50 protein-coding genes (2 of these 50 only partly in view) are annotated in these 57,671 nt (G+C 48.1%); 42 read left to right on the plus strand and 8 right to left on the minus strand.

Annotated elements, in window-relative coordinates:
• Positions 1-676, plus strand: the end of a protein-coding gene (locus AC3Y23_RS06640; protein WP_379196871.1) for an extracellular solute-binding protein. It extends 926 nt beyond the left edge of the window; only the last 676 of its 1,602 coding nucleotides appear in the window; its start codon lies beyond the left edge, outside the window; it ends in the stop codon at positions 674-676.
• Positions 677-821: 145 nt separating this feature from the next.
• On the opposite strand, the gene kduD is transcribed toward AC3Y23_RS06640, so the two are convergent.
• From kduD to kduI, 3 genes are read right to left on the minus strand one after another with little or no spacing between them, the layout of a single operon-like run.
• Positions 822-1,577, minus strand: a complete 756-nt coding sequence (kduD, locus tag AC3Y23_RS06645) for a 2-dehydro-3-deoxy-D-gluconate 5-dehydrogenase KduD (RefSeq protein WP_379196873.1) — start codon at positions 1,575-1,577, stop codon at positions 822-824.
• Positions 1,578-1,611: 34 nt separating this feature from the next.
• A complete protein-coding gene (locus AC3Y23_RS06650) occupies positions 1,612-2,376 on the minus strand; it encodes a DeoR/GlpR family DNA-binding transcription regulator (RefSeq protein ID WP_379196875.1) in 765 nt (254 codons plus the stop codon).
• Positions 2,377-2,410: 34 nt separating this feature from the next.
• Positions 2,411-3,244 (minus strand): 5-dehydro-4-deoxy-D-glucuronate isomerase, encoded by an 834-nt coding sequence (gene kduI / locus AC3Y23_RS06655; protein ID WP_379196877.1) that lies wholly within the window; start codon positions 3,242-3,244, stop codon positions 2,411-2,413.
• Positions 3,245-3,505: 261 nt separating this feature from the next.
• Here kduI and AC3Y23_RS06660 point away from each other — a divergent pair, with 261 nt between their 5' ends.
• The 3 genes from AC3Y23_RS06660 (at position 3,506) to fumC (ending at position 7,352) form a co-directional block, all read left to right on the plus strand.
• Positions 3,506-4,159, plus strand: coding sequence for a hypothetical protein (locus AC3Y23_RS06660; RefSeq protein WP_379196879.1), 654 nt, complete (start codon positions 3,506-3,508; stop codon positions 4,157-4,159).
• A gap of 192 nt (positions 4,160-4,351) precedes the next feature.
• Positions 4,352-5,776, plus strand: coding sequence for an aspartate ammonia-lyase (gene aspA, locus AC3Y23_RS06665; RefSeq protein ID WP_379196881.1), 1,425 nt, complete (start codon positions 4,352-4,354; stop codon positions 5,774-5,776).
• Positions 5,777-5,975: 199 nt separating this feature from the next.
• Positions 5,976-7,352 (plus strand): class II fumarate hydratase, encoded by a 1,377-nt coding sequence (fumC, locus tag AC3Y23_RS06670; protein ID WP_379196884.1) that lies wholly within the window; start codon positions 5,976-5,978, stop codon positions 7,350-7,352.
• A gap of 86 nt (positions 7,353-7,438) precedes the next feature.
• Here the strand turns inward: fumC and AC3Y23_RS06675 are convergent, their stop codons facing one another.
• Complete coding sequence (locus AC3Y23_RS06675; RefSeq protein WP_379196886.1) at positions 7,439-8,260, minus strand: DUF2785 domain-containing protein; 822 nt, start codon at positions 8,258-8,260, stop codon at positions 7,439-7,441.
• A gap of 227 nt (positions 8,261-8,487) precedes the next feature.
• On the opposite strand from AC3Y23_RS06675, the gene AC3Y23_RS06680 reads away from it, so the two are divergent.
• From AC3Y23_RS06680 to AC3Y23_RS06715, 8 genes are all read left to right on the plus strand, one after another.
• Positions 8,488-9,753 carry a class I SAM-dependent methyltransferase gene (locus AC3Y23_RS06680; protein ID WP_379196887.1) on the plus strand — a complete coding sequence of 422 codons (1,266 nt, stop codon included), beginning with the start codon at positions 8,488-8,490 and terminating at the stop codon, positions 9,751-9,753.
• Positions 9,754-9,757: 4 nt separating this feature from the next.
• Positions 9,758-12,343, plus strand: a complete 2,586-nt coding sequence (locus tag AC3Y23_RS06685; RefSeq protein WP_379196889.1) for a metallophosphoesterase — start codon at positions 9,758-9,760, stop codon at positions 12,341-12,343.
• Positions 12,344-12,441: 98 nt separating this feature from the next.
• Positions 12,442-12,801 carry a hypothetical protein gene (locus tag AC3Y23_RS06690; RefSeq protein ID WP_379196891.1) on the plus strand — a complete coding sequence of 120 codons (360 nt, stop codon included), beginning with the start codon at positions 12,442-12,444 and terminating at the stop codon, positions 12,799-12,801.
• Between the two features lie 69 nt (positions 12,802-12,870).
• A complete protein-coding gene (locus AC3Y23_RS06695; protein WP_379196893.1) occupies positions 12,871-13,335 on the plus strand; it encodes a hypothetical protein in 465 nt (154 codons plus the stop codon).
• Positions 13,336-13,709: 374 nt separating this feature from the next.
• Positions 13,710-14,000, plus strand: coding sequence for a DUF2087 domain-containing protein (locus tag AC3Y23_RS06700; RefSeq protein ID WP_379196895.1), 291 nt, complete (start codon positions 13,710-13,712; stop codon positions 13,998-14,000).
• A 51-nt stretch (positions 14,001-14,051) separates the two neighbouring features.
• Positions 14,052-14,216: a hypothetical protein gene (locus AC3Y23_RS06705; RefSeq protein ID WP_379197168.1), complete on the plus strand. Its 165-nt coding sequence runs from the start codon at positions 14,052-14,054 to the stop codon at positions 14,214-14,216.
• Positions 14,217-14,504: 288 nt separating this feature from the next.
• Entirely contained in the window at positions 14,505-15,149 is a 645-nt protein-coding gene (locus tag AC3Y23_RS06710; protein ID WP_379197156.1) for a bifunctional transcriptional activator/DNA repair enzyme AdaA, read from the plus strand.
• On the plus strand, positions 15,142-15,690 hold the full coding sequence (locus AC3Y23_RS06715; protein WP_379196897.1) for a methylated-DNA--[protein]-cysteine S-methyltransferase: 549 nt from the start codon (positions 15,142-15,144) through the stop codon (positions 15,688-15,690). The genes AC3Y23_RS06710 and AC3Y23_RS06715 overlap by 8 nt, the downstream gene beginning before the upstream one ends.
• A 129-nt stretch (positions 15,691-15,819) precedes the next feature.
• Here AC3Y23_RS06715 and AC3Y23_RS06720 read toward each other — a convergent pair whose 3' ends face one another.
• A complete protein-coding gene (locus AC3Y23_RS06720; protein WP_379196899.1) occupies positions 15,820-16,026 on the minus strand; it encodes a hypothetical protein in 207 nt (68 codons plus the stop codon).
• Between the two features lie 260 nt (positions 16,027-16,286).
• On the opposite strand from AC3Y23_RS06720, the gene AC3Y23_RS06725 reads away from it, so the two are divergent.
• From AC3Y23_RS06725 to AC3Y23_RS06770, 10 genes are all read left to right on the plus strand, one after another.
• On the plus strand, positions 16,287-16,538 hold the full coding sequence (locus tag AC3Y23_RS06725; protein WP_175371861.1) for a YolD-like family protein: 252 nt from the start codon (positions 16,287-16,289) through the stop codon (positions 16,536-16,538).
• A 107-nt stretch (positions 16,539-16,645) separates the two neighbouring features.
• Entirely contained in the window at positions 16,646-17,464 is an 819-nt protein-coding gene (locus tag AC3Y23_RS06730; RefSeq protein ID WP_379196902.1) for an SPL family radical SAM protein, read from the plus strand.
• A gap of 56 nt (positions 17,465-17,520) precedes the next feature.
• Complete coding sequence (ybaK, locus tag AC3Y23_RS06735; RefSeq protein WP_379197158.1) at positions 17,521-17,994, plus strand: Cys-tRNA(Pro) deacylase; 474 nt, start codon at positions 17,521-17,523, stop codon at positions 17,992-17,994.
• 196 nt (positions 17,995-18,190) lie between these two features.
• Complete coding sequence (locus tag AC3Y23_RS06740) at positions 18,191-19,378, plus strand: GntR family transcriptional regulator (protein WP_379196904.1); 1,188 nt, start codon at positions 18,191-18,193, stop codon at positions 19,376-19,378.
• Between the two features lie 224 nt (positions 19,379-19,602).
• Positions 19,603-20,898: a glycoside hydrolase family 125 protein gene (locus AC3Y23_RS06745; protein ID WP_379197160.1), complete on the plus strand. Its 1,296-nt coding sequence runs from the start codon at positions 19,603-19,605 to the stop codon at positions 20,896-20,898.
• A 97-nt stretch (positions 20,899-20,995) separates the two neighbouring features.
• Entirely contained in the window at positions 20,996-22,297 is a 1,302-nt protein-coding gene (locus tag AC3Y23_RS06750; protein ID WP_379196906.1) for an ABC transporter substrate-binding protein, read from the plus strand.
• A gap of 172 nt (positions 22,298-22,469) precedes the next feature.
• Positions 22,470-23,357 (plus strand): carbohydrate ABC transporter permease, encoded by an 888-nt coding sequence (locus tag AC3Y23_RS06755; protein WP_379196908.1) that lies wholly within the window; start codon positions 22,470-22,472, stop codon positions 23,355-23,357.
• A 31-nt stretch (positions 23,358-23,388) separates the two neighbouring features.
• Complete coding sequence (locus AC3Y23_RS06760) at positions 23,389-24,276, plus strand: carbohydrate ABC transporter permease (RefSeq protein WP_379196910.1); 888 nt, start codon at positions 23,389-23,391, stop codon at positions 24,274-24,276.
• 39 nt (positions 24,277-24,315) lie between these two features.
• Positions 24,316-25,848 carry a glycoside hydrolase family 76 protein gene (locus tag AC3Y23_RS06765; RefSeq protein WP_379196912.1) on the plus strand — a complete coding sequence of 511 codons (1,533 nt, stop codon included), beginning with the start codon at positions 24,316-24,318 and terminating at the stop codon, positions 25,846-25,848.
• 61 nt (positions 25,849-25,909) lie between these two features.
• Positions 25,910-26,965, plus strand: coding sequence for a glycoside hydrolase family 76 protein (locus tag AC3Y23_RS06770; protein WP_379196914.1), 1,056 nt, complete (start codon positions 25,910-25,912; stop codon positions 26,963-26,965).
• A 593-nt stretch (positions 26,966-27,558) separates the two neighbouring features.
• Here AC3Y23_RS06770 and AC3Y23_RS06775 read toward each other — a convergent pair.
• Entirely contained in the window at positions 27,559-27,873 is a 315-nt protein-coding gene (locus AC3Y23_RS06775) for a winged helix-turn-helix transcriptional regulator (RefSeq protein WP_379196916.1), read from the minus strand.
• Between the two features lie 192 nt (positions 27,874-28,065).
• Here AC3Y23_RS06775 and zwf point away from each other — a divergent pair, with 192 nt between their 5' ends.
• The 9 genes from zwf to AC3Y23_RS06820 all read left to right on the plus strand — a co-directional run bounded on the left by zwf (position 28,066) and on the right by AC3Y23_RS06820 (position 40,290).
• On the plus strand, positions 28,066-29,577 hold the full coding sequence (zwf, locus tag AC3Y23_RS06780) for a glucose-6-phosphate dehydrogenase (RefSeq protein ID WP_379196918.1): 1,512 nt from the start codon (positions 28,066-28,068) through the stop codon (positions 29,575-29,577).
• A gap of 105 nt (positions 29,578-29,682) precedes the next feature.
• Positions 29,683-30,582, plus strand: a complete 900-nt coding sequence (gnd, locus tag AC3Y23_RS06785) for a phosphogluconate dehydrogenase (NAD(+)-dependent, decarboxylating) (RefSeq protein WP_379196920.1) — start codon at positions 29,683-29,685, stop codon at positions 30,580-30,582.
• 210 nt (positions 30,583-30,792) lie between these two features.
• Positions 30,793-31,476 (plus strand): response regulator transcription factor, encoded by a 684-nt coding sequence (locus AC3Y23_RS06790; RefSeq protein ID WP_379196922.1) that lies wholly within the window; start codon positions 30,793-30,795, stop codon positions 31,474-31,476.
• Positions 31,469-32,845, plus strand: a complete 1,377-nt coding sequence (locus AC3Y23_RS06795) for a HAMP domain-containing sensor histidine kinase (RefSeq protein WP_379196924.1) — start codon at positions 31,469-31,471, stop codon at positions 32,843-32,845. The genes AC3Y23_RS06790 and AC3Y23_RS06795 overlap by 8 nt, the downstream gene beginning before the upstream one ends.
• A gap of 65 nt (positions 32,846-32,910) precedes the next feature.
• On the plus strand, positions 32,911-36,042 hold the full coding sequence (locus tag AC3Y23_RS06800; RefSeq protein ID WP_379196926.1) for an efflux RND transporter permease subunit: 3,132 nt from the start codon (positions 32,911-32,913) through the stop codon (positions 36,040-36,042).
• Positions 36,043-36,109: 67 nt separating this feature from the next.
• Positions 36,110-36,751: a class I SAM-dependent methyltransferase gene (locus AC3Y23_RS06805; protein ID WP_379196928.1), complete on the plus strand. Its 642-nt coding sequence runs from the start codon at positions 36,110-36,112 to the stop codon at positions 36,749-36,751.
• A gap of 901 nt (positions 36,752-37,652) precedes the next feature.
• Positions 37,653-38,747: an NADH:flavin oxidoreductase gene (locus AC3Y23_RS06810; RefSeq protein WP_379196930.1), complete on the plus strand. Its 1,095-nt coding sequence runs from the start codon at positions 37,653-37,655 to the stop codon at positions 38,745-38,747.
• 122 nt (positions 38,748-38,869) lie between these two features.
• Entirely contained in the window at positions 38,870-39,832 is a 963-nt protein-coding gene (locus AC3Y23_RS06815; RefSeq protein WP_379196932.1) for a GNAT family N-acetyltransferase, read from the plus strand.
• A gap of 233 nt (positions 39,833-40,065) precedes the next feature.
• Positions 40,066-40,290 carry a hypothetical protein gene (locus tag AC3Y23_RS06820; protein WP_379196934.1) on the plus strand — a complete coding sequence of 75 codons (225 nt, stop codon included), beginning with the start codon at positions 40,066-40,068 and terminating at the stop codon, positions 40,288-40,290.
• Positions 40,291-40,470: 180 nt separating this feature from the next.
• On the opposite strand, the gene AC3Y23_RS06825 is transcribed toward AC3Y23_RS06820, so the two are convergent.
• Positions 40,471-42,105 (minus strand): alpha-helical endospore appendage domain-containing protein, encoded by a 1,635-nt coding sequence (locus tag AC3Y23_RS06825; protein WP_379196936.1) that lies wholly within the window; start codon positions 42,103-42,105, stop codon positions 40,471-40,473.
• A gap of 248 nt (positions 42,106-42,353) precedes the next feature.
• Between AC3Y23_RS06825 and miaB the strand changes: the two genes are divergently transcribed.
• From miaB to AC3Y23_RS06850, 5 genes are all read left to right on the plus strand, one after another.
• Positions 42,354-43,940: a tRNA (N6-isopentenyl adenosine(37)-C2)-methylthiotransferase MiaB gene (miaB, locus tag AC3Y23_RS06830; RefSeq protein ID WP_379196938.1), complete on the plus strand. Its 1,587-nt coding sequence runs from the start codon at positions 42,354-42,356 to the stop codon at positions 43,938-43,940.
• Positions 43,941-43,950: 10 nt separating this feature from the next.
• Entirely contained in the window at positions 43,951-44,418 is a 468-nt protein-coding gene (locus tag AC3Y23_RS06835; RefSeq protein ID WP_379196940.1) for a YlbF/YmcA family competence regulator, read from the plus strand.
• A 216-nt stretch (positions 44,419-44,634) separates the two neighbouring features.
• On the plus strand, positions 44,635-45,405 hold the full coding sequence (locus AC3Y23_RS06840; RefSeq protein ID WP_376767051.1) for an NUDIX domain-containing protein: 771 nt from the start codon (positions 44,635-44,637) through the stop codon (positions 45,403-45,405).
• Positions 45,406-45,450: 45 nt separating this feature from the next.
• Complete coding sequence (locus tag AC3Y23_RS06845) at positions 45,451-45,993, plus strand: cysteine hydrolase family protein (protein ID WP_379196942.1); 543 nt, start codon at positions 45,451-45,453, stop codon at positions 45,991-45,993.
• Positions 45,994-46,021: 28 nt separating this feature from the next.
• Positions 46,022-47,473: a nicotinate phosphoribosyltransferase gene (locus tag AC3Y23_RS06850; protein WP_379196944.1), complete on the plus strand. Its 1,452-nt coding sequence runs from the start codon at positions 46,022-46,024 to the stop codon at positions 47,471-47,473.
• 246 nt (positions 47,474-47,719) lie between these two features.
• Here AC3Y23_RS06850 and AC3Y23_RS06855 read toward each other — a convergent pair whose 3' ends face one another.
• The gene (locus tag AC3Y23_RS06855) at positions 47,720-49,063 is read right to left on the minus strand and encodes an amino acid permease (RefSeq protein ID WP_379196946.1); all 1,344 of its coding nucleotides are present in this window, start codon (positions 49,061-49,063) and stop codon (positions 47,720-47,722) included.
• A 361-nt stretch (positions 49,064-49,424) separates the two neighbouring features.
• Here AC3Y23_RS06855 and AC3Y23_RS06860 point away from each other — a divergent pair, with 361 nt between their 5' ends.
• From AC3Y23_RS06860 to AC3Y23_RS06885, 6 genes are all read left to right on the plus strand, one after another.
• Positions 49,425-50,435: a 2-oxoacid:acceptor oxidoreductase family protein gene (locus AC3Y23_RS06860; protein ID WP_379197162.1), complete on the plus strand. Its 1,011-nt coding sequence runs from the start codon at positions 49,425-49,427 to the stop codon at positions 50,433-50,435.
• A 24-nt stretch (positions 50,436-50,459) separates the two neighbouring features.
• On the plus strand, positions 50,460-52,766 hold the full coding sequence (locus AC3Y23_RS06865) for a thiamine pyrophosphate-dependent enzyme (RefSeq protein WP_379196948.1): 2,307 nt from the start codon (positions 50,460-50,462) through the stop codon (positions 52,764-52,766).
• Between the two features lie 328 nt (positions 52,767-53,094).
• Entirely contained in the window at positions 53,095-53,772 is a 678-nt protein-coding gene (locus tag AC3Y23_RS06870) for a response regulator transcription factor (protein ID WP_379196950.1), read from the plus strand.
• Positions 53,773-53,884: 112 nt separating this feature from the next.
• Complete coding sequence (locus tag AC3Y23_RS06875) at positions 53,885-54,112, plus strand: hypothetical protein (RefSeq protein ID WP_379196952.1); 228 nt, start codon at positions 53,885-53,887, stop codon at positions 54,110-54,112.
• A gap of 822 nt (positions 54,113-54,934) precedes the next feature.
• Entirely contained in the window at positions 54,935-56,206 is a 1,272-nt protein-coding gene (locus tag AC3Y23_RS06880; protein WP_379196954.1) for a sensor histidine kinase, read from the plus strand.
• A 379-nt stretch (positions 56,207-56,585) separates the two neighbouring features.
• Positions 56,586-57,671, plus strand: the 5' portion of a protein-coding gene (locus AC3Y23_RS06885) for a DUF885 domain-containing protein (protein WP_379196956.1). It continues 660 nt past the right edge of the window; the window shows 1,086 of its 1,746 coding nt (coding positions 1-1,086); its start codon is at positions 56,586-56,588; its stop codon lies beyond the right edge, outside the window.

Consider the following 57,671-nt stretch of genomic DNA (forward strand, 5'->3'; position numbering starts at 1 on the left):
CACCTATCAATGGACACCGGATGCCGTATTCGGCAAGTGGAAGGATCAATATATTGCGATTCCACCGCTTACCGGTCCAGACGGGAAGAAATATCAGCCTGGAGATCCGAGTGGTCTGAGCTATAACCGGAACGAGATGTTGATTACGACTTCTTGCAAAAATCCGGAGATCGCCGCTCGTTGGGCGGACCAGTTCTATACGAATGAAGCCAGCATCCAGAATTTCTGGGGCGCAATCGGTACTGTGATCAAGAAGAATGACGATGGTACCTATACCCTGATGGACCCTCCGGCTGGTACCAGCGCGGATGCCTGGTATTGGGAGCAATCGCTGCGTGATTTTGGTCCGAAATATGTAAGTCCTTCGTTCGAGAAGAACATCGTACTGAATCCGGAAACCGGGGATGGACTGAAGCAGGAGCTCGACAAGCTGGGCAACAAATTCGTCACGACGCCGTTCCCGAACGTAATGTATACAGCAGAGGAGTTCAAGGAATTGCCAACGCTCACCACTGATATTGACGGCTACGTGTCCACCATGCGCGCCCAGTGGGTTACGAAAGGCGGAATCGACGATACTTGGGATATTTACATCAAGAAGCTTAACGATATGGGATTAGAACAATTGATTAAAATCCGGACAGATGCTTACGAACGCTATATGAGCGTAAAGTAAGATACCTGTAGGTGATATTGGTAGCGCAAAAATAGGAAGGAAAATACTGAGGGAGATATTAGAGAAGAGAAATAGGAAGCTAATTATCAAAAAAGGGGAGGCCTCTTGCCGCAGATGGCAGAGGGCCTCCCTTTAAGTTGTGCAGCTATCTGGCCAACCAGCCGCCATCTACGGCCAGAACATGGCCGTTCATATAGTCGGAAGCGGCCGAGGCCAGGAAGACAGCCGGACCTTTAATATCGTCCGGTGACCCCCAGCGCCCTGCGGGGATGCGCTCCAGAATGGATTCGGCCCGCTTCTCATCAGCCCGAATTGGCGCGGTATTATCTGTAGCCATGTAGCCGGGGGCGATGGCGTTGATGTTGATGCCATGACCTGCCCATTCATTGGCTAAGGCCTTGGTCAGCCCGGCGACTCCGTGCTTGCTCGCGGTATAGCCGGGAACAGTGATGCCACCCTGGTAGGAGAGCATGGAGCAGATGTTAATGATTTTGCCGGATTTACGTTCCAGGAAGTGACGACCGGCAATTTGCGAGAGCAGAAAGACCGTATGCAAGTTAAGATCGATGACATCGAACCAATCCTGTTCACTGTGCTGCTCCGCGGGTGCCCGGCGGATGATACCGGCATTATTGACGAGGATATCGACATGGCCGGTAAGAGTCAGGGCTTCGTCAAAGACAGCCTGAAGTCCGCTGTGCTGACTGAGATCCGCCTCGATGCCAAGCGTTTTGACACCGTGGGCTGCGGCAGCTTCTAATGTATGGTCGCTGGGATTGAATGAGACCGAGACGATATCTGCGCCTGCTTCGGCTAGGCCAAGCGCGATGCCTTGTCCGAGTCCGCGGGCGCCTCCGGTAACGAGAGCCGTTTTGCCAGACAAGTTGAATAAGGATGACATATGGATTTCACTCCTTTTAAGCCTTTGAAGGTAATTAATGCCTTGCTCCGCACTCCAGGGTTACACCGGCGTTCCAGAACTGTTGCGCGGTCTCCGGCGGGAGGCCACTGTCAGTAAGTATGAGATCTACTTCCTCCAGTGAGGCGAACGTACGGAGTGCAGTGTGGCCGAATTTATGATGGTTAACCACCGCAATTACTTGCCGAGCTGTGGCGACCAGGGCTTGCTTGAATTCGATTAAATCTCCCGTATAGATCGAAAGACCGTGTTCGAGATGAACGGCAGTGGCCGAGAGAAAAGCTTTTTGAATATTAAGCTTCTGCACATAGGCGACGGCTTCGGGACCAGCCAGCATGTTGCGGACACGGTACCCTCCGGGAACGACGAGACGGATGTGCTCCTTGGGAGCCAGTTCGCTGATGATATGTACATCATTGGTGATGACGGTCAGCGGCCGATTGTCCAGTCGCCGGGCGATCTCAAGCGTGGTGCTGCCCCCGTCCAGCGCGATAATATCATCCTCATCGATGTGGGCCAGCGCGATCTGCGCGATCTCGCTTTTCTCTTCGGCGTATTTGTCGAGCGGCTCCCGGGACGGCAGAATGCCGAATTGGTCGCTCTGCGCTAGCACGGCACCGCCGTGCACACGGACAATTAGTCCTTGCTCCTCCAGTCGAGTCAGGTCCTCACGTATCGTTTTACCTGTGACCTGGAGTTTGTCACTCAGTTCATTGACCGTTACATCCTTTTGGTTCAGCAGAACCTCCATAATCATCTCATGCCGTCGTATCGGGTTCATCCTTGTGCCTCAGCTTTCCGTAAATGTAGTGATTCTATTGTAATTCTTTTATGGATACGGGGTCCATATCATCATATCTTTTATTGTCTCCGGCCATGCTCCAGATAAATGTATAATTGCTTGTGCCTACGCCGCTGTGAATCGACCAGCTTGGAGAAATGACTGCTTGCTCGTTGCTCATAACAATATGGCGGGTCTCGTCCGGCTCACCCATGAGATGGAACACTGCTGCATCTTCCGGGAGTCCAAAATAGAAATAGGCTTCCATCCGGCGTGGATGAATATGGGCAGGCATCGTATTCCACATGTTTCCGGGCTTGAGCTCGGTCATGCCCATAACCAGCTGCGCGCTTTGTACGCCATTGGTGTGAATAAAGCGATAAATGGTGCGTTCGTTAGAGTTCTTGATATCCCCGAGCGCGCTGGAATCAGCCTCTGCCAGTGTGGTCTTGGCGGTAGGGTAGGATTGATGCGCTGGAGCTGAGTTCAGATAGAATTTGGCCGGCTGCGTACTATCGTTGCTTTTGAAGCTAACTTCTTTAGAGCCCTGGCCTACGTACAGACATTCTTTCGTACCCAGTTCATAGGAGGTTCCGTCTACGGTCACCGTTCCTGTGCCGCCAACATTAATTACCCCAAGCTCGCGGCGTTCCAGGAAATAGCTAACACCGAGCTCCTTTAGATCTGTTGTCAGTTGTACTTCTTGCGTCACCGGTTGTGCGCCGCCAATGATCATGCGGTCCTCATGGGTCAGCACCAGCTTCAGCTCATCGGGAACGAAGAGGACGGGGATATGGAATTCCTTGCGCAGGCGTTCAGTATCGAACTGTTTGACTTCTTGGGGATGAGATGCGTAACGTCTTTCCATGATGTAATCATTCTCCTTTTTGAATCGAAAATGGTTTATATGTGTTTAAAATACTCCATTTATGTTCATTTATCAAGCGTAAATACTATTTGGGTTCATTTATTCAGCTTTGGAAAATGGGGCAGATGAAGAACTATTGACAATCTTTTGTAGCGTTGTTATTTTTAATGTGTATTATTAAAACAACTTTATAAAGTTACTTTATATATACTTGAGAGATGATTCTAATGAACTCCCATTGTGAAGGAGGTCCAGGAATATATGCTATCAAACAACTGCGACACAAGCGGAGAAGGGCAACCGAGGTGGACGGAAGAGGATTGGCATTGTTGGCGAGAGCAGGGACATTTTCTGTTGCGGAGGGCCGTCCCGAAGTTTTATGTTCTGCGCCTTCTTTCCTTGATGCCCACTGAAGCTGACAGGCAAACGGCCTTGTGGAATAAGGATTTATCAGCAATTCGATCTCATCCATACATGTGGGATATTCTGCTGCGTTACAGGGTGTATGAAGCTTTTGCCGGACTATGGGAGCAGCCTGAATTATGGTTGGATCTCGAAGGGCTGAGAATTCGGGGGAGACAGGCGCAGATATCTTCAGTGCAGAGCCCCGAGGTAGAGGGCTGTATTTCTTTGAAGTCCCAGCAAGTAGAGTTCCATTATGCTGATCACTCTGGAAGAAGGCTTACAGTAGCTTTGGAGATGGGGGATTTGCTGATCTATGCCAGTGATAAGCTGGTTTTAGATAGTCAGACTGCGGATCTGCTGCCAGTGACCATGGTTCCAGTGAACATGATTCCATTGCAAGATCATGATGACGATTGCAGGAGCGGGCGGATTCTGTTCTGCAAAGAGATTGACCAGGCAGGGCAACACGGAAGGGTGGTTCTGAACGAACGGGGTGAACGATTGCTGTGATGGCCCCCTCTTTTTCTCCAATGTGAAATTTTTCATTGCGGTTTTCCAGTTTTCATAATTTTTATTGAATATAGATGGAGACAATTCTTTAAATTAAGGGTATTATCCTAGTAGGCAATAGGGAAATATAGGATGAACTATTGTCTTGGACTATGGCCTATACAATAAAGAAACAATGCGGAGGTATGAACGGTGTCAGAGACTGAATTTCGCGTGGAAAAAGACTTTCTGGGTAGTAAACAGGTAGAAAAGCACGCCTATTACGGTATTCAGACGCTACGTGCGGTCGAGAATTTTCCGATTACCGGCTATCGGGTGCATGGTGAATTAATCAAAGCGATGGGGATCGTGAAGAAAGCCGCTGCACTGGCCAATATGGAAGTGGGCAGACTGTACAAAGGACTCGGAGAAGTGATTGTACAAGCAGCAGGTGAAATCATTGAGGGTAGGTGGCATGACCAATTTATTGTGGACCCTATTCAGGGCGGTGCGGGTACTTCGCTGAACATGAATGCCAACGAAGTAATCGCTAACCGTGCACTGGAGCTACTAGGCAAGGAGAAGGGCGATTATCTGCAGCTCAGCCCGAACTCTCATGTTAACATGGCCCAGTCTACGAATGACGCTTTCCCTACAGCGATACATATTGCCACACTGTCACTGTTGGAGCAACTGCTGTCCACCATGCGGAGTATGCATGAGGTATTTTTGCAGAAAGCCCAAGAGTTCGATCCGGTGATTAAAATGGGCCGGACACATCTCCAGGATGCTGTACCGATTCGGCTTGGCCAGGAATTCGAAGCCTATAGCAGAGTACTGGAACGCGACATCAAGCGCATCGAACATTCTCGGCATCATTTATACGAAGTGAACATGGGTGCAACAGCGGTAGGCACCGGGCTGAATGCCGATCCTGATTATATTGTGCAGGTTGTCCGCCATTTGGCAGAGATCAGCGGCTTCCCGCTGGTGACCGCAGACCATCTAGTGGATGCTACCCAGAATACAGATGCTTACACTGAAGTGTCAGCGACACTGAAGGTTTGTATGATGAACATGTCCAAAATCGCCAATGATCTGCGGCTGATGGCCTCTGGTCCACGTTCCGGATTCAATGAAATCTCGCTTCCGGCCCGTCAGCCAGGTTCTTCGATCATGCCAGGCAAGGTCAATCCGGTTATGGCAGAGGTCATCAATCAGGTGGCTTTCCAGGTTATTGGAAACGATCACACGATCTGTCTGGCATCTCAAGCAGGACAACTGGAGCTGAACGTGATGGAGCCGGTATTGGTCTTCAACCTGATCCAGTCGATCAGCATTATGAACAACTCGTTCCGGGTCTTCACAGATTATTGTCTGGCCGGAATTGAAGCGAACAAAGAAAAGCTGGCACAGGAAGTGGAACGCAGTGTCGGCATAATCACCGCCGTCAATCCACACCTGGGTTATGAGGTTGTCTCCCGAATTGCCCGTGAGGCCATCCTGACCGGAGAATCTGTACGAGAGCTATGCCTGAAATACAATGTACTGACCGAGGAAGAACTGAACATGATCCTCGATCCTTATGAAATGACCCATCCGGGAATTGCGGGAGCATCGCTGCTGCATAGAGAATAGTTTTTGTCGAAAAGCGAAAGTATGAACAGTAGCGCAGCAGAATCTTTAAGCGGCGAATGTTCTCCTTTCGCTTTTCGCGTTGTGGAGGATTAAATACGGAGCAGCATCGCCATGTTCTTGTCTATGACGGACTCGGCTTACACGACGGTGTGGAATGCCGCTTATGGACGGATTTCAAATCTAAAAATGAGGTGATGACATGGATTATCGTACAGAAAGAGATACGCTTGGAGAAGTGCAGGTGCCGGCAGATAAATACTGGGGTGCCCAGACCCAGCGTAGTCTAGAGAATTTCAAAATTGGCAGCGAAAAAATGCCCCGCGCCCTGATCTATGCGCTAGCGCTGATCAAGAAGGCGGCGGCACAGGCCAACGCGGAGCTAGGCGTGTTGGACACCACCAAATCGCAAGCGATTGTACAGGCGGCGGACGAGATTCTGGCCGGTGACTTTGATGAGCATTTTCCACTTGCAGTGTGGCAGACGGGCAGCGGCACCCAGACCAATATGAATGTTAATGAGGTCATCGCTCGCCGGGGAAATGAAATTCTGAAGGCCAGTGGGGCCTCGGCTGTAATTCATCCCAATGATGATGTGAACAAAAGCCAAAGCTCCAACGATACTTTCCCTACCGCAATGCATATTGCCGCATATCTTGCCGTAGAGCGGCAGGTGCTGCCTGCGATCCGGCAGCTTAAGGTTACACTGGCCGGGAAAGCGGAATCGTTCAAAGACCTTATTAAGATTGGGCGCACTCATCTGCAGGATGCGACCCCGATCACCCTCGGTCAGGAAATCAGAGCCTGGACGGCCATGCTTGAGAAGTGCGAGCAGTTCATTGAGGCCAGTTCGAAGTCGCTGCTAGAGCTGGCGATCGGCGGAACGGCTGTGGGCACAGGCATCAACGCCCATCCGCAGTTTGGTGCCAGGACAGCGGCAGTGATTGCCGCAGAGCTGTCCGGCGAATTCACTTCCGCCGCCAACAAGTTCCATGCGCTGACGAGCCATGATCAACTCGTGTATGTGCATGGCGCATTGAAGGCGTTGTCCGGCGATCTGATGAAGATCGCCAACGATGTTCGCTGGCTGGCGAGCGGCCCGCGCAGCGGCATTGGCGAGATCAGCATACCGGAGAATGAGCCGGGCAGCTCCATCATGCCGGGCAAGGTCAACCCGACGCAGAGCGAAGCGATGACGATGGTGGTGTGTCAGGTGTTCGGCAATGATGTGACCATCGGCATGGCTGCCAGCCAGGGTAATTTTCAGCTGAATGTGTTCAAACCGGTCATCATTCACAGCTTTCTGCAATCGTGCCAGCTTCTCGCCGATACGATGATTTCATTTGACGAGCATTGTGCGCAAGGGATTGAACCCAATGTGAACACGATTGAACGGAATCTGCATCATTCTCTGATGCTGGTCACTGCACTGAATCCCCATATCGGCTATGAGAATGCAGCCAAGATCGCCAAGCTGGCCCATAAAGAAGGGCTTACCCTTAAGGAAGCCGCCGTACGCCTAAATCTGCTGACTGCAGAGCAATTTGACAGCATGGTCAAGCCGGAGGATATGATTTAACGTAGCTTACTTAATCAGACCTGTGAATAAGCAAATCAAGATTACTGCGAAAAGTGAGGGTGCTGTTTCCCTCGCTTTTTTCTTAATTAGGAATAGTATACTTGCTCTACATTATATAGTGTACGCTCGATAATTGGACAGAGATCGGCATCTGCTTTGTGAGATTTAACTCGAAAGTATAAACTTTCCAAAAAGTTCTTTATATTATTTTTTTGCTTAGAGGTAGAAAGAAATTCCGAGTTGTTCTTCACATCACCAAAACGTTGAATCCATTGCTCAACATCAGTCTGACTAAGCAATTTTCTATTTAAAATACTAATAATGGAATTTACCATTCTCTTATCTTCCCCATCAGAGTAAATCCGATCGGTTATGGTCATCTTGTCGTAAACCAAATCGAGGATGGTTAGGAGGTCATTTTTATCCAGTTCAGAACACTGAGCCAGATCGTCTAAAGCATCTGCTGCATGGGCCATGGCATGAGCCCAGCCTTTTTCTTGGTCATACCCTCGGTAATCCCGCTCTTCTTGTACATTGTAAAATACTTTCTCTTTTATCTGATGAATTTGCTCTCTTGAGAGAAATGGTGATTCTCTATGCCGTATGAGGAAGAGCGGTATGACAAGCATAGAGAAAGATCGAGTAAAAACAGAGTCTGTATATGTTTCACCAAGCTTAAACAGCAAATGGTTGTTATCCAAAACAATGGGGAGAATTTGTTCTAGTTCGTTTGCAGTTAAAGCATTACTAGGGATCCAATGTGATAGGGTTATATAAATTAGGTCATCACGTAGCTCAGCATCCAAAGCACCGATGTTATGTAACATTTCTTGTACCAACTGGAACGTATCGGGAGGTGCTTGGTAACCATTTTCTTTTATTAGCATCAACTTTTGTTTTAAGTTCATTTTACACACTCCGTATAGAAATTTTCCCAAACGACTTATAAGAGTTTTTACTGATTATGTGGCCTCATTCTTACCCTCTCTTTTCTTAATTATAAGGCACAGATGTTAATAGGTGGAATGCTGTGCTTTTTTTGTGCTCGTAATACTTTTACCATGTTCAGGAACAAGCGATTGCGCGAAAATAAACCACAAGAGAAGCTGAAATTGTAAGTGAGGGGATGATAGAAATGGCGATCCTCCAGGTGAGGTCCACAAATCCGCAGTTTTCATTTTTGATCAAAAAGAATCCCGGTTCCGGTATGATGATTCGCCCTATTCGTAAAGGCATAGCCTATGGATGGTATACCGATGCTCAGACGTATAACGTGTATTTTAAAGATGCGGATAATGAAATTTCCTATAAGCAGCATGAGCAGGAGAACTTCGAGTATTTGAATGTGTCGCGGTACAATACGCCGTTGTTTCCACTGAATGCAATGAACGAATTTTTCTCAGCGCCGCTAAGGGTACAGGATGAGCGAGATGTTGAAGGGTATGAGCAGACCTTGTTCATCAATATGATTCATATTGAATTGGTGCGGTATATTGATTTTTTTGAAAAGCATTTGCCGGACTTCACGTTCGAAATGAGTCATCTGGCGCTCAAAAGTTATTCCTTAACGGTGAAAACGAGCAAAAGCCTCTACCAGCTCCTGCATGTTGCGGGTGTACTGTGTCTGTTCCTCTCGGCCTTCGGCAATGAGTACATCGATATTTCGGACAGTGTTCTTGATAAATATATCAAGAGCGTGAATGTCATGGACGCGCCGTTTTATATCCGCAGCCTGTTCGTGCGCAATTTTCTATCGTCGAAGGTCCGGTTCCACAAGTACAAGGGTGAGTTGGAAAAAACAGATCGTTATGATATCCAATTCGCCTACGGGGGAACGGCACTACAACGAAGAATGCATATTGGAAGTGTCTTGGCCTTCGATAAGTCGATTGTAGATATTGGCTGCGGGGAAGGGTTCTATGCCATTCCTTTTGCAGGAAAGCTGGAGGCAAGCTACTATGCGATTGATATTGACGAAGAGCGTCTGGAGACGGTGAAGCGTAAAGCAATGGCCAAGAATATCGACAATATTGTCCTCACAAGCTCCATTGATCAGTTCCTGGAAAGCTATAACGGGGAGCTGGTAGATGTGATTTTAACGGAAGTGATTGAACATATGAGTCTGGATGAGGCTGCTGAGTTAATCCGGCAAATCTGCACGTCTATTGATTTTGACCAACTCATTATTACGACGCCTAATGCGGACTTTAACCGCTATTATGAACTAAGCCATTTCCGTCATGACGATCATAAGTGGGAACTTGGGGAACAAGCTTTTCAGCAATGGATGATTCATGTGATAAAAGATACCGGTGTGTATGCCGAGTTTGCAGCTATAGGCGATCGTGTGAATGAAATCCAAACTACACAAGGCGTTATTCTCAAGAGAAAGGGGGCCTAATGCAATGCTTATTCAGACAAAACTTCATACGATCTTTATGTTAATCGGTTCTACGGAATGCGGTAAAACGACTTTTGCCAAGGAAGTGCTGATTCCCGCGCTGCAGTTTGAAGATCACAGTCGTGCCGTGCGGTCCAATGTCCAGTATCTATCTTCAGACCAGATCCGCCAGGAGATCCTCGGCTATGATTATGATAAATACGATCAGGTCATGCTGGAATCCAGTGAGCAAGCTTTTCGGCTGTTATTTGAAAGACTGAAGCTGGTCACGTCCTTTCCGATCAATGCGGAGTTTGTGGTGGTCGATACCACGGGCTTGTCAGAGAATTTTCGAGCGAAGGTCAAGGAGATTGCCCGAGAGAACAACTACAATCTGGAAGCCATTGTCTTCGATTATCGGAAACGCGATGACTATTATGCATCAGAACGTTCCAAGAAGCTGATTACGAGCCATATTAACCGGCTGAAGACGGAAGTGCTGGGGTCATTGGCGCGAGAAGACTATACGAAGGTTCATCGAGTGCGGGCTAAGGATTTTTATGTCCCGGAAGAAGGGAAAGCCAATTCAGAATACAGTATCGCCATAGAAGATTTGGAAACGTATCTATCCAGTGTATTGCCGCAAGACCAGCAGTATATCGTCGTTGGTGATGTTCACGAATGCGTGGAAGACTTGCAGGGGCTGCTGCTTGATTACGGATATAAGATTGAAGCTGGTAAGTTGATTGCCGGAGAGAGGCTGAAGCGAACCAAGGTGATTCTGGCCGGGGATTGGATTGATAAAGGGAAGCGGACGAGGGAGATCATTCAATTTCTGTATGATAATCGGGAGCACTTGGTTCTTGTGCTGGGGAACCATGAGAACTTCGTAGATAAGTATTTGCGTGGTGAAGTGAAAGGTGTGGATCAGGAGCTGCTTCATTACTATTTTGACTCTACCCAGACGCTGCTGCAAGATCCGGAATTGCTGGAGAAATTTGAGTGTCTGGTAGGTATGTCGAAACCGTTTTACCGGTATGTAGGCGTTAATGGACCCTCTTATTATGTCACCCACGCGCCGTGCCGGAACAAATACATTGGCAAGTTGGATACAATTTCGGCTCGTCACCAGCGGAATTTCCGGTTGGACCGGGAAGGGTCGGTGGAAGAGCAGCTTTCTTTTTTACGGGAGGAAGCGGTTAAAAATCATCCGTTTCATATCTTCGGGCATATTGCGGCGAAGCAAGCTTTTCGAATCTATAATAAAATTCATATCGATACCGGCAGCGTCCATGGCAACCAGCTTACGGCTGTTACTATTGGGTACAAACCATTTATGCGATCTCACCGATCGAGCAGAGCGGTCATTCCGGAAGAACTGCCAATGCTGTTCCAGGAACCTAGGAAGGTTTCACTTCAAGATCTAGGGGAGGAAGAGGGGCGCCGTCTTCGTTACGCTACTCGCCATAAAGTGAACTTTATCTCGGGCACGATGTCCCCGTCAGATAAGGATGAGGAGACGCAAGAACTGGAATCGTTAAAACAGGGCTTGGCGCATTTTCAGAAGCGTGGTGTTCAACAGGTGGTACTGCAGCCGAAATACATGGGCTCAAGATGCAATATTTATCTGCACAAGGATAGGGAACAGTGCTTTGCTATTAGCCGTAACGGCTACAGAATCAAGGGAGTAGATTTGTCGGAGATTTATGCCGGGTTGTACGACAAGTTCCGTAGTTACATGGAGGAACATAAGATTGCAATGCTGATTTTGGACGGGGAGCTTCTGCCATGGAAAGCACTCGGGGAAGGGCTGATCGAACGTCAGTTTAAGCCGATTGAGACGGCGCTTGGAACAGAACTGGCCTTTTTGCAGGAAAATAGTTTTGAAGCGGCGTATCACGGGCTTGTCGCTGCTTATGAAGCAAGTGGCTTTGAGCAGGATCAGCATCGTACCGCCAAATCTGCTTTGAGTGAGAAATATGGGGCAAGTATGTATCAGACCTACAAGTATATTCACGATATAAAGGCGAGCTATGTGCCGTTAACCGATCATCAGAATGCATATGATGTCTACAAGCGGCAGCTGGAGTTATACGCTGGGGACGAAGTCATGGAGTATAAGCCTTTTGCTATCTTGAAAATCGTCTACGAAGATGGACGTGAGCAGCAGCCGGATTGGAAGACATCTGAGATGTACAGCTTTCTGTCGGATGACGAAGCGATTGTATTAGATCTTGCAGAACAAGATAGTTTGGAAAAGGCAGAGCAATATTTCTCCAAGCTTACGTTTGAGCTAGGTATGGAGGGCATTGTGATCAAGCCGGAGACATGGGATGGAAGCACGGTGCCTTATATGAAGGTACGTAACCCGGAGTACTTGTCCATCATCTACGGCTATGACTATAAGTTCCCGCATAAGTACCGGAAGCTCTTGAAGCAGAAGAATATTGCCCGTAAGCTGCGTACTTCCTATAATGAGTATAAACTGGGAAGAGATCTGCTGGCGATCCCGTTTGATGAGATCAGCCCTGAGCATGAAGGATACAAAGAGATTGCTGCGAATTTGCTGTTTGAAGTGGCTAAGGAGCGGGAGATTGACCCGCGATTGTAATCATAACTAATAATGACGAAATTACCCTGTTTAGGGATGAGAACAAGAATGATTTTTTAGGCTATTTTGATCTCTCAACCGAGGCTGGTCTTCTGGGAGTGCAAAATGAGCTTGATCTGTCGGATGAAGGTAATAAAGAGTTTTACGATGAAATTAATCAGTTCATTCAAGGTGATCATACCATAGCTTATAGTTATATTTATCCAAGGGACGAGGAGGATCTGACAGATCAAGTGGATCACTTCGCTCCAACTAATCACAAGGGGCATAAGCCGGTTTATATCTATATGTGGTCAAAATTATCAAAGCACTGGGATGTTTCCGAGATCGAGAAAAGCGTCAAAATCCTCGCTAAATATTTTTTGCGTATGGAAATACAGGAGATAGTGTGGCTCGAAGTTCCGACTTACGAAGAAGCTCAGATCTCATATGAGCAGGATTACGCCCTTTATATCTAAAGTAAGTAAAAGATTACGCAAAAGTAAACCTCAAACATGTAAGGCTTACTTCCGAAATGAGGAATTGACTTGCTAAACAGTATCGAAGTTAGAAAAATGAAAAGTCTATACTGCGAAGACGAACACTTTTGTATCGTAATTGATAATATTCCACTAGATATTTTACTGCACACAATCTACCCAGAAGATGAGTTTCAAGGGTTGATTCCCACTATATTAGATTGGGTAGATGAACCTAGAGAGCGGTCATTTTTATTGAGTCGTTATCATTCAGTGCAACAGGTTGAGATGCTCCCTATATTGATGTGTCCGGATGATTGTGACTTATGGTGTACATTAATCATTGCCGAAGTAGTGAGAATGGATGATTCGACAGTAAAATGGAATAGGATTGGTCGTGACCGAAGTACAAGAAAAGACATGATCGATAGTTATGAATGCATAGGAACAAGTGTTGAATGGCTTGGAAAAATACCGAGTATGAGGTTCAACCAATCAGAGTATTATGCTCAATTAAATAAGCTATTAGGATGATATCGAATGGCGTGCCAAAAGGCACGTCATTTTAATTGTTATTCATAATTTTGCACCAAAATTGAACCCTCTCATTTATATGATCAAGTCAGACACAATGTAAATGAATTTCTACTGCATCTTCATCATCAGGCGATCATCACTGAACGGTGGAGAGAATGTACCATATAAGCGTTAAACGGCGATAGACTGAGGCGGTTGATCCTTATATTCGGATTTTGAAATAAGGTCATGTACGGCCTTGAGATGTGCCACTCGAAAAAAGGGGGGTTACTCCAAATGGGGATTGTTGACAAGAGAATGATATTTAATTAATATCTAATTAGATTATTATCTAATTTTTAGTATACAATCTCAATAAAGGAGCATTCCACATGAGCGTTCAAGATCAAGCATTTAAAGCGTCCATTATCCGCAACTTCTCCACAGCCGATGGACGGTTACAGAGCATTCCTGTACAGCGCAAGAAGAAGCTTATTATCCTGGAGTACCTGATTTCCAAGCTGGAGCCGGGACGTCCATATCCCGAGAAGGAAATAAATATGTTTATCAAAGGCTTTCATGATGATTTTGCCACGATCCGCAGAGAATTTATTGTGCACGGATTCATGACCCGGGAGAATGAAGTCTATATGTTAGCCCCGCAGGAAGACTGGGCGACATAGGGAGAATTAGGCGCGGGCTGTTATAGTAACGCAAGGTTAATAGGGGACTTCATGAGTGTAGAGAAGAGGGGCGGCTGGAACATGCCGTTCTTCGGCTTCATTATGGTTGTTGCACTCGATGTCGATTACAGCATCTTCCCGATGCCCCGTTACCGTGAGAACCCATCAAACAGGGCGCAAGCGATTGTGGAAGCCTCCAGGCACATCGGCAGTTAGGCGGTAAGCAAGCGGAGGAATAAGAGCTAGGTTATATGTGAGGTGTCCGAGTAGTCATTTTCATGACTATGGGGGCACCTCTTTTTTGGTCCGGGAGGAGTTTCACTATCTTGCTATTGTATTCCAAAATGCGTACAGACAGGTCTGGATAGGGGTATACTGTCAATAGAGGTGAGTGGAATGAAGAGCGGCATCAATAGCAGAACTGAGGGTAAAGTGAAGAGCAAGACTGAGAGAAGGACCGAGAATGAGAGGTTGAGCAAAGCTGTGAGCGGAACCATGCGTAAAATGGAGAGCCCAGCCGATAGCGGGACCGAGCACAAAATAGATGAGACATTGACGGATGAGAAATGGCAAGCTATTTTGGACAATAACTCCGCATGCGATGGCACTTTTTTCTATGCTGTGCGGACTACAGGTATCTTTTGTCGTCCATCCTGCAAATCCAAGGCCCCGAAGCGTGAAAATGTTGCTGTCTTCTCAGTAGCAGGGCAGGCACTGGCTGCCGGGTTCCGCCCCTGCAAACGCTGTAAGCCCACCGGGGAACGACTGCCGGATGCTGAATGGGTTGAACTTATGATCCGATACATGGATAATCACCTTGCTGAACCTGTAACGCTTGGGCATCTGGCCGAGGTCTGCCATGGCAGTCCCTATCATCTGCACCGGACTTTCAAAAAGGTCACCGGTATCACCCCGGTGGATTATCTCCACCAGCAGAGGGTAGCTAAGGCCAAGCAATATCTGCTTCATACAGAGCAAGGGGTGGCCGAGATTGGCCAGAGCGTAGGTCTTCCCAACACCTCTTATTTTATAACCCTGTTTAAGAGAAAAACGGGCTACACGCCCTCTCAATTCCGCCAGCTTTACCGGGCACAAACGCAAGCTACGGAAGAGTATACATCTACTAAGGAGGCACTTAAATATGAATAAAGAGACTGGTCCAGTTATCTACTGGACGTTGCTGGATTATAAAGAATGGCATTTTTATATCGCTGCCACAGAGAAGGGACTTTGTTATATCGGGTCGCAGGGGAAGTCATTCAGTGAGACGAGCATCTGGGCTGCACGCCGGTTTCCGGGCAGTCCGCTCATAGAAGATGAGGCTCGGCTACTGCCATATCTAGCTGAACTGAAAGAATACCTGGATGGGGAACGTCAAGACCTTATCTCTCCAGCGGATCTGATAGGCACCCCCTTTCAGCTTGAAGTATGGCGCGCGCTTCGTGAAATTCCATATGGCAGCACATGGTCCTATTCGGATATTGCAGAGCGTATCGGCCGTCCGTCCGCAGTGCGCGCAGTGGGGACAGCGATTGGAGCCAACCCGGTCCTGATCACAGTTCCGTGCCACCGGGTGATCGGCAAGAATGGAAGTTTGACTGGGTTCCGGGGCGGTTTGGAGATGAAGAAACGGCTATTAGAGTTGGAACAGGGAAAGGTTATTGCGAGGGAAGGGCTTTTGCAATTTTGAGCAGCAGAAGCAAGGAGTGCTGGAAGTCTCAAAGAGCATGTGAGGAGACAGATAGCTTGATCATTTGGGTTTGACATGAGCTTTTAATATTCAGGGAGACTTGATTATGAAGTTGAGTCCAATTAATTATTATTTCTTTTTAAAGTATTTAAATATTAAGTTTATTGCGTAAAGAACTATTAGTATTATAAGTAAAGTGTTTGTAGTGTTTAACGATTCTCTTAAAAGATATATTTGATCTTGAACTTCTTTCAAACCTCTATATGACTTATCGCCCACTTCTCCTAAGTTGCTAATTAATTGGTTAATATACTGTGTAAGTTCAGTCAAGTCCATATAAATTACCTCCAAGTATGTATCTATTGCATAGTTATTTATAAGTTATAACAATAATTGGATTATTACTAAACAAATGTAGCTATATATGTAATAATATAATTGAAAGTTGTTAATTACTTTTAAATTCCATTTTATGTGATGGCTTTGAGCCGCAGGCACCAAGGTTGACGGGAGCGTGCCAAGGCTTTAACCTATATAATAGTAGTTTTTATACGGGATAACATATGGAAATAAACTTAACTTATTGGAGGAACAGTGTGGCAAAAGCAAAGGTAGCAAAACGGCCAACGAGGGACGAGTTCGTGCTGGAGGAGCTTGGTAATCAGTTGGCTGAAGCCAAGATGGAAGAGTCTGAAATTCTTTTGACCGTATGGGGGCAGGAAGAACAGGTTCGTGGTGTTATTGTAGACATGGACCCTCGAACGGGTAAGGTGCATCTCAGTTATCATGAGACGCTTATAAAAGTGCCTTTTATGGATATCATGCAAGTCAATTATCCCAGGGACTAATACTCATGACAAGAACCCCAATTTAGCGATTGGGGTTCTTTACTGCTAAGGGAGATCTTTCTCGTGTGGAATCATCATATATAACTTTAAACGGAGAGGTGATTAGAATGGCTACGGAGTATTTATACAAACAGCCGAAAACGCTGCTGAATAAAGGAACAGGTTTTCTGTCGGGTTATAGCCATTCCCTGAATCCATACACGGGTTGCTCTTTCGCTTGCTCGTACTGTTATGTGCGCCAAATGCCAGTCTCGATCTTCCGCAAGGAAGAGTGGGGCACCTGGGTGGATATCAAGCAGGGAGCGGCGGAGCTTTTACGCAAGGAACTGGTTAGAGCAAAGGTGAAGGGACCGGTGACCATATTCATGTCCTCAAGTACAGATCCTTATCAGCCGGTTGAATACAAAGAAGAAGTCACTCGGTCGTTACTGGAGGTCATGGTGCAGGAACAACCGGACTTTCTGCTACTGCAGACGCGGAGTCCCTTGGTGCGGCGAGATATAGATTTGCTAAAAAAACTGGGTGATCGAGTTAGAGTAAGCATGACGGTAGAGACTGATCTGGACGAGATCCGCAAGCATTTTTCCCCTGCTGCTCCGCCAATTACCGCCCGACTCAAGACATTGGAACTGCTTAAGGAGGCAGGAATTCCCGCGCAAGCCGCAATTGCTCCGGTACTGCCGAGCAGCCCAGCGTTTCCAGAGATTTTGAAGAAACTGGTGGGCCGAGTCTGTGTGGACGATTATTTCATGGGGGACGGCAGTGGAGGGAAACGTACGCGGAAGCTGGGAATATCTTCGTTATACAAAGAGCATGAGATAGAAGAATGGTATACCCCCTCTGCGTGGCGTATCGTATATGACCGGATGAAGGCAGTCTTTGCCGAAGAGCAGGTGTTGTTGAGCCAGCAAGGTTTTGCGCCTTGATGACTAACCACTGCTGGAGGTATGATGGAAGGTAATTGAATGAAAGGTTGATGATGATGCAAGCGGGCAAAACCAATGCAATGCGCATTCTGGATGCGAAGAAGATTCCATACAATATATTTTCTTACGACCATGAGGATGGGCAAATCCATGGGACTGCGGTCGCCGATAAAATAGGCCAGCCTGCGGAGCAGGTCTTTAAGACGCTCGTATCGCATAGTGGTGCTAATATTTATGTGTTCGTAATCCCTGTGGGCGAAGAGCTGGATTTGAAGAAGGCGGCCAAAGCTGCTGGGGAGAAAAAGATCGAAATGCTGCCAATGAAGGATTTGCTGAAGTGGACTGGCTATATCCGCGGTGGCTGCTCCCCGGTAGGCATGAAGAAGCTATACCCGACGTATATTGATCAGAGTGCAGCGCACCTTGAGATGATGGCTGTCAGTGCGGGAAGAGTTGGCACACAGATGGGGCTTGCTCCGCAACAGCTTGCGGATACTGTGTCTGCCATTTTTACGGAGCTGATTAAATAGTACTAGCTGTACATGAAGTGGACATCTGCAAGATGTCAGGAGTGATTCCTCTTTATCGTTGTTCAGCACAGAATGAATCTGCGAGTGTTCTCCTCCATCTGTCAAGTGTTCGTGAAGAGTGATCGACAAACATAATATATCATGATATATTATTATGTATTAGATGAAATAATGAAAGTCAGGAGAACCGATGGCCATGAGTGAGACAACTTCTTCCAAGCCGATGTATGAGAAAATCTTTGACGAAGTGAAGCAGGACATCGTTACCCAAGTTTACAAGCTTGGTGAGCGCGTTCCCTCCGAGAAAGAGCTGGCTGAAGCCTATAACGTAAGCCGTATTACAAGTAAAAAAGCCCTGGAGCTGTTGGCAGCTGAGCGGTTGATTGTACGCAAGCCGGGCAGGGGCTCTTTTGTAGCAGATCCTGTACATGACTACATAGAAGAGGAAGCGCCTTCAGTAGAGCATCCTGACGAGTCCTCTGCCAAATTTGCGGATCAAGAACAGAAGACGATTGGCCTGATTATTACCGATTTTGGCAACAGTTATGGTACAGGGCTGATCTATGGCATGGAACAGGCTTCACGCGACAAGGACTGTTTTCTGGTGCTGAGAAGAACCTTTGGCATCCCTGAGAATGAGGAACAGTCGATTCAGAAGCTGCTGGGTCTCGGGGTAGACGGACTGATTGTGTTCCCGGCCCAAGGTGAATACTTCAATGCGGAGATTCTGAAGCTGGTGATCGATCGTTTTCCACTGGTTCTTATCGACCGTCATTTGAAGGGTGTGGCTGCGGCATCCATAAGCTCTGACAACCTGAAGGCTGCGCTTCAAGGCACAGAGTATCTATTTGATCTTGGGCATACGCATATTTCCTTTCTATCTCCACCGCCAGTGGATACGACCGCAGTGGAGGACCGGATTGAAGGGTTTATCCAGGCGCATGCGCAGCGCGGAATCATGGTTGACAAAGAGCTATGGGTCAGTGATCTGACCTCAACGCTGCCAAACTCCTTTAATGATGAGAATATTGAACGCGATATTTCACGCCTGGTCTCTCATTTGCAAAGCCACCCTACTATTACAGCGTTGTTCGCCATCGAATACAACATTGCTCTACTAGCCAAAACAGCGGTGGAACGGCTTGGGCTACGCATCCCTGAGGATATTTCTATTATTTGCTTCGACAGTCCGCCGACCCATTTGGGTGGGGGGTATTCCTTTACCCACATGCGGCAGAATGAAGAAGAGATGGGGCGGATTGCTGTTGAAAATGTGCTCAGTATCATGAATGGACGCAGTGTCCCGAACAAAATCATGCTGGACGCCCAGTTAATTACCGGTGAATCCACCGGTCCTGCCCGAGAAGATACAGGTACGGTCTAGCACCACAGTAGTCAATTCAATACGCCCGTTCGGGCTGTGATAACCAAAGAACTCTATCAGTTTATGATAGGGTTCTTTGGTTTTTTTGTACCTCTTTTTGTTCTGAACACCACCAATATAATATATCATTATCACAATAAAACATATTGACATATAATTAGTATACTAATATACTAATTTATGAAATCGCTTTATATTAAAGTATCGATAGGGAGGTTATTAAGCTGAGCTCAAACAAACAAATTCCACAGGCCATAGAAGAACTTATAGCCACCGTACATGAGAAGCTGGGGAATCGCCCCAGACTGGCAGGGATGTTTGAGAAGTGTCTACTTAACACATGGAATACGACGATCAAGCGTAAGCCCGATGGCACCACTTTTGTCATTACTGGGGATATCCCAGCCATGTGGCTGCGCGATTCGGCGGCTCAAGTCAGACCTTATCTGATCCTTGCTTCCAAGGATAAAGACATCGCAGATATGATCGAAGGGTTGGTCGAACGGCAATTCTCCTATATCCAGCTTGATCCGTATGCCAATGCTTTTAATGAAACTGCTGCTGGACACGGCCATCAAGACGATCTAACAGAGATGAACCCCTGGATATGGGAGCGGAAATACGAGATTGACTCCTTATGTTATCCGATTCAATTAAGTTATCTGTTATGGAAGAATACAGGACGAACTTCGCAGTTCAACCCGAATTTTGTAGCAGGGGTGTGGCGGATACTGGAACTGTGGAGCAGGGAACAGAATCATGAAAGCGATTCCGCTTATCGGTTCCAGCGGTTGAATTGCCCACCGACGGACACACTGGTACGTGATGGCCGAGGAAGTAACACTGCTTATACAGGGATGACCTGGTCAGGTTTTCGCCCCAGTGATGATGCCTGTGAATACGGTTATTTGGTACCGGCCAATATGTTCGCAGTAGTAGCTCTACGGTATGTGGAGGAGATTGCCCATGAGGTGCTGGGTGATGCTGATCTGGAGACAGCTGCATCCAAGCTTAAGAAGCAGATCGATGAGGGGATTCAACAACATGGGATTGTTCAGCATCCGGAATTCGGCAACGTGTATGTCTATGAAGCAGATGGCTTGGGAAATGTGAATCTCATGGATGATGCCAACGTGCCTAGCTTGTTGTCTATTCCTTATCTGGGCTATGCGGAAGCAAATGATCCCGTCTACCTCAACACCCGCAAGCTGATCTTAAGTAAGGCGAATCCTTATTATTATGAAGGCAGTGCCGCAGCTGGAATTGGTAGTCCGCATACCCCAGAGCGATATATTTGGCATATTGCATTAGCGATTCAGGGGATGACAGCGACAAGCCTTGAAGAACAGCAGGGGCTGCTGGATTTGTTGGAGCGAACCGATGCTGGAACCGGCTTTATGCATGAAGGGTTTCATGTGGATGATCCCGGCCAATTTACGAGACCGTGGTTCTCTTGGGCTAACATGATGTTCTGCGAGTTTTTGTTAATGACCTACGACATATCTGTTAACAGAAGCTGAGGAGACAGGGGAATCCTGTAACCTTGCCGTTACACAAGTCTATTGAACGCAATCCTATTTATTTCAGCTATATTACACAACAAAAGGGGATGAGAACATGAAGAAATGGTTGGTTACGGCGCTTACACTCAGTATGGTTACTGTTCTTTCGGCAGGCTGTGGAGGGAGTACCGGAACTTCTGAGAAAGGGGATGTCGGCAAAGGGGAAGGTGGAGCCAATGGTAAGAAGACAGAGCTTACCTTCTGGGGAGACTGGGGCGGCGAAGGCCAGAAGCAGTTCGAGACGATGGTCGATGCTTTTAATAAGTCACAGGATAAAATTCATGTTAAATATGTATTGCAGCAGGACATGATTACGAAGTTCCTGACCGCTGCCACCAATGGCGGATCGCCGGATATACTGTTCTGGGATCGCTGGCGGACTTCCCTCTATGCCCCCAAGAATGTTCTTCATCCCGTGGATGAATATCTGGCGCGTGACGGGATATCAAAAGATGATTTTTACAGTGAATCCTTAAAAGAACTTACCAACGACGGAAAATTGTACGGCCTGCCGCTCACAGTAGACGCGCGAGCTCTTTTCTACAATAAGAAGCTGTTGGCGGAAGCCGGACTTCAGCCTCCAACGACATGGGATGAGCTGGAGGCTGCCGCAACGAAGCTGACTAAATGGAAAGGCGACAAGCTTGAAGTAGCCGGTTTCTCCATGGGTGATCTTGGATTGTTCAATATGTATCTCCAGCAGGCGGGCGGCCAGATGCTGACCGAAGAGGGGAAGACCAACTTTAATAATGATAAAGGTAAGAAGGTACTGGAGTTCTGGGACCGCCTGATGAACAAAGATAAAGTGTACAAGGTCGGCTTCGAGCTGGGACTTGGCGAAGGCCAGGATGCTTTTGTCACAGGGAAGGTTGCCATGCTCTATTCCGGTCCTTGGATGCTGAGTACCTACAATAAATATGGTAAAGACCTGGAGTACGGCATCGTACCTCCACCAGCAGGACCGAATGGTGATAAGGGTAGTGTAATGGGTGGTTTTGGCCTTGTCATCCCTGAAGGCTCCAAGCACCATGATGAGGCATGGGAGTTCATCAAATGGTGGACAGCGAATAAGGACAACGCACTGCTGTGGGCGAAGACCAGTCTGAATTTGCCGGGCTACAAACCATCGCTGGAAGATCCATTCTTCAAGGATGATCCGCAATGGAAGCCATTCATGGAAACGCTGGAATTCGCGAAGATCCGTCCGCAACACCCTGGTTACTCGGTCATGGAGACGGATGCACTCTTGCCAAACCTCCAGCTCAATCAGCAAAACAAGCAGAGCATTGAAGAGACGCTGAAGAAAATACAGGAACAGGGCGATAAAATGCTCAAGGATAACGAGGTTGTGAAGTAAAACGAAGGAAATAAAGTCTCACAAGAAAAAGTAAAATGGCCGATGCCAAAGACTGCAGGGGGAGGCCTTGTCCTCCCTTCTGCAAATACTTGAAGCTGTTCTGCTCCGCTGGGAGACACGGACTTTATGAACATGGGCAAATTACTGAATGGAATATAGAGGGGGAACCCAAGTGACATCCGTCAGAAGGATTGAAAGGCATCAGGCTAGAACAGCATATTTCTTTATTACGCCGACACTGCTGCTGTTTTTAGTATTTACGGTCATCCCCGTTGTAATGGCCTTGTATTTAAGCTTTACGAATTACGATGTGCTCAGCCGAAATGATTGGATCGGACTCGATAACTATCGGCGTCTAATTGATGATGATCTGCTATGGAAAACCTTTCGGAACGTGTTTTTTTATGCGGTGATATTCGTTCCGCTGAATATCCTGATATCGGTGCTGCTGGCAGTGCTGCTCAGCCGGGCATGGCGCGGGGTTAAGTTATTCCGTACGTTGTATTATCTGCCAACCCTGACCTCTGCTGTAGCTGCGGCTACCGTATGGATCTGGTTGTTGCATCCTGAATTCGGAGCCATTAATGGTCTACTGTCCTATGTGGGGATCACGGGTCCGGCCTGGCTGTCTGAGACAAGTACTGCGATGCTGTCGATTATTATGCTGACGCTGTGGCAATCGGTCGGCTCTAATATGATCATTTACCTGGCTGGTTTGCAGGGTGTTCCAGATTATCTATATGAATCAGCGCGGCTGGATGGCGCGAACAAATTTGATTGCTTCCGGTACATTACGTGGCCGCAGCTTCGGCCGACAACCTTCTTGGTCAGCACAATGGCTATCATCAGCGCGCTCCAATTGTTCGACCAGGCTTTCGTACTTACTCAGGGCGGTCCAGCCAACATGACCAAAACGCCTGTCTATTTAATCTATCAGCAGGGCTTCAATCAGCTTCAAATGGGCTATGCGTCCGCGCAGGCATTTGTACTCGCGATGGCAATTCTCATCTTTTCGCTGATCAATATGCGAATATCGAAGTCGGAAGACCCAATCGTGTAGACGCATGCTAAGCAGAAGGGGGCTCAAAGGAATGGATACCAGTAGCAATTCCTCGTTGAAGCGGGGATTAAGCAAAACATTTTATTACATTTTGTGCATCGTGATAGCATTTATCATGTTCCTGCCATTTTACTGGAGCGTGCTAACATCGGTGAAGCCTGATGATGAAATCTTCTCAATGCCAATCAAGTGGTTCCCGTCACATCTGTCTTTAGAGCATTACCGGAAGGCGTTTACGACCGTACCGTTTGGTCTTTACTTCTGGAACTCACTGGTGCTGGCGATAGCGGGTGTGCTGGCCAACCTGTTTTTCGGATCGCTTAGCGGTTATGCTTTTGCGAAACTGAAGTTCAAACTGAACAAGCCGATTTTCCGTGTCCTGCTGGCAGCCATGATGATTCCGGGCATCGTCACCATGATTCCGACGGTCTATGTTATGCGCCATATCCCACTTATGGGCGGGAATGATATTTTTGGCAGCGGGGGCATAGGGATTATGAATTCCTTCTGGGGCATTATTTTGCCGGGCGCTTCAGGGACCTTCGCAGTATTCTTCATGCGGCAGTTCTTCCTGACACTTCCGAATGACATGATGGAGATGGCCCGGATTGAGGGTTGTAGCGAATTCAAGATTTTCTGGCGCATTTATTTGCCACTGACAAAGCCGGCGCTGGCTACCCTGAGTATTTTTACTTTTCAGGCGGGCTGGAATAGCTTCCTGTGGCCGATGATTGTGCTAAATGATCCTGATAAAGCGACTATTCAGATGGGGCTACAAGCTTTCTCATATAATTTCCAGACCGATTATGGGCCAATGATGGCGGGGGCGCTCGTGGCAATTCTTCCGATTCTGGTTCTATTCCTTGCATTGCAGCGTTACTTTGTGCAGGGAATTGCCTTCAGTGGTATTAAGGGTTAAGTGCCTTCTTATCTAACTTCATATAGGAGATGATGGAAATTGGCAAAGTTCGGCAAGAAGGCATCGGCTATCGCTAGAGGGATTTTGGCGGCTGTGCTTCTGATTGCACCCTTTGGGGGAGAACAACGTGCGGCTGCGTTTACAACAGCAAATGCTGATGCAGCGATGAATAGTTTTATCAATACCTTTTATGATCCTGTAGCGAAATATTTCTATACCAACAGCGACCATCAGATTCATCCTGAGCATGCGCACGGACCAGACGGTGGACTGTATACCGATTTCTGGTGGGAGGCCCAGCTGTGGGAAACGGTGATGGATGCGTATGAGCGGACTGGCAGCAGCACCTACCGTGCCATGATTGATGATATTTATGCCGGATTTAATGCGAAATACCCGGGTATGATGACCAATAAATTTAATGATGATCTCGGTTGGTGGGCGCTCGCCTCTATGAGGGCTTATGAACTGACTGGCACCGCAGAGTATCGAAACCGTGCGTCGTTCCTGTTCGACCAGATCTGGGGCGATTGGGACAGTACGTATGGCGGTGGAATTTGGTGGAAGCGGGACGGCACTTCACCGCAGAAGAACATGGCGACCAATGCGCCAATGGTGATGACGGCTATCAAGCTGAAGAATGCGACCGGCAACAACGATTATTTGACAAAAGCGCAGAGTATCTACAGCTGGATTCAGAGCAGATTGGTTTCCGGCAGCAAAATTAATGACCACGTCGAAGGTTCTGGTTCCGGGACGGTGGTAGACTGGGACTTTACTTATAATTACGGCACGTATCTCGGCGCGGCGCTGGCTTTGAATCAGGCTACGGGCAATGCGTCCTACCTCACGGATGCGAATACCGCTGCAGCCTATGTTATTGATAAAATGACGCTCTCCAATACGCTTATGTACGAAGGAGAAAATGATTCACCGGGCTTTCGCATGGTATTCGCCCGCAATTTGAACCAGTTGCGGAAGGCAACAGGGAATGCCGCTTACTTAAATTTCTTGCAACAGAACGCTACGCAGGCTTTTAACCACCGCCGGGCATCTGATGGAATCATTGACAGCGACTGGACTGCGCCTGCCAGAAGCGGATATATCCAGTCGATCGCTGCCGCTGCAGGCGCTTCGATTCTGCAACTGGTTCCTCCAGATAATTACACCGGACCGATTGCCGGCAACGGAACGTATGAGGCTGAGAACGCCCGTCGCTACGGCATTAACAATGAATCCTCGCAGCCAGGCTTCTCAGGACGGGGTTATACAGCGGGTTGGAACACGGATAATACGAAAATTGTGTTCCACGTCAATCAGAACAGTGCCGGTACACAGACAATTAGCTTCCGTTACGCTGCAGGTGCGGGGGATGCCGGACGGTATGTCAAAGTGAATGGTACGGTGGTCCGTAGTAATTTGATTTTTAACGGTACAAGCAGTTGGTCCGCCTGGAACACGGTGACGCTAAACGTTCCGCTGAATGCAGGCTACAACTCTATTGAGCTTGGAATTGATAGTACCAAGGGCAATAGCAATTATCTCAATTTAGATAAAATGACGGGGCTTTAAGCAGCGCTGTCAGATGTGCAGGGCTGCTTGAGAAGAACCGGGTGATCAGGGAGAGAAGCATATGAATCAATTAAAGCTTAAATTGTGGGAGGAACGAGCGGATCAGGCGCAGGAAGCACTGGATACGCTATTCTGGAATGATGACATCGGGATGTACAACATCGAGACACCTTGTCCGAATGGGGAATGCAATACGATTTTTCACTACTGGTGGATGGCCCATGCTGTAGACGTCCTTGTGGATGGACTGCTGCGAACAGGTGACAACCGTTATGCTGCTCATCTGGCCTCCATGCATCAAGGGCTGTTGAAGCGTAATGGCGGAGTGTGGCCCAATGAATTGTATGATGACATGGAATGGATGGCCTTGGCTTGGTTACGGGCTTATCAGGCTACAGGCCAGGAGACTTACAAAGAAACGGTGCTTATCCTCTGGAAGGATATTCTGACTGGTTGGAATGAGCATATGGACGGTGGTATTGCCTGGCAAAAATCACAGCTGGATTATAAGAACACGCCCGCCAATGCGCCGGCAGTGATTCTAGCGACTCGTCTGTATCAGGCCTTCGGCGATGCCGAAGCCTTGAACTGGGCCCAGCGGATCTACACGTGGCTAAAAGGGCACCTGGTTGACGCAGAGACAGGTTTCGTCTGGGATGGAATGAACCGAGCCGGGGACGGTGGCATCGACAAGGACTGGAAGTTCACCTACAACCAAGGGGTGTACATCGGCGCAGCCATAGAGCTGTACCGGATTACCGGTGATGACGGTTATCTGGATGATGCCCGCCGCACCTTCCAGGCGGCGGTGGCGGAGCTTGCGGAAGCCGGGCATGGCGGCTTGCCGGATGAAGGCGGCGGGGATGCCGGGCTGTTCAAAGGCATCCTGGTCCGCTACATGGCCGAGCTATGCAAGGTCGATCGCGGGTTTGGCGCGCCTGCGGATTTCCTCCGCGCCAATGGGGATCTACTCTGGGCGCACGGGAAATCCGGCGGCTGGGCGCTGTTCGGCACGGATTGGAATCGTGCCAATGGTGAGGTCATCCAGTTAAGTTCACAGCTCAGCGGAATAATGCTGCTGGAGATGCTGGCCGAACTGGAGAAAGTACAGAACTAGTTAAAGCGAACTTATGACACGAACGCTATGAATTTATAAATCCCTGTTAGGACAGAGGAAGGTTCATAATGCTAATTCATAAATTCCGCATAGATCTTTGGGAAATGACGCTGAGTTATTAGCAGCATGACTCAATAGATCATGAGCTATCATTGAGTTTTGGATGATATATCAACATATTTGGTATAAGATAACATTTAATTAGTAGTAAGCTAATATTATTCTAACTATGAATACGCTCTAACGAAGAGGCAGAGGTTTGGTGGTGGGTTGGCCTGGAAGAGGATCAGAGGGGCTATACAGGAGAACTATGAGCGACAAGAATAGAAGAAGAATTGCAGGCACAGAGTTTCATTTAACCATTTGAGAGCGCTGCTAGAGATCGTTCAACGTGTCGAATGATAAATCGCCAGGTGTCCCAAGCCATAATGGCTGTGGGGCGCCTTTTTTGAATTGTGGCTCTGAGCTCGCTCCGAGATTCTTCATAAGATATGCACAGAGATTCCATTAAGTTTTGCTCTAAGGCGCTTTTGAGTTATAATTAGTAGATATGCAAAAACAACCATATAAAAGGAAGTGCATGGAGTCTGCGCTCAGAGCCATTTTATTCCCCACGCCTCAACATGGCCTAAGGCATCGCCGAGTTCTTTGCCCTTCTCGGTCAAAGTGTATTCTGTGCGGACAGGCCGATCCGGAATGACATGACGCTTCAGAATGCCGGATTCCTCCAGCTCTTTGAGACGCTCATTCAGCATCCGTTTGCTGAGGCCAGGAACCATGGCATTTAGTTCATTGAACCGTTTGGACCCTTCCATCAGCACGTGTACAATGAGATTGACCCACTTCTTACCTATGATATGGTAGGCGAGTTCGGCGCTTTCCTGGAGTGGCTTTGACTCTTCATTCATAAGGGTTCATCCTTCAGTGGTTATTATAAATAGCTTTCTTACTATAACATAGTATAGTGAAAACAATAACTCCTGTAAATGTCGAAATGATGTTGACGAATGGACATTATCGTCGTATGATGTGTGATATAAAAGTTAAGAAGTAATTAATAGTAACCTCATAAATATTTATTAACAACAGGAGGAATTAAAGTGGAATCATCAACTTTTGTGCTATTTGGCGCTACCGGAGATTTGGCAAAACGGAAAATATATCCCGCTTTATATAACCTGTTTTTAGATGGTAAGATCTCTCCACCTTTATCTGTAATCGGCCTCGGCAGACGGGAACTGTCGAACGAAGCGTTTCAAGCACAGGTATTGAATTCCCTTCAAACCTTCTCAAGGAAACCAGCAGAGGATTCCGAAGCGCTACAAACGTTCATTCAGGCTTTTGAATATACAGTGCTCGACGTAGGCCGCCCAGAAGACTATGTGAAGCTGCTGGGACATGTCAAGGCTCGGGAAGAAGCCCTCGGCATTCCTGAGAATCGAATGTTTTATCTGTCGGTCGGTCCTGAATTTTTCGGGGAAATTGCGGCGAACATCAATACCAGTGGACTTGGCTCGACGAAGGGCTGGAAGCGCCTGGTGATCGAGAAGCCGTTCGGTACGGATCTGGCGTCAGCGAGAGTGCTGAATGAGAGCCTGTCGGCAGCATTTAAAGAAGAAGAGATTTTCCGGATTGACCACTTCCTAGGTAAGCCAATGGTGCAGAATCTGGAAGTGCTCAAATATTCTAACCCAGTGCTGAGAGCACTTTGGAAAAACCGTTATATTGCCAATGTGCAGATTACAGCGAGCGAAACGGTTGGGGTAGAAGAACGGGCCGGTTATTACGATAAATCCGGCGCGCTGCGGGATATGTTCCAGAATCACATGCTCCAGCTATTGATGATGACAGCCATGCAGCTTCCTAAAGGAAGCACGCCGGAAGATGTCAGCAACAAGAAACGGTATGTAATGGAATCTCTTCGTCCGTTGATAAAAGAGGACCTTGCGCATAACGTCGTTCTGGGACAATATGCAGCCGGGGAAATCAAGGGCAATCCAGTACCAGGCTATCTGGAGGAACCGGGAATTGACTCCAGCTCGCGGAATGAGACTTACATTGCTGCCCGCCTTTGGATTGAAGATGCGATGTGGAACGAGGTACCGATCTATATTCGGACCGGGAAACGAATGAAAGAAAAGTCCACGCGAATTGTCATTGAATTCAAAGAACCACTTAATGATTATAACAATCTGAATAAAGGGAACACTGACCCTAACCTGCTGATTATTGATATCAGTCCGAATGAAGCTATTACGTTGCAGCTCAACACCAAAGATCCGCTTCGTACCGGCAAGCTGGAACCTGTCCGCATCAATTATCAGCTCGGTAACCCGGAAATTCCGGAATCTTACGAGAACCTCATTTATGACGCCCTCCGCGGTGACTCCACCTTCTTTGCCCATTGGGATGAAGTGGAGCTGTCCTGGCAGTGGGTGCAGCCGATCCAAGAAGCGATGGAAGAAGGGCTTCTGGAGTTGCACAGCTATGCTGCTGGCTCCCACGGTCCTGCTGCAGCTGCTGAGCTGCTTGGTGACGACCACTGGTGGCTGGACGAGACAGAGGAGCTTGAGGTTCAAGGGATTCAATCCGTACCGGCCGGTGTTCTGTAATTTCTAACCGCGTCCAGGGGCTTGAAGCCCCTGGATGTTCTTTTTCTATGCACCAATTTGGGTAAGCTTTAGACCATACATGATCATACACAGGAGGGAATTTTGATGAAGGTAGGATTAATCGGACTTGGAAAAATGGGCTTCAACCTGGGGTTGAATTTGTTGGAACACGGTCATGAGGTAGCGGCGTTCGACCTGAATACACCAGCTGTGGAAGAAATGATCAAGAGTGGAGCGGAAGGTGCAGCAAGCCTGGCAGAGCTTGTGAGCAAATTAGAGAAGCCTCGCATTCTCTGGATCATGGTCCCCCATCAGGTCGTTGACAATGTGATCGCTGAGCTGACTCCGCTGTTATCACAAGGTGATATCGTCATTGAAGCGGGGAACTCCCATTACAAGCAGTCCATTAGCCGTTATGAGGCCCTGCACCAGCATGGAATCAGCTTCATGGATGCTGGAACATCGGGTGGAATGGAAGGTGCTCGGAACGGCGCCTGTTACATGATTGGCGGCGATCCGGAGGCATGGGCGATTGTCGAGCCGCTGTTCCGGGATACTTCGGTAGAGAATGGATATCTCTATGCAGGCAAATCTGGCAGCGGGCATTTCCTGAAGATGGTGCATAACGGGATTGAATATGGGATGATGGCTGCGATCGGAGAAGGCTTCGAGGTTCTGGAGAAAAGCGGATTTGATTTCAACTTCGAACAGGTGGCTCGGGTATGGAATAATGGCTCTGTCATCCGTTCCTGGCTGATGGAGCTGGTGGAACGCGCTTTCTCCAAAGATGCCAAGCTGGAGGAGATTAAAGGCGTGATGCATTCCTCTGGTGAAGGTCGGTGGACGCTGGAAACTGCCTTTGATCTTCAGGCGGCTACACCGGTTATCGCCATGTCGCTGCTGATGCGTTACCGTTCGCTGGAGACGGATACTTTTACCGGCAAGGTGGTTGCAGCGCTGCGTAACGAGTTCGGTGGTCATGCCGTGGAATCCCAGGATAAATAATTCGGCGATTTCTGCATCAGGAATTTTTTCCATAATCGCGGTACTATAAGTTACTCCAGTAGCGCTGGCAGAAGCAATGACAACCTTACTCCATGTAAAATCCTAATGTATCGTTAGGTTGTAATGTTCCGTTCACTTTCAGTACAAATTAGGCCGATATACTAAAGTGATGATTTTCAGGGAAAACAACTGGATGAGGTGTGGTACAGCGTGACAACAATTATGGTGGCCGATGATGAGGCGCATATTCGAGAACTGGTTAGCCTTTTTCTGAAGGATGAAGGCATGGAAATTGTAGAGGCAAGCAATGGCGCGGATGCCTGGAGTTATTACGAGAAACATAATGTCGATCTCGTAATTATAGATATTATGATGCCCGGTATGGACGGATGGGAACTGTGCAGACGGGTTCGGGAAGCTGGTGACAGACCGGTCCTGATGATTACAGCCAAAGGTGAACCCGCCGACAAAATCAAGGGTTTTCGACTGGGCACCGATGACTACCTCGTTAAGCCGTTTGATCCGATGGAGATGGTCATGAGAGTCAAGGCGCTGCTGAAACGATACGGTATTTCCATATCCCATACCATCAAGCTGGGCAGAATTACGTTAGACAAGAGGGGATATCATGTCCTGCATGAGGATACCGGTCAATTGACTACTTTGCCGCTTAAGGAATTCGAGCTGTTATGGAAGTTGGCAAGTTACCCGGGTCAAATCTTCACACGTGATATGCTGATCCGCCAGATTTGGGGCTATGAGTATTTTGGCGATGAGCGAACCGTCGATACACATATCAAACGGCTGCGGGACCGGTTTCAGCCACATAGCGGTGACTTCCGGATTGTTACGCTGCGAGGTGTAGGTTACCGGCTGGAGGTTATGCATGATTAAGTCACTGTATGTCCGGGTCGTACTAACCTTTTTAGGTGCCGTTATCCTGAGTATTTTCGTAGCATCTCTGTTGATAAATCGCATCTATGTGGAACAAATCAAGAATGCGATGCAGGATCATATGATATCCAGTGGAAAAATGATGATCAAGGCCTATGAGCAGGCAGAGGGAGGAGACCTGGATTACCTAATGACAGGCATCTCCTCTCTTCCGCGCTATGATGTACATATGTACGATAGCAAGGGGAAACTGCTTTATGTGAGCAGTGACGTTAAACAAAGGCAGTTAGAGCTGGAAGCCGCCCATGTTTCGGAGGTCTTGCATGGGGGTGTTTTTCGCAGTGAATTTAATAAAGGTGAGGGTGGCATGACGGTTGGCCTTCCACTGACTGTGAATGGATCTCCTGGCGCATTATTTATCACACCTGAGGCCAACGAGCTAGTGGGCATGATCGCCGGCTTCCTGAAATCCCAATTGCTGTTCATTCTAGGCTTCGGTAGTCTGTTCATTCTGATTGCCGCCAGGTATATTGTTCAGCCACTCCGGCGCTTGACCCGGGCGACCCGGAGAATGGCCAAAGGAGATTTCAGTGTCAGTCTCAGCAGCAAGCGCAGTGACGAGATCGGCCAACTGACCCAAAGCTTTAACGTTATGGCCCGGGAACTGGGCATGCTCGAAGAAAGCCGCAAGCAATTCGTGTCGGATGTATCCCATGAAATTCAGTCACCATTGACATCCATTAAGGGGTTCACGCAGGCGCTTAAATACAAGCAGCTTGATGAACAGACCCGCATGCGACTGCTGGATATCATCGAAGCCGAGAGCGACCGCTTGTCCAGACTGAGTGGTGATTTGCTGCAACTCTCCACACTGGAATATGAGCATATGCAGCTGTCCCCGGGAAAATTCTCTCTGGATGAGCAGCTTCGTCAAGTGGTCATTTCGCTGGAGCCGCAGTGGTCCAGCAAAGAGATGACAGTTAATCTTGATGTGCTGCCGGTAACTATAGAAGCGGATGAAGACCGCTTGAGTCAAATATGGAGCAATTTGTTAAGTAACAGTATTAAACATACCAACAACGGCGGAACCATTGACATTAAAGTCTCTTTAACTGGAGAGCAGGTGCAGGTGGAGATATCTGATACCGGATCAGGGATTCCTGAGGATGAACTCCATCATATTTTCAAACCCTTCTATAAAGTGGATAAATCCAGAGAGCGGAAAGTTGGCGGCAGCGGCCTCGGATTATCTATCGTCAAACGAATTGTCGACCTGCATAAGGGTCAGATTGAAATCGCCAGCACTCAGGGAAAAGGAACTACGGTCTCTGTTCAGCTCCCCCAATTCTACTACAAGCCCGAATTGTAATCCTCAGTTCACATTGAGGACAAATTCGGGCTTTATACTGTGGTCAGATAGAGGAGGAGAGAAGAATGAACTTTTTAAGTAAAATCAGTTTGAAAAATTCAGTGGCTGTGCTGATCCTGTTTGCCCTTATTATGGGCTATGGCGCATATTCAGCGACACAGATCAAGCAACAGACTTTCCCGGATATTGAATTTCCTGCGGTGTTTATCCAGGCGATTAATCCTGGGGCATCGACAGAAGAGATGGAGACAGGGGTTACAAAACCGATTGAGGATAGCCTGAAGAATTTTGCCGGGTATGATTCCTTAACGAGTACTTCGACAGAGAATGCGTCCAGCATCTCGATCCAGTTTCCATTCGGTTCCGACATGGACAAATTATCTACGGATATTGAGGCTTCGCTGGCAAAATTGAAGCTACCAGAGAATGCCAAGGTGAGCGTGCAGCGTCTTTCGGCGGGTGCGATGCCGATCTACCAGGCGGCAATCTTCTCTACAGGCAATGACTCTGAGAAATTGACCCGGAAGCTTGAGGACGATGTAGTTCCGGCTTTGCAGAAGCTTGAAGGCGTCAGCTCTGTGACACTGAAAGGAGCAGCTTCGGACCAATTGCAAATTGTCGTTGACAAAGAGAAGGCTTCCAGACTGGGGATCTCATTGAGCTCCATCCAGACAGCTTTGCAGGGCTTAAATTATGCGTTGCCGCTTGGTAATGTATCCGAGGGTGAGACCACGATTCCTATTCGACTCTCAGGCTCAGCTACTACTCTGCAGCAAATCAAGGATTTACCGCTCGGTCCAGCCGGTGGACAAGGTGGGGGCATGGCAGCTGGACCTGGTTCTTCTGGCGGAGCTGGGCCGCAACAAGGGAGAGGCGCAGTCCCAGGCGGTCAGGTGGTTACGACACCAGCTGTGATCAAGCTTTCCGATATTGCAACGGTAACCAGCTCTGCACAAGTCGATGAAATTACACGTTACAATGGGCAACCGAGTCTGGTGCTGGAAGTGGTCAAGAACCAGGATGCCAACACAGCTGATGTAGGCGATGCAGTTCAAAATTTGCTGGATTCCTACAAGAGTGATCATATAGAAGCTCATGTGATTTCGAACCAGGGAGAGGAAATCAAGGAATCGGTCAATTCTTTGATTCGGGAAGGATTGTACGGGGCATTATTCTGCATCATTATTATCTTCCTGTTCCTGCGCAATGTACGGGCAACGCTTATCTCTATTCTGTCACTGCCAATCTCCATTTTTGCCACAATCGCAGTGATGAATCAAATGGGATACACCCTGAATATTATGACACTGGGTGGGATTGCCGTATCCATAGGACGTATAGTCGATGATAGTATCGTGGTCATTGAGAATATTTACAGATGGCGTCAAGAGAAAGGCACTTCGCTGAAGAGCAAGGAATTAACTTACCGGGCGACCAAGGAAGTGATCAGCCCAGTCCTTTCCTCGACGCTTGCCACAGTGGTGGTATTTGCTCCACTTGGCTTCGTGAGCGGCGTGATTGGCGAGTTCTTCCGTCCGTTTTCTCTCGCCGTCGTGATTTCTATTGTGGCGAGTCTGCTGGTCGCTGTAATGCTTATTCCAGTGCTCGGTGCCTCTTTCTTCAAAAAGGTAAAGCCGCATAAGAGCGAAAGCAGACTTACAGGCCTATACGAGCGCCTGATTAACGCTGCGCTGAAACGCAAGTGGCTGGTTATGATTCTGTCACTGGTACTTCTTGCTGGCTCGCTTAGCTCCATTCCTTTGCTCGGCGTAGCATTTCTACCGGCAGATTCTGTGCCAACGGCTTCAATACAGCTGGCGCTTCCAGCGGGAAGTGGCACAGAACAGGGTGATAGGGTTAGTAAAGAAGTAGAGGGTTATGTCAAAAATCTTGCCGGGGTGACGAATTACCAGGTCGCTATTGGCGGCTCCTCTGGTAATCCGATGCGATCCTCAGGCAGTGCGGCCAATCAGGCTACAGTGACGGCGCAATTTGCGAAGAGTGCCGACATGGAGGCTATTATTGACAAGGCTCAGGCTGACCTGCCGGCGCTGGTGGAGAAAGTCATTCCCGGCACGACAGTGTCAGTCAAGGCGGGCGAGCAGCAGGGTCTGCCTACCGGTATCAATATTGATGTCAGTCTCTATTCAGATAATATGGACGATTTGTCCAAGGCCTCCAAGCAAGTCGAGGATCTGATGGGGCAAAATAGCAATCTCAAGGATGTTACGAACAATATGAACGAGGTAACTCCGAAATGGGAGCTTACCCTCAATCAAAAAGGGATAGATGAGAATGTTAGCCCTTATGTGCTCATGCAGGCAGTAACAGAACAGCTCAAGCCTGTACATGCAGGGACCTATACACTGGACAGCAAGGAACAAACGGTCACACTGTCCTACCGTCAGCAAATTACCTCGCTGGAGGCGCTCAAGAGCATTCCGGTGCCTACGTCCGGCGGAATGCAGACCTTGGGCGATGTAGCCGATATCTCAGTTCGTGAGGCTCTGGTTACAGTTAACCATAATGATGGCAAAACCTATGCGAAAGTTACGGGGACTGTAAAAGGAGACAACACATCCGTTGTCACCCGTGAGGTGCAAAAGGATATTGCCGCCCTATCCCTGCCTGATAGCGTTGAAGTCAGCTATGGCGGCGGCATGGCGATGATGAAGGAGGGCTTTACGAACCTTGGTATTGCAATGGCAGCAGCGGTTGGACTTGTGTTTCTGGTAATGAGCATCACCTTTGGCGGTGTGGTTACCCCGCTGATTATCCTGTCTTCTCTGATCTTCATTCCGGTCGGTTCTCTGGGAGCATTGTTGATTACAGGGCAAGCCTTGTCCATGAGCGGAATGATAGGCATGCTGATGTTGGTCGGAATTGTTGTCACGAACGCTGTCGTTCTGCTTGACCGTGTAGAAAAGAATCGTAAGAGCGGCCAACCGATCACCGAGGCCATTGTCGAGGCTTGCAAAACACGGCTTAGACCGATTCTGATGACCGCACTGGCGACAATGCTGGCCCTGATGCCACTGGCATTATCAGGTTCCTCTACAAGTCTGATCTCTGGCGGCTTGGCAGTGACGGTGATCGGCGGTCTATTCACTTCCACCTTGCTTACGCTGATTGTTGTTCCGGTTCTCTACGAGATCGTGTGGAAGAAGCGTAAGGTCAGAGAAGTTGAAAACTTTTAACAAAACGACATGTTATTTACGCAAAGGGTAATACTTAATAAAAAGACGCATAGAGAGGAGGCGGCATATGTTCAGAGGACTCAAAGAGCGATTGTTGTTTCTGTATAAATTCCTCCAGTCCCCTTTATCGACAGGGAATGTTTTTCCTAGTTCGCGCAGGTTGGCACAAGCGTTGCTCGAGCCCATTCCCTGGGAACGGGTGAACTCTCTGGCAGAGCTTGGAGCAGGCACAGGCGCGGTCACCCAACATCTGCCGCCTTTACAACAGCAGCCTATGCAAGTTCTTTTATTTGAGAAAGATCCGGAGCTCCGCCGGCGTCTGAAACTCCGGTTTCCTGGCTATCGGTATTATCCGGACAGCTCCCGGCTGCGCTTGGCGCTTCATAACGGCAGGTTGGAGAAGCTGGATTGCATTGTGAGCGGTCTTCCGTTATGGAGTATGGGAAGCAAACAGAGGAAGCAGATGCTGTCACAAGCTTTCGCTTCCCTGAAGGATGATGGGCTGTTCGTGTTCTTCAATTATTTTAATTCGATTCAAAAGGACTTGAAGCCATTTTTCGAGATCCAGAGTACTACGTTCGTTCCGTTGAATTTCCCGCCTGCGGTAGTTTACGTCTGCCGTAAAAAGGCGAATGTGGACAGCGAAAAGAAGGCTCAGTGGCTATCAGTGGTCGCTGGCAAGGACTCTCGAGTGTTGCTTGAAAGATAACTGTTTGTTCTTATAGAAGAACAACTCAAAACCATAGAGCCAACAGAACCGCGATTCTCCTGTTATTGGGAAATCGCGGTTCTGCTTTTTTGGTCATCCGCGGCTTGCTTCAGTAGATTGTGGGCAAGCTAAAGCCAGCGCAATCATTTCATTGCGGTCGTTTCATCGCTTTTGCGACAACCTTTTTGCTCTAGTGAACAGTTACCCGGGCTAGAAGGTCGATGAATTAAGAAATAGAGGCAAATATGTACCTTAATTCGTATGAAAACATAAGAAAAAAGGAATTAAGGTCAAAAATGTATGTTAATTTTCCAGCGTAGCCTGAAAAGAGGCTATATCTGCGAAATTAGAGTGCATTTTTGCATCTATTTTCCTATTATTCTAATTATATCTTTAATTAAGGTGCAAAAAGGTCGTTATTTCGAATCGCCAGATCCGACGAGCCCCGAGCCACCAGCGACAATTATGAGAGACCAGCCGCAACTGTGAGTCACCAGCGACGATCATGAGAGATCAGTTGCAACTGTGAGCCGCCAGAGACGACCATGAGAGATCAGCCGCAACTGCGAGCCACCAGCGACGATCATAAGAGAGCAGCTGCAACTGAAAGCCACCAGAGACGATCATGAGTGAGCAGTCGCGAGCTACGAGTGAGGACCAGTGAGCAAGCAGCCGTTAGCTAATAATCACCAAGAGACCAGCCACAAGTGACCGGCCCCGAGGCGCGATCTGCCAGCGACCCCACAAGCGCCAGCCGAAAGACTCGAGCCAAGTCAAGCATTTTCTTTATTTGTCATAGTAATTCGGTGGGTATTAACGGATAATTTGCAATTTGTCCTAAATAGCGAGATAATATGCTTACAAAAAGTAATTACATTAAATTAAATTATGGAGGTTACTTATGACTACTAAATTATTGTTTGAACCTGTTACAGCTGGCAACCTGAAGCTGGCTAACCGAATTGTAATGGCACCGATGACTAGAGCATTCTCGCCGGACGGAGTTCCAGGTGATGATGTAGCGGCTTACTATCGCCGGCGGGCAGAAGGTGGAGTCGGTCTGATTGTCACCGAAGGAACAGCGATTAATCATCCGTCTGCGGTCAGCAGTCCGCGTATCCCTAATTTCCATGGGGAAGCGGCGCTCAAGGGTTGGGCAAAGGTTGCTGCTGAAGTCCATGAGGCAGGCGGCAAAATCATCCCGCAGCTCTGGCATGTCGGCCTGGAACGCCCGATTGGCGCGCTGCCGAACCCTGAAGCTCTGCCGGTTGGCCCATCAGGCCTGAACCTGGCCGGAGAGCAGGTTACAGAACCGCTAACTACAGCCGAGATCGAAGGCTTGGTAGCTGCCTTTGCTCAAGCTGCTGCCGACGCTAAAGCAGCTGGTTTTGACGGGATCGAGCTGCACGGGGCACACGGCTATCTGATTGACCAGTTCTTCTGGGAGCGAACCAACAAGCGTACTGACCGCTACGGTGGCGACCTAGTAGGCCGCACAACGTTTGCGGTAGAGGTTATTGAGGCTTGCCGCCGCGCGGTTGGTCCGGATTTCCCGATTGTGTTGCGTTTCTCACAATGGAAAGCGGGCAATTATTCCGCCAAGCTGGTGGATACGCCGGAGGAGCTTGAGCGCTTCCTGGCCCCGTTGGTACAGGCTGGTGTTGATATTTTCCACTGCTCGACACGTCGATTCTGGCTGCCAGAGTTCGAAGGCTCCGAGCTGAACCTGGCGGGCTGGACCAAAAAGATCACAGGCAAGCCGACCATCACTGTAGGCTCCGTAGGTCTCGATAGTGACTTCCTGATCCCGGATAAGGAGAAGAGTGATGAGGACAATCTAGAGCGTCTACTGGAACGCCTGGATCGAGAGGAATTTGATCTTGTTGCCGTGGGTAGAGCGCTAATTAGTGATCCGGCTTGGCCAAATAAGGTACAAGAAGGCAGAACAGATGAGATTCTCCCATACACTCAGCAATCAACTAGCACCTTGTATTAATTAACGTCGAACACTGTCTGAACGGAGTTTTTTCTAGCAGCGTTTAGGTATAATTTAGTTTTAAATAAAGAGTATGCTTCTGCGCAGGCCAGAGTGGTTTATGATGAATTCAAGTATTTATCATGACTGGCAAAGGAGCTACTTATTTGAGTCATTTATCTACCGATACTTTGCATGACGTTGAGATCCGTAATTTCCAGGAAGCTGATATGCCGCTGCTGGAAGGATTGTTCCGCTCTATAACGGCAAGGGAACATGCTGTCTTTTGGTGGGTGGGGGATCAGGCGAACTGGGGCAATGTATTCTGTGCGTTCAGACAAGGTGTGATGATCGCCAAGGGACAGGTGAGCATCATTAACATCGTGCCGCCGGGACGTCCTTCGGAAGCCTACCATTCGATCTATATGAACCTTAAGGCTGTGCCGGAATGGGAACATGATTTTGAATTGCTGGATCATCTCTACGAGCTGCTGTATGCCAGAGCTTTGGGGCTTAAGGCAACGCTTCCTACCGAATATTCAACGCTCTTGTGCGTAGGTAATGATTCGGAAGAACAAGCTAATAATCAATTTTTCAAAGAACGGCATAGCTTTCGCCATCTGAACAGCCTGTTCAGTATGAACCGTGATTTGGGATTGCCTCTTTCGGAACTGACGCTGCCGGCAGGTCTGGAAATGAAGCATTGGCAGATGGCAACAGCTCAGGAGGAAGAGGATTATTTGACGCTGGAGGCTGAGATATGGCCCGATACGCCACTAGGCAGCGACAGGCTGGCTGAGTACAAGCGTAACGACCTGTGGACGGCGCTGGTGGTTCGTGAAGGTGAGACCATCGTAGGCAGTCTGATGGTATGGCGTGAGGATGATTACGCGTACATTGAAGATGTGTTTGTGCGTGAGCCATGGCGAAAGCGGGGCGTGGCAAAATATTTGCTGACACAAGCACTGCTGTATTCTGGGTCCCATGGATTGTCCTCGGCCCGATTAATGGTTCTGACAACTAACCCATCCGCATTGAAATTGTATGAGTCGCTGGGCTTCACTGCAAGACAAGAGGAGATTCGATTTTGCCTGGAGCTGGAGTAGGCGGGAACGAAATTTAGATGAAAAGAAGGTGTTCGGCAGTGTTTTCACTGCTGGACACCTTTTTTATAGAGTGAAGTAATCATGGACGGTAAAGTGACTTTCTGGGTTTTTGTGCATACCTTAAGGTATAAGCCGAAATGGCCGGATTCGCTTGCCGGATCCAGCGTTCTTCGTCCGAAAGGGCCATGTGTGACGATGCACAGACAGAGGTCTTTCCGTCATGGATTGCTACGTTGAACAAAAGCATCCTTGAGTTTCCATTTAGCAATACCTTTCACCGTCTAGCTGCACAGGAGGCGCTTCGTCAGATGGGATATTATTACAGCGGCTCCTATGCTCAAGAGATGGCACAGAGGAATAGATGCAGAGATCGTAAGCTACCGATGCCGTTCCTGAATCACGAACTGTTCCCCAATTGGTTGGAAGAACTGGGAATGGCCGCAAGAAATGAGCAGTGATTATAATGAATAAAAGTTGAAGCTGTTTACAGGGTGAATCTTCAACTGTGGAGCAGCTTTTCTTTAATACCAGCGAATTTAGATCCATGGTTCTGGTGAGAGGCTGTGAACTTTTGTTTACAGACAAAAAGAATACCCCCAGAGATATAGCTACCCTGGAGGTATTCTTGCCGTAATCTTTTAGACGAGGCGAATGATGGTCAGCGTAGCACCTGGCGCCTGAAGACCGACTGTGAGTGTAGAGGTTACATTGAGCTGGATAGTGGCCCCGGCAGGAACGTTTGTGATTGTTTCCGCTGCGAGGACCGTAGTGGCAACGGAAGCCGTAGCTGTGGCTGCGACAGCAACACCGTTCAACAGGATGCGCGAAGATGTAAGCAGAGAACCTGTCAAATTGATTCGGTAGCTAATGAAATAGCTACCAGCATTAGCGATTGTCAAGGTGTCATTTGCACCGTTGATGGTGATGCCCGCAGGAATATTCTGGTTATCCGGGAATGTGGCATTGCCTGAGCCCAGAAGTACAGCGATCGATCCTGAAGCATTTTGTACAAATGCGAAGTTGGACGTTACGCTAGTGCCCGTAACACCGGTAGCTCCTGTAGCACCCGTGGGTCCTGTTGGCCCAAGGTTACCTGTGGCCCCAATGGGTCCAGCAACACCGGTTGAACCTGTGGGTCCAACGGGTCCAGCAACACCGGTAGCTCCACGTGCTGCTAACTGGGTGTAGTCAGGGGAGACGTCCGGTGTACCCACTGGTGGAGCACTTGTGACGATATAAGTGCCACCGTTGTAAGTGACGACCTGGCCCACAGGATATCCTGGAGCAAGTGCGGCGTTGTATGTGACGATCCCGGTCAAACCTACACCTGTCGGACCCGTAGGTCCAGTGAGACCTGTAGGTCCGGTAGCTCCGGTAGCTCCTACAGGGCCTGCGCTGCCGGTAGCTCCACGTGCGGCAAGCAGTGTATAGTCTGCTGATGCACCGGGAAGACCTACTGGCGGAGCATTGTTAACAATAAAGGTGCTGCCGTTGTAGCTAACTACCTGGCCCACAGGATACCCTGGAGCGAGCGCGGCATTATAGGTTACTACGCCCGTGAGTCCCACACCTGTAGCCCCTACAGGTCCAGTTGGGCCAGTAGCGCCTGTCGGTCCAGTTGCACCCGTAGGTCCCTGTAGTCCAGTTGCGCCCGTTGCGCCGGCGGCAGCGATCAGAGTATAGTCTGGGGAAGTACCCGGTGTGCCTACAGGCGGTACCGTGTTGACGATGTATGTGCTGCCGTTGTAGGAAACAACCTGATTAAGAATATAGCCAGGTGCAAGGAATGGGTCAAAAGGAACAATGCCGCTTAAGCCAGCTCCGATCGGGCCCGTAGCACCCGTAGGCCCTACAAGTCCAGTTGCCCCCGTAGGCCCCGCAGGTCCGGTAGCGCCAGTAGGCCCGGCAGAACCGGTGGGTCCAACTGGACCTCCAGCAGGCCCTGTGGGTCCAGCCGGTCCGGTTGGTCCTACAAGAGTAGGAGCCTGCAATATTCCTTCCATCTTGGACTGGAGGAACATCTGGTTGCGCGCTGTACTGTCCAGTGTGGATCGAACGCTTTGGTTAACAGATAGCAAATCGGCAATGGTTGCTGGCGGCCCTGTCAGGCCAGGCAGGGTTCCGAGCACATACTGAAGCTTTTCACCTTCAGCATTCAGAATGTGGCTCATCCCCAGTTCTTCCATAGCTATAGAAGATAAAATCAGGTTCACGGCATCGTCTCTAGTGAGAGTCACGTTAGGAGTTATATTTGGAATATTAGGCTGAGACATGTATTCAGATCACCTCTGAGTTTTTTAATTTGTACACCATACATACTATGTTGCTTACTAAATAGTGGAAATGGGCAAAATAACCAAAATTAGTATATTAATTCTATTAAATGGTTTTTATAGAAAGGGAATAGGGGCATGGATGGAATGAACTACTTCCTTGTGATATAATTTTTTATTAGCAAAGAATTATGGCAATCTACCCATTCTTTATGAAGAAGCTTCATTTAAATAAAGGACGTGACAAGATGACTAAGGGGAGTCAACCCTCACCGGACTTAAAATCCGGCAAGAGTGTCAAGGATTATTCCAAATACTTTGATTTTAGCGATGCGAAACTCATCAGTGAGGAAGAGGGTAAAACCACTTACCGCATCAAGGGCAGAAATGTACAGATTAACAGCCAGCCTGATTACAAGGAAGGAAAGCGCCGTGGCAAGGAAGAGATCGAGGTTCATTATGAATTTGCGATTCCGGAAGAAATGTCCGGCTTTGGTGTGGGCAAGTTCTATCATATAACGACCTACGGCTGCCAAATGAACGAGCATGATACCGAGACGATGAAGGGTATGCTGGAGCAGATGGGCTACCGCAGTATTGAGGACCGCACGAAAGCGGATCTGATTCTGCTCAATACTTGTGCCATTCGTGAGAACGCCGAAGACAAGGTCTTTGGGGAACTCGGACATCTCAAGCATCTGAAGACCGAGAATCCGGATCTACTGCTGGGTGTCTGCGGTTGTATGTCGCAGGAGGAGGGCGTAGTCAACCGGATTATGTCCAAGCACGGCTTTGTAGATATGATTTTTGGAACGCATAATATCCATCGCCTGCCGCATCTGATTAAGGAAGCGGTATTCAGCAAAGAACTGGTGATCGAGGTATGGTCCAAAGAAGGCGATATTATCGAGAATCTGCCCAAGAAGCGGGAAGGCATGCGTGCCTGGGTGAACATCATGTATGGCTGCGACAAGTTCTGCACCTACTGCATTGTGCCTTATACCCGGGGCAAGGAACGTAGCCGCCGTCCGGAGGATGTAATTGCCGAGGTGCGGGATCTGGCTCGTCAAGGCTTCAAAGAAGTGACCCTACTGGGACAAAATGTGAACGCATACGGGAAGGATTTTACCGATATCGACTATACCTTCGGAGATCTTATGGACGACATGCGTCTGATCGATATTCCACGTATTCGCTTCATGACCTCCCATCCGCGGGATTTTGACGATAAACTGGTTGAAGTGCTCGGCAAGGGCGGCAACCTGGTGGAGCATATCCACCTTCCGGTCCAATCAGGAAGTACGGCGGTGCTGAAGAAAATGAGCCGAAAATATTCCCGTGAAGTCTACTTGGAGCTGGTCAGAAAGATCAAGGCTGCTGTACCGGGCGCCGTGCTGACTACTGATATTATTGTTGGTTTCCCAGGGGAGACTGATGAACAATTCGAAGAAACCCTGTCCCTCGTGCGCGAGGTAGGTTATGATATGGCGTATACCTTCATTTATTCTCCGCGTGAAGGCACGCCGGCCGCTGCCATGGAAGACAATGTGCCAATGGAGGTTAAGAGCGATCGCTTGCAGCGACTAAACGCTCTCATTAAGGAGAACAGTCGCATCAGCAATGACCGCATGCTGGGTGAAGTGGTCGAGGTGCTGGTTGAAGGCGAAAGCAAGAACAATGCCAACGTGCTATCTGGTCGTACCCGCAGCAACAAACTGGTGCATTTTGAAGGATCACAGGAGCTGATTGGCACCTTTGTGCAAGTGCGTATTACCGACACCAAAACTTGGTATATCAAAGGGGATTGTGTGGCGGAGGCTATGGCTGTCAATTAATTATACAGAAATGGAGCGATTGCCAGTGAGTCAGGAGCAAGGACGTTTGAACAACTACGGGATGCCGACTTATGATACCCGTGATTTAATCGTACGCGAAGATATTATGGGCAAAGCCAAGGAGCTCGCTTCATTGATTTCGACCAGTGAGGAAGTGCAGCATTTCCAGCAGGCCGAGAAGAAGATTCAGAATCATGAACGTGTACAGGGATTGATTGCACAGATCAAGAAGAAGCAGAAGGAAATTGTCGCCTTCGAGAGCTTTCGGAATAAAGAGATGGTAGCGAAGATTGAAGCGGAAATTGCAGTTCTGCAGGATGAGATTGATGGTATCCCGGTGGTGAATGAGTTTCAGCAAAGCCAAAGCGATATCAACTACCTGCTACAGCTAGTTATTTCGGTCATTCGGGACACTGTCTCGGAGAAAATCAATGTGGAAGCAGGCACTGAAGCGCCTCCGTCCACCTGCGGAGATTAAAGGGTAGCAGACACGGGGCGGATGAGAATCCGTCCCGTTTTTGATAGAAGTATAAGGATTAGGCTATGCCTATCCTTATACTTCTCGCAGAAACAGATACCGTCCCTCAGTGGATGGTAAATACGTTTCTACTTAGAAGCATTGCTTTTCGAAGTCAAGTTTTGGTACATTAAAAGATACGAACAGCAAAAAGCTGCGACAAAGGATGGATATATCGTGAGCGAGAACGGGGAACAAACCTATAACGCCAAAAAATACCGCACTCCGGACGGTGTTCCGGCCGATATTGTGATGTTTACATTAACGAAGCGCGAGCGGAAGACCGTAACGAAGACCCTTCCCCTGCGTGAATTAAAAGTAATGCTGATTAGGCGGAAAAAGTGGCCGTGCGCCGGAATGTGGGCACTACCGGGCGGCTTCTGCCAAGAGGATGAATCCATATACGCGGCTGCTACACGCGAGTTGAAGGAAGAAACGGGCGTGGATGGCGGACATTTGGAATACTTAGGCGTGTACAGCACACCAGGTCGTGATCCGCGCGGCTGGATCATCAGCCATGCCTTCTTCGCTTTGGTGGAGGAGTGGATGCTGGAGCAGAGACAAGCTTCCGACGATGCCGGCGAAGTAGGACTTTTCACACTGCAAGAAGCACTGGAAGAGCTGGAGCTGGCTTTTGACCACCATGACATTATTACGGATGCTTACTTGCGGATTCAGCAGCAAATGCTGCAGACCACGATTGCACGGCAGTTTCTGCCGAGGCATTTCACACTGAGTGAGCTGTATCAGGTCATTCAGACCGTGGTGCCTGAGTTCAAGGAACCTAACTTTATCCGCAAAATAACATCAACCCGCAGCCGCCAGGGAATTCTCCAGGAGGTAAGGGATGAAGAGGGCAACCCGCTGAGTTCCAATCAGTATTCACAGCGTCCAGCCCAATTGTATATGTTCACTGACCATGAGCCGTTGTTGTCGATCTATACCTGATTCTGATGTAAGTGGTGTTTTACAACAAACAAGGGGGTAGTACTCATGAGGGGATTAATCGTGATTGATTTCACGAATGATTTTGTGGATGGCAGTTTACCAGTAGGTCAGCCAGCGATCGATATTGCGCCTAGAATTAGTCAATTAACAGAAGACTTCGTAAAGAACGGCGACTATGTCGTCATGGCCGTGGATCTTCACGACGAGAATGATGAGTATCATCCCGAGACTAGGCTGTTTCCGCCACATAATCTGCGTGGTAGCAGCGGACGTGAGTTGTATGGCACGCTAAAACAGGTGTATGAGGACCATAAGGAGTCTATCTATTGGATGGACAAAACACGCTATAGTTCATTCAGTGGCACAGACCTGGAGCAAAGACTTCGGGAACGTGGAATTACAGAGCTGCATTTGATTGGGGTATGTACGGATATTTGTGTATTGCATACTGCGGTAGATGCGTATAATAAAGGCTTTAAGATCGTTGTACACGAGGACGGTGTCGCCAGCTTCAATGCAGCAGGTCATGCTTGGGCGCTGGGCCATTTTACAGGAAGTCTCGGGGCAAAGGTTGTCAACGGAGAATAGAACAGCAGCGAGACTAGGAGATGAGGATTTGAGAAGAGAACTTGCCCTTCATACAGATAAGTACCAGATCAATATGATGTATGCCCACTGGGTCAACGGAAGTCATAAGCGCAAAGCGGTATTCGAAGCCTATTTCCGCAAACTGCCGTTTGGAAACGGCTTTGCTGTATTTGCAGGGCTGGAGCGCATTGTCGGCTATATCGCCGGACTACGCTTCACGGAGGAAGATATTCGTTATTTGTCAGAGCAGGAGGAGAACTACGCGCCCGCCTTTTTGGAGGAGTTGCTGCAATTCCACTTTCAGGGCACGATCCATTCGATGAAAGAAGGCGCACTTGTCTTTCCTGACGAGCCGCTGCTTCGGGTCGAAGGAACAATTATGGAGACTCAACTGGTAGAAACGGCTATTTTGAACTTCATGAACTACCAGACGCTGATCGCTACCAAGGCATCGCGTATCAAGCAGGTTGCACCTAACGATATCTTACTTGAGTTCGGCACACGGCGGGCTCAGGAAGCAGATGCCGCAGTGTGGGGTGCACGAGCCGCCTATGTCGCAGGCTTCGATGCCACCTCTAATATGCTGGCTGGGAAGCTGTTCGGCATTCCCACTAAGGGTACGCATGCGCATTCCTGGGTACAGAGCTTTGGCAGTGAGCAGGAGGCATTTGATGCTTACGCAAAGGTTATGCCTGACGGAGTTACACTGCTGGTGGACACGTTCGATACCTTACGGAGTGGCGTACCAAATGCCATTAATACGGCCAAGATGCTGGAGTCTCAGGGCAAACGGATGAACGCTATACGTCTGGACAGCGGTGACTTGGCCTATCTATCCCGGCAAGCTCGCCAGATGCTTGATGATGCCGGCTTGCAATATGTGAAGATTGTCGCCTCCAATGATCTCGATGAGAATACGATCATGAACTTGAAGTCTCAAGGTGCGGCGATCGATACTTGGGGTGTCGGTACTCAACTGATTACTGCCTCTGATCAGCCTTCACTCGGCGGAGTCTACAAGCTGGTGGAGATCGAATCGGCGAACGGGGAGATGATCCCGACGATCAAAATCTCCTCGAACCCTGAGAAGGTCTCCACGCCGGGCAAGAAGGATGTGTTCCGTATTATCGGAACGAACGGTAAAGCATTGGCCGATTACATCAGCTTCCCTGAAGAGGAGATTCCGCGGAACGGAGCGCGTCTTAAGCTGTTCAATCCGCTGCATCCTTATATGAAAAAGCATGTGGATCGCTATGAGGCGCTGCCGATGCTGGAGCCGATCTTCGTGAACGGATTCCAGGTCTATAAGCTTCCTGATCTGGAAGAAATTCGCCGGTATCACCGGGAACAGCTGGATCTGTTCTGGCCGGAATACCTGCGCAAGCTGAACCCTGAGGTCTATCGGGTGAATCTCAGCCAGCAGGTATGGAGCCGCAAGCAGCAGCTCATTGCTGAGCATATGCAGGCGGATCAGGAATAGCAGGCTTATGATTGAATAGCAGCTTTTTTAATGCTGCAATAAGCAAGGGGTTGTCCCGATGGCCGTTTTAAGGCTTTGGGACAGCCCCTTGTTTAGTTTTTAATACAAGTGTGATTGTCGGGGCGTTATAGTGGACATGTATTAATATTAAGGGTTTACGATAATGTCCGTTGAAAAAAATCAAACATAAAGAGCAGCGCTTCTCCCAACAAGGGATAGTCGCTGCTCTGTTGTTGTGCCCGCATTCTATTTTCTTTTTTTAAATTTCACAAAAGACCAGACGATTAAGAACAGCAGGAACGCCAGGCAAGCGTCAATGCTGATACGATTCTTCGTATCAAACAGAAACAGGCTGGCAATCACTATTAGACAGGTAACCGTCAGGGTAGTGATGTACGGGAAGCCCCAGACTTTAAAGCTAGGCTCCTGGGGATATCTTCTGCGCAGCTTGAGCTGGGCCAGCGTGATTGAGATCCACACTAACAGCACCACAAAGCCTGGAACAGCCATTAGCAAGGCGAATAACCTGTCCTGTGCAAAATATGCCAGCATCGAACCGATTCCAAGTACAGCGGCACAGAGCTTCAGGCTGTTCAGCGGTACACCTCGTGTGGTGGTACGCGCCAGAGCTTTAGGAGCTTCGCCTTGGGAAGCCATGGAATGGAGCATCCGGGTTGCTCCGTAAATTCCTGAATTGGCTGCCGACAGTACGGCAGTGATCAGGATAAAGTTCATCACATGTGCGGAGCCTTTCAGACCCGTGGAGGCCAGCACCTGCACAAAGGGACTTGTCTGATCGTTCAGCTGATTCCATGGCATAAGACCGCAGATCACCAGGATCGGCAGGGTATAGAACAGGACCACGCGTAGAATGAGATTTTTGACCACCTTGGGCAGTACTTTTTCTGCATCCTTCGTCTCGGTCAATGTCAGACCGATCAGCTCAGAACCGCCGTAGGCGAACATCACGACCAGTAGCGCGGAGAAAATGGAGGTCCAGCCATTCGGTAGAAATCCGCCATAATCCGTAAAGTTACGCAGATAAGGAGCACCTTCCGCCAAAGGGAGAAGTCCGAAAATCAACGCGGCTCCGAGAATGATGAAGATAAAGATCATTGCGATTTTGATGCCGGCCAGCCAGAACTCCGCTTCTCCATAACCACCGACACTCATCGTGTTAATACCAATAATCAAAGCCCCGCTTGCCAGACTGAGCAGCCACAGCGGTACATCGGGCAGCCAATATTGCAAGAAGCTTCCTGCAGCCAGTATTTCAATGACGCAGACCGTCAGCCACATGAAGCAGTACATCCAGCCCACGATAAAAGAAAGTCGTTCTCCAAACGCCTCGCGGATAAAATCCTTCATATTTCTGTTCGGGTAGACTGAAGCCATCTCGGCAATCGCACCCATGACCACTAGCAGGAGCAGCCCTCCTAAGGCGTAGGACAGAACAATCCCCGGCCCGGCAATTCCGATGGTCTCGGAACTCCCCTTGAAAATTCCTGTGCCGATTACACCGCCCATGGCCATAAAGCTGATATGCCTTGGCAGCAATTTTTTCTGTAGTTCGGCTTCATTTGACTTCACTATCGATGCACCCAACCCTCTATACAATTTATACAACAAGAATATAGTGTATCCTGAATCGTTTACCTTGAAAAGTACAAATCACACGTTAGGGCAAGTTCGCTAATAGAACATTGTCACAACCGGGTAAGCCTTTTAGGCGCCTAACTGTGATTTTTATCATCCATTCTGTGATGAATTTAACATCTTAATTTTTAATATTGTTGCTAAAGTAAGGATGACAGATACGATCCACACTGAAATTTCCAAACCATGGAAAAATGCAAGATTTGTCACTTCGCGGCAAATGGAATCAAGTTATAATCTTTGAAACAGTCAAAAGGATACTATTCTTATGAAAACCTTGAAAGGGGTTATGTCGGTGGTACAGTTACCAAAAGTAAACGACCTCGGTTTTTTTGAGATTCGTCTGGAGTCTATTGGGGGCCTGGGAGCGAATCTGGCCGGTAAAATGCTTGCTGAAGCGGGGGTTGTCGGGGCTGGAATGAACGGGGTGAGCTTCTCATCCTATGGTTCGGAGAAAAAGGGCTCTCCCGTAAAAGCACATATTCGTTTTTGTGATCTGAATACGCCTATCCGTGATACTTCCCCGGTGGAGCGTCCCCATGTCGTCGGTGTTTTTCATGAAGCGCTGGCGAAGACCATCAACGTTACTAGCGGAATTTATGAACATAGCACGGTGCTGGTCAACTCGGCCAAGTCGCCTGAGGAACTAAAGTCATCTATGAACATGATGGCAGGCACCATAGCTGTAGTGGACGCGACCAGCATCGCGCTGGACGAGAAGAATCGTGTGAATATGGCCATGCTGGGGGCGCTGTTCCGGATGTGCGATTTTCTGGACCCGGAGATTATGAAAGACGTCATCGAGAAATCACTCGGCAAAAAATACCCGCAAGCCGTGCACTCGGCAATCGTAACGTTTGAGCGTGGCTTTAATGAAGTGAAGTTTATGCATTTCCCACTGCCGGAAGGCGCAGAGATGCCTCAGTTCGTCCGTTCCGACATTTCGGCGCTGGGATATGATACCCAAACCATCGGGGGCACAATCATCAGCGCGGGCAGTACAATGTTGAAAAATCTCAGCATTTCCCGTTCCGGACATTTGCCTCATTTTAAAGCGGAAGACTGCATTCACTGTGCTCAGTGCGATACTGTCTGTCCCGATTTGTGCTTCGTATGGGATGAATTGCCGGACAAGAAGGGACGTCCGCAGATGTTCCTGCAGGGGATCGATTATCAATACTGTAAGGGCTGCCTGAAATGCGTCGAAGCCTGTCCAACCACCGCCTTGTCGGGTGAACGGGAGGAAGAGGGCTACGCAGAGAGTCACACGGTCCGTCAGCATTTCGATCTCGTTACCCAAGCTTAAATTGGAAGGAAAGGTGGAACACACATGGCAATCGACTATGAAAAAGAACTAGGCTCTGCCAAGGTGGAGCAGAAATTCCTATATGAATCCGGCAATGAAATGGCTGCCTACGCCGCCCATCAGATAAACTATCATGTCATGGGCTATTTTCCAATTTCGCCATCTACGGAGGTTGCTCAGTTTCTCGATACGATGAAAGCTAGTGGACAGCATGATATTTTGCTGATTCCTTCAGATGGTGAACATAGCTCAGCCGGTATCTGCTACGGGGCTTCAACAGCAGGTGGACGGGTGTTTAACGCAACGAGCGCGCAGGGCTACATGTTTATGCTGGAGCAAATGCCAGTACAAGCCGGTACTCGGATGCCAATGGTCATGAACTTGATCTGCCGCTCCATTTCCGGACCTCTGAACATTCACGGTGACCACTCAGACTTGTACTTTGCCCTGAATACAGGCTGGCCGATTCTGATGTGCCGTGATCCGCAGTCCGTATATGATATGAACCTGATGGCACTGAAGCTGGCGGAGCATGCCAAGGTTCGTCTTCCGGTAATGGTAGCTTCGGACGGTTATTTTACTTCTCATCAGAAACGCCGTGTACAGGCTTTTGCCCACCGTAGTGATGTGCATAAATTCGTAGGCGAGCAGCCGCCAGCGGGCTTCACCGATACACTTGACCGCAACAACCCAGTTACCGTCGGACCTTACATGAACGAACCTGACTACATCAACAACCGTTACCAGCAGTCGGTAGCTATGTACAATGCCGGGGAAGTTTTCGAAGAAATCGCCAAGGAATTCGGCGAGCTGACCGGACGTCATTACCCGATGATTGAAGAATACCGGATGGAAGACGCAGAGGTAGCGGTGTTCCTGATGAATTCCGCTTCAGAGATCATCAAGGATGTTGTGGATCAGCTTCGCTTGCAAGGAATTAAGGCCGGAGCAATCTCGCCGAATATGATCCGCCCATTCCCGCAAAAGCAGATCGCGGAAGCGCTTAAGCATGTAAAGGCCATCACCGTTGGTGACCGTGCGGACTCTGTCGGTGGACACGGCGGTAACATGGTGAACGAGATCAAGGCTGCGCTATTCACATATGGCAATACAACGACCAAAGTCATTAGCCGTATTTATGGCTTGGGCGGTAAGGATTTTTATGCAGAGGATGGACATAGCTTCTTCAAGCTGGCGCTGGATGCCGTAGCAGCAGATCGGATAGAAGTGCCGTTCGACTATTATGGCCACAATCCAGGTGCACCTGAGAAGGCGCCTCAGCGACTGCTGAAGCCAATGGATTTCGATGCCCTGAAGACCGGACTTATTACGGTAAAACAGGATGAAGCCACAGGCAAGCTGAGTGTGCGGATTCCGCCGCTTCGCAACTTGACGAGGAAGCCAAAACGTCTGGCACCAGGCCATGGAGCGTGTCCAGGCTGCGGGATTTTCTCGGGACTGGAGACCTTTTTCAAAGGCATCGAAGGGGACATAGTGGCGTTGTATCACACGGGCTGTGCCATGGTAACAACGACAGGATATCCATATTCGGCTCATAAATCTACATTTATTCACAATCTGTTTCAGAACGGTGCAGCGACGCTGTCCGGCGTAGTAGAAATGTTCTGGGAGCGCAAACGCCGCGGGGAACTGGATGGTCTTGGCCTGAAGGATGACTTTACCTTTGTGATGGTTACCGGGGACGGTGGCATGGATATCGGGATGGGACCTGCTATCGGTGCAGCACTGCGCGGACACAAGATGATTATTGTGGAGTACGACAATGAAGGTTACATGAACACTGGCGCACAGCAGTCCTATTCTACGCCGCTGGGCCATCGTACTTCGACTTCCAGCATTGGCAAGAACCAGCAGGGTAAAGTCACACAGCATAAGGATACTGCGCAGATTATGGCGGCAACCAATATCCCGTATGTGTTTACAGGAGCTGAAGCCTATCCGCAGGATCTGGTGAAAAAAGCAGCCAAAGCCCAATGGTACGCCCAGAACGAAGGTCTGGTCTACGGCAAAATCCTGATCGCCTGCCCGCTCAACTGGATGTCTGAGGACAAGGAAGGCACGAACATCGTGTCCCTGGCCGTGGAATCCTGTTTCTTCCCACTCTACGAAGTGGAGCACGGAATTACGAACATTACGTACAACCCGGAGGACAAGAACAAACGCCTGCCGCTTACCGACTGGCTCAAGACCATGGGCAAAACCCGTCATCTCCTGAAGCCGGAGAACGAGCCCGCCCTGCACAGCTTCGAGGACGAGGTCCAGCGCCGTTGGAGTCGGCTCATAGCGAAGCATGAGCATCCGGATTTGTAGAATTATTTTATGAAAATTTAAGAAGTGAATTGGGGCTGCCCCTGTAGTTGGCAAGATGACTATGGGGGTGGCTTTGTTTTGCTAGGATGCTAGTAGTGATTGACAAAAAGTAAATATTATCTAAAAATCAACTTGAGGATTTTGTGCTTATTTAATGTCTGATTTTAGATTTGTGTAGGATTTTTTAATTAATCCTATACACCTGAATTTTCCCCAGTAAAAGTATTCATAACTAGATTTTTTGATATTGAAGCGGATCCGCAGTGGACTCACAAACCCATTAAGATATGTTACACTACCCCATATATGTTCATAGATGGAGGAATTTATGAAGCTATTGATCGTAGAGGACGATATTGGGATATCGTATACAATTGCAAGAGTTATGCAGGATGAAGGGCATAAGGTTACGGAGTGTCATAACGGTGAAGAGGGCTTGCATCACGCATTGTACGGCGAGTTCGATTTAATTATTTTGGATATTATGCTGCCTAAGGTTGATGGATTTAAGTTCATCCAAGAGCTGAGGAAGCAAAGAGTGGATACCCCGATTCTTTGTCTGACGGCAAAAGACGGATTGAGCGACCGGGTAAGGGGGTTAACGCTCGGAGCGGACGATTATGTGGCAAAGCCATTCGAGATTCCAGAGCTAATCGTTAGAGCTAAAGTGCTGCTGCGCCGTTATGGTAAGGTTAATCAAGAAGAGCAGATTAGCTACGGCCCGATTGCTATTCAAGTTAGAAATCGAGCAATAACGGTCACAGGAGAAGAGCTGACTTTAACAGAGAAGGAATATGAGCTGTTTGAGTACCTGCTCATGAATAAAGAGCAGATCGTGACGAAGGAGCAAATCTATAACCGAATTTGGGGACTCGATTCGGAAGCGGGAATTGGCATCGTTGAGCTCTATGTCCATTATCTTCGGAAGAAGCTGTCACCATGGCATGCCGATCAATATATCCAAACCGTAAGAGGTTTGGGCTACATACTCAGAATAAACGAATAGTATTTCAAAGGGAAATCAAAGGTTCATCTTTATATATACTCCTTATACTCTATAAGATTAATGCATGAACCTTATAAGACAGATGTTTAAGAACACCAGATTGACTATTTTATTGGCAACAGGATTATTTGTCTTGCTGACTGTAGGTGGTTTGTTATGGCGGGTTCAACAGAATTCAGAGGACTTCGGCACCATGATTCAAAATATGGCGCTTGCCACCCTGAATGAGGACCCCGAGTTTCAGCTTTATTATAGTGCGGAAGAAGTGAATGGTCTTCGATGGGATTCCATTAAGCTTTCCGACTATTCGGATGCCTATTACCAACAAAATAAACGATGATACCGAAGAATTTTTGAAAAAGTAGAATGCATTCGACGCTGCCAAACTTTCCTCGGAAAACAAGCTTACCTACGATATCCTCAAATGGAACCTAAGCGCGGAGCAGCAATTGAACAAATATTCGGATTTGAACACAGGCGGATATCTTTCTCTAATCAATTTCTCGCCGTGTTTTGCGAATAACTACCCGATTCGTAGCCAAGCAGATGCAAAAAATTATATTGTTGCGCTGAATGGGTTTTCGGACAAGGTCGCACATTTCATAGACAGAATTCAGGACAAACAAGAGAAAGGGTTCATCCCCACTTCTGAATCTTGAAGGAAATACTCACGGGTTATGAAAATTTACGGAACATGAAACCGGAAAAAACGGTATTGCACACTTCATATGTAGAGCAATTATCGGAGATAAAGGGGGTTGGAGTCAGCCGGGTGAGGGAGAGTATTATTCTGCTCTGCTTAGAGTTTACACGGGCACGGACTTCAGTCCTCTGGAAATTAACGAGATCGCCAAACGCAAAGCGGAAGATATTGTAAAGGAGCTAAGAAGGCCTGGTCCCGGGGAAAACACAAGAGACTACAGCTGTAAACAAACGCGTAGTACGAGATAAATTACTGCAAACGGTTAACCGCAGTATGTCGGAAATAAAGCCCAAGTTGTTCGTTTGGTTTGAAGAAGCGCTTATTCCCAGCAATTCAGTGGATGGGTGTTTATATCCGGCTCCGTTCTTCTTCGTAACGGTAATATGCCATTTCCGATACTGGAGCAGCAAGTGAATCAATATATCAAGTCCGTCAAATAAAAGGAGAGCAGACCCCGACATGATTAAACGCACGCTAGTACGAATGACGATATGGAACAGCACGGTCGTATTTTGCTTGCTCATCATGCTGGGGGGAGCGTTATACGAGCTGGTGCGTTATCGGATCTATTCCGACATTGACCGTCAGCTGGTATTTAATATTGACAATATGTATCAAATTTCTCTAAATAACGGGGATCAAGTCATTAACATTGATTCGAAAGAACCGGAACGTTTTAAGATGTTATTTTATTGGGATTCCAACGATACATTGATTCAAAGCGTATATTATAAATCGCCATATATCGTATTGGGTTCAATGCTTCGGGAAAAACAAAACTACCTGGGACCCGAGTCGATACGCGTGGGCAAGAAAACCTATCGATTCGTGAGCAGACCCTATCAAGGCAATTTGCCAGTAGTCGAGAAGCTGTCTAACACGCCTTTGAAAACAGTTCAGATATTTACGGAAATTTCTGCCGAGGCGTATTATTTGAATCGGTTATTATGGAGTATTAGTATCGGAATCGGTATCGGCGCGTTATTATCTATCATCGCAGGTTACGCATTGGCTAGACGGGCGCTCATTCCGATTCAGAAGGCTTGGGACAAGCAGCAGCAATTCGTTGCAGATGCCTCTCACGAGTTGAGGAGCCCGCTTTCGGTCGTCCGAGGGCAAGCACAAATATTGTTACGCCATCCCGATCATACGATCGAGGAAGAAAGCGCTCCAATTTCAGCCATTCTGAAAGAAACAAAAAGAATGAGCAACATGGTAGACGGGCTACTTCTTCTGGCAAGAGGCGATTCACATGAGGAAGTTATCTCATGCAAACCTGTGCGAATTGACGCGATCATTAAAGAGATTGCAAAAAATATGGAGCCCATAATGGATTATAAGCATTTGCGTTTACAGCTTCATGTCGAAGGCTCGGAATTGCTCATGAATGGAGATGAGGATCGTCTCATACAGTTGTTCATGATTTTGTTGGATAATGCTATTAAATTTACGCAGGCGGATGGGCAAATCGATCTTGAGTGTCTTAGGCAGGGGAAGTCAGTTCTCATAACCGTCAAGGATAACGGAGTGGGTATTTCGGAACACGAATTACCACTCGTATTTAATCGATTTTACAAGGGAGATTCCTCTAGAAATAGAGGGGATCATGGTGCGGGTCTAGGGCTATCGATCGCGCGTTGGATCGTCGATCAACATCAAGGCTCTGTCCACATTAGCAGCGGGGTAGGGTGTGGTACGACTGTTATGATTCGTATTCCGGTGATTACTTAAATAATAGAGTTGATAGGATACCGCGGCAGCCGACCAGACAATCGGCTGCCGTTTTCATTAAGCTAAAGGACAAATAAGTTGAATTGCGGTGAACCTTACCTCTAGTCAGTGGTTATAAAGCGGTAAATAGAATTGAAGGTTGATGAAGGAGTAAATCTATAACCGAATTTGGGGACTCGATTCGGAAGCGGGAATTGGCATCGTTGACTCTATGTCCATTATCTTCAGAAGGAGCTGTCTTCTTGGCATGCCGATCAATATATCCAAACCGTAAGAGGTTTGGGCTACATACTCAGAATAAATGAGTAGTTTTTCAAAGGGAAATCAAAGGTTCATTAGCTATAATCTCCTAAAACACATATAAAGGGGGATATAAGATATGAACCTTGTACCACAGGTATTTAAGAAAAATCGTCTGGCCTTGCTATTGGCTGTGGGATTTCTCGTATTGCTGATTGCAGGCGGTTTGTTATGGCAGACCCAACATCAGTCAGAGAGTTTTGACGCATTGATTCAGAAGATGGCGTTTGATACGCTTAAGGATAACCCTGAGACACAGCTTTTTTTTGACGTGAAAAATGTGGAGGGAATCCGATGGGATCCCACTAAGCTTACGGACCTGTCGGATGCCGATTACGAACAATTAAACGAAGAGAGAAATGGTTTTCTTAAAAAATTGAATAACTATGATGCTGCCAAGCTTTCCCCGGAAGACAAACTCACCTACGATATCCTCAAATGGAACCTAGGCGCGGCGCAGCAAGTATATAAATATGGGGATCTGAACACGAATCACTACATTTCCCTATCCATTTTTCCGCCGTATTTCGCGAACAACTATCCGATTCGCAACCAAGCAGATGCAAAGAATTATATCGTTGCGCTGAACGGGTTTTCGGATAAAGTCGCGCATGTCATAGATAGAATTCAAGACAGACGGGAGAAAGGTATTGTCCCTGCTTCTGAATTTCTGAAGGAAATGCTTACGAGTTACAGCAATTTGCGGAATACGAAACCGGAAGAAACGATTCTGTACGGTTTATATGCAGAAAAATTAACCGAGTTAAAACTCAATCCCTCCGAAGAGGAGAAGCTAAAAAAAGCGTTAGCGCAAACCCTAACCGATCATGTACTGGCTTCTTACGGCAAACTTGCCGATGTGATCAAGAACGATCTTATGAAGCAAGCATCCGTGAGCCAAGGAATCTGGAGTCAGCCGGGCGGCAGCGAGTATTATTCTGCAAGCCTCAAACTTACTACGGGTACGGACCTCAGTCTTCAGGAAATTCACGAGATTGCTAAACGCAAGGTAGAAGAGACCGTGAAGGAGCTAAGAAGGGGAGCTTCGGGTCAAGCACAGACTACATCTGCAGCCAGATTACTAACCGGAGACGAATTGCTGCAAGCGTTAAATAGCAGTCTGTCGGATGCCACGCCCTACTTGTCCGATTGGTTTGAAGAGGAG

The sequence above is a fragment of the Paenibacillus sp. MAHUQ-45 genome (assembly GCF_058133325.1).

Excerpts from the sequence above, each read along its gene's own strand:
- AC3Y23_RS06805 (WP_379196928.1), top strand. The coding sequence starts at position 36,110 with ATGTTCAGAGGACTCAAAGAGCGATTGTTGTTTCTGTATAAATTCCTC.
- miaB (WP_379196938.1), top strand. The coding sequence starts at position 42,354 with ATGACTAAGGGGAGTCAACCCTCACCGGACTTAAAATCCGGCAAGAGT.
- AC3Y23_RS06705 (WP_379197168.1), top strand. The coding sequence starts at position 14,052 with ATGAGTGTAGAGAAGAGGGGCGGCTGGAACATGCCGTTCTTCGGCTTC.
- AC3Y23_RS06835 (WP_379196940.1), top strand. The coding sequence starts at position 43,951 with ATGGAGCGATTGCCAGTGAGTCAGGAGCAAGGACGTTTGAACAACTAC.
- AC3Y23_RS06680 (WP_379196887.1), top strand. The coding sequence starts at position 8,488 with ATGGCGATCCTCCAGGTGAGGTCCACAAATCCGCAGTTTTCATTTTTG.
- AC3Y23_RS06795 (WP_379196924.1), top strand. The coding sequence starts at position 31,469 with ATGATTAAGTCACTGTATGTCCGGGTCGTACTAACCTTTTTAGGTGCC.
- AC3Y23_RS06865 (WP_379196948.1), top strand. The coding sequence starts at position 50,460 with ATGGCAATCGACTATGAAAAAGAACTAGGCTCTGCCAAGGTGGAGCAG.
- AC3Y23_RS06845 (WP_379196942.1), top strand. The coding sequence starts at position 45,451 with ATGAGGGGATTAATCGTGATTGATTTCACGAATGATTTTGTGGATGGC.
- AC3Y23_RS06800 (WP_379196926.1), top strand. The coding sequence starts at position 32,911 with ATGAACTTTTTAAGTAAAATCAGTTTGAAAAATTCAGTGGCTGTGCTG.
- AC3Y23_RS06675 (WP_379196886.1), bottom strand. The coding sequence starts at position 8,260 with ATGAACTTAAAACAAAAGTTGATGCTAATAAAAGAAAATGGTTACCAA.
- AC3Y23_RS06685 (WP_379196889.1), top strand. The coding sequence starts at position 9,758 with ATGCTTATTCAGACAAAACTTCATACGATCTTTATGTTAATCGGTTCT.
- AC3Y23_RS06710 (WP_379197156.1), top strand. The coding sequence starts at position 14,505 with ATGGAGAGCCCAGCCGATAGCGGGACCGAGCACAAAATAGATGAGACA.
- AC3Y23_RS06720 (WP_379196899.1), bottom strand. The coding sequence starts at position 16,026 with ATGGACTTGACTGAACTTACACAGTATATTAACCAATTAATTAGCAAC.
- AC3Y23_RS06730 (WP_379196902.1), top strand. The coding sequence starts at position 16,646 with ATGGCTACGGAGTATTTATACAAACAGCCGAAAACGCTGCTGAATAAA.
- AC3Y23_RS06650 (WP_379196875.1), bottom strand. The coding sequence starts at position 2,376 with ATGAACCCGATACGACGGCATGAGATGATTATGGAGGTTCTGCTGAAC.
- kduD (WP_379196873.1), bottom strand. The coding sequence starts at position 1,577 with ATGTCATCCTTATTCAACTTGTCTGGCAAAACGGCTCTCGTTACCGGA.
- ybaK (WP_379197158.1), top strand. The coding sequence starts at position 17,521 with ATGCAAGCGGGCAAAACCAATGCAATGCGCATTCTGGATGCGAAGAAG.
- AC3Y23_RS06815 (WP_379196932.1), top strand. The coding sequence starts at position 38,870 with ATGACTGGCAAAGGAGCTACTTATTTGAGTCATTTATCTACCGATACT.
- AC3Y23_RS06660 (WP_379196879.1), top strand. The coding sequence starts at position 3,506 with ATGCTATCAAACAACTGCGACACAAGCGGAGAAGGGCAACCGAGGTGG.
- AC3Y23_RS06870 (WP_379196950.1), top strand. The coding sequence starts at position 53,095 with ATGAAGCTATTGATCGTAGAGGACGATATTGGGATATCGTATACAATT.
- AC3Y23_RS06715 (WP_379196897.1), top strand. The coding sequence starts at position 15,142 with ATGAATAAAGAGACTGGTCCAGTTATCTACTGGACGTTGCTGGATTAT.
- AC3Y23_RS06750 (WP_379196906.1), top strand. The coding sequence starts at position 20,996 with ATGAAGAAATGGTTGGTTACGGCGCTTACACTCAGTATGGTTACTGTT.
- gnd (WP_379196920.1), top strand. The coding sequence starts at position 29,683 with ATGAAGGTAGGATTAATCGGACTTGGAAAAATGGGCTTCAACCTGGGG.
- kduI (WP_379196877.1), bottom strand. The coding sequence starts at position 3,244 with ATGGAAAGACGTTACGCATCTCATCCCCAAGAAGTCAAACAGTTCGAT.
- AC3Y23_RS06770 (WP_379196914.1), top strand. The coding sequence starts at position 25,910 with ATGAATCAATTAAAGCTTAAATTGTGGGAGGAACGAGCGGATCAGGCG.
- fumC (WP_379196884.1), top strand. The coding sequence starts at position 5,976 with ATGGATTATCGTACAGAAAGAGATACGCTTGGAGAAGTGCAGGTGCCG.
- AC3Y23_RS06880 (WP_379196954.1), top strand. The coding sequence starts at position 54,935 with ATGATTAAACGCACGCTAGTACGAATGACGATATGGAACAGCACGGTC.
- AC3Y23_RS06700 (WP_379196895.1), top strand. The coding sequence starts at position 13,710 with ATGAGCGTTCAAGATCAAGCATTTAAAGCGTCCATTATCCGCAACTTC.
- AC3Y23_RS06810 (WP_379196930.1), top strand. The coding sequence starts at position 37,653 with ATGACTACTAAATTATTGTTTGAACCTGTTACAGCTGGCAACCTGAAG.
- AC3Y23_RS06740 (WP_379196904.1), top strand. The coding sequence starts at position 18,191 with ATGAGTGAGACAACTTCTTCCAAGCCGATGTATGAGAAAATCTTTGAC.
- AC3Y23_RS06760 (WP_379196910.1), top strand. The coding sequence starts at position 23,389 with ATGGATACCAGTAGCAATTCCTCGTTGAAGCGGGGATTAAGCAAAACA.
- AC3Y23_RS06825 (WP_379196936.1), bottom strand. The coding sequence starts at position 42,105 with ATGTCTCAGCCTAATATTCCAAATATAACTCCTAACGTGACTCTCACT.
- AC3Y23_RS06775 (WP_379196916.1), bottom strand. The coding sequence starts at position 27,873 with ATGAATGAAGAGTCAAAGCCACTCCAGGAAAGCGCCGAACTCGCCTAC.